Consider the following 55907-nt stretch of genomic DNA (forward strand, 5'->3'; position numbering starts at 1 on the left):
TCACCCGCAACTACGCTGACGACTGCATCAAAAACCCGCAAGGCCAAGGCTGCCCGGGAGCCGCGCCGCCAGCCCCATAACGCGGGGCGGCACCGCAGGCCCCACTGCCCAGCCCAGCCCCGTAAGCGCCGGCCGCGGTCAGGACTTCAGTTCGCGGTCGACCCGTTCCATCCGCGCACGGACCAGTTGAAAGCGCGGATCGCCCGGTCCGATGAGGCTGGCCATTGCCGCGGCTGCTTCGACGTCCGATGCACCCATGTCGCTCGCACACCACCGCATGATGAGTTGGGCGTCCCCGCTGGAGCGGACCGAGGCCCCCACAGCTTCATTGAGCTCGTCCCGCATCAGCTCGACGGTCAGGTTTACAGAACGGTTGAGCAGCTTGGCGGGGTAGGCGGCCAGTGCTTCCCGCGTCCTTCCGGACCGCAAATGGCCGGCGACCACGGATGCGTCGGTGGATACGCGGATGGCCGGTGAGAAGCGGTAAGGGTTGGGCTCCACCACGTTGCCCAGGATGCCGCGGATCCGGTGCATCTCGGTCCGGATGGCCGTCGCGGCGCCGTCTTCGCCGTGAATCCGATACGCCAGTTCATCGGCGCTCCACCCCTGGGTCCGGGACGCCAGCAGAGCCAAAATCTCAGCTCGGCGCAGGGTCAGCGGAAGGCGGGAACCGCCGTCGAGCTCGGCGCTCGGTTTGTCACCCAGCAAGCTCAGCGTCAGCGACGTACGCACGCCGCCGGTCTGCTGCGTCGAGACTGCAGGCGCGCCAGCAGACTTCAACAGTTCCTCTGCCAGCCGCACCCCGCAGCGCACCATGCGCAGGCTGTCCGGTGTCACCGATTCGAAGGGGCCGGAAACATCGAGCACTCCCACCACTTCGCCTGAGTACGGATCGCGGATGGGCGCCGCCGTGCAGGCCCAGTCGTGATGCGTGCGCACCAGGTGTTCGGCGGAGAACAACTGTGCGGGTGCTCCGGTCATGAGGGCCTCGCTGATGGCATTGGTCCCGACGCCGGATTCGGACCAGTCGGCGCCTTCCACAAACTCCAAGGAATCGGCCAGCCTCAGCGCTTGCCGGCTGCCCACCCGCCACAGCACCTCGCCCTGTTGGTCGGTGACGATCAAGAGGTGGCGGCCCGAGGCGGACTCGTCCGCGAGCAACTGGGACAAGGCCGGGATCACGGTGGCCAGGCGGTGCCCCGTGCTGAGCGAGCGTGCCTCGGATACTTCGTGCCGGTGAACAGGCCTGTGCTGATCAGGGTTAATACCCAGTGCCAGCGAACGCTGCCAGGATTTGATCAGCTCCGGCGAAATGGAAGGATCCGGGCTGCCCGCAATCGTGGCTTCGTGGGCTTTGCGCAGTGTGCGCGCATACTCTGCCGGTGCCGTGAACCTGAGGTCGCGAAGTTGGGTGATCGCGCCGGTGCCGGTCCGCATCAGCAATCTCCCAACTCGTCATCGAATCGTTCACGGACCGCTCGCTGACGGCTGATCGCCGGGAGCTTCTCCCCGGAAGGGCGCCGTGTCACTCGATTGTAACCCCCGGCGTCTTTTACTTGTGATGCGGGTCACGGACGGTCATCGCGAGGCAGCCGGAAGCAGCCCACCGTAAGCAACGAAAAGAGGAATCATGCCTGAGACACCAAACGGCGTCGTGGAGGCCTGGCTGGCGCAGTTCGAAGAGGCGCTGCGCAGCAGGGACACCGACGCCGCACTGCAGCTGTTCGACGATGAACCGTACTGGCGGGACTTCGTATCCTTCACCTGGAACCTCAAGACGCTCGAGGGCAAGGAAGCCATCAAGCGCATGCTGGACGCCACGCTCGCGGATGTTCAACCCGGCAACTGGGCACTCGCCGAGGATGCCACCGGGGACGCCGCGAACACCGAAGCCTGGGTGGACTTCGAAACCGCCCAGGCGCGAGGCTATGCCCACCTGCGCCTCCGCAACGGCAAATGCTGGACCCTGCTCACCACCATGCAGGAGCTCAAGGGATTCGAGGAGAAAAAGGGCCCCAACCGTGAGACGGGCGTGGCGCACCGCATCGAGAAAGGCCGCAAATCGTGGCTGGAACTCCAGGAGGAGCAGGAAGCCCGGCTGGGATACGAAGACCAGCCTTACACCGTGATCATCGGCGGCGGCCAGGGCGGTATCGGGCTGGGCGCGCGGCTGCGCCGGCTCGGGGTCCCCACGATCATCATTGAGAAGAACGAAAAGCCCGGAGACTCGTGGCGGAACCGCTACAAGTCACTCCACCTGCACGATCCCGTCTGGTACGACCACCTGCCGTACATGAAATTCCCCGACGACTGGCCCGTCTTCGCCGCCAAGGACAAGATCGGCGACTGGCTGGAGCACTACACCCGGATCATGGAGCTCAATTACTGGTCCAAGACCGAGTGCACCAACGCCCGCTTCGACGAGGCGTCCCAGGAATGGATCGTGCGGGTCATGCGCGACGGCGAACCGGTCACCCTCCGGCCCAAACAGCTCGTCTTCGCGCTCGGCGTCTCCGGTTACCCGAATGTTCCAACGTTCGACGGCGCCGAGTCCTTCTTGGGGCAGCAGTACCACTCGTCCAAGCACCCGGGCGGCGGAGACTGGACCGGGAAGAAGGCAGTGGTGATCGGGTCCAACAACTCGGCCCACGATATCTGTGCCGATCTTTGGGAACACGGGGCGGACGTCACCATGGTCCAGCGGTCTTCCACGCACATTGCCCGGAGCGAGTCGCTTATGGACCTTGCGCTCGGGGACCTGTACTCGGAGAAGGCGCTGGCCAGCGGTGTCACCACGGAGAAAGCCGACCTCCTGTTCGCCTCCCTGCCATACCGGATCCTGCCGGAAGCCCAGATCCCCGTCTACGAAGAGATGGCCAGGCGCGATGCCGGGTTCTACTCCCAGCTTGAGGCCGCAGGCTTTGACTTGGACTTCGGGGTGGACGGCTCAGGCCTGTTCCTCAAGTACCTGAGGCGCGGCTCCGGCTACTACATCGACGTCGGCGCGTCCCAGCTGATCATTGACGGACGGGTCAAGCTCGCGAACGGGCAGGTCACCAAGATCACCGGCAACGCGGTGGTCATGGATAGCGGAGCCGAGCTCGAGGCCGATGTCATCATCTATGCCACCGGCTACGGGTCCATGAACGGCTGGCTGGCCGACCTGGTCTCGCCCGAGGTGGCGGACGCCGTCGGCAAATGCTGGGGCTTCGGCTCGGACACGCCCAAGGACCCTGGGCCGTGGGAGGGGGAGCTGCGCAACATGTGGAAGCCCACGAACGTGGAGAATCTCTGGATTCATGGCGGCAACCTGCACCAGAGCCGCCACTACTCCAACTACCTGGCGCTGCAGCTCAAAGCACGGATGGAGGGGCTGCCCACGCCCGTCTACGAGCTCCAACCCACCCACCACAAGCGCTGACCCAGCAAGGCCGTGACAATCACACTCCCGGGCACCACACTGCGGGTGACGGCCACCTGCTGTGACACTCCAACGACATGCCGTGGATGCACCTGACCGGTGCATCCACGGCCCTAATGCGAAGGAAAACACCATGAAAGCAGCACGTTTCCACGCCCGCGAGGATCTCCGGATCGAAGACGTTCCGGAGCCGGAGCTGCGCCCCGGAGCCGTGAAGATCGCGGTCGCCTGGTGCGGGATCTGCGGCACGGACCTCCACGAGTTCCTGGAAGGGCCCATCTTCACCCCGCCGCCCGGACATCCCCACGTGCTGTCGCACGAGGAGGCCCCGGTCACCCTGGGACATGAGTTCTCCGGGACTGTTGAGGAACTGGGTGAGGGGGTCACGGGGCTCTCCGTCGGAGACAGTGTGGTGGTGGAGCCCTACTTCGTCTGTGACGAATGCGGTCCGTGCCGGGCGGGCAACTACAACCTGTGCACCAAGTTGGGCTTCATCGGGCTGGCCGGCGGCGGCGGGGGACTGAGCGAAAAGATCGTGGTCGACACTCGCTGGGTCCACCCCGTCGGCGACATTCCGCTCGACGAAGCCGCGCTCATCGAACCGCTCGCGGTGGCCTATCACGCCGTCGGCCGGAGCGACGTCAAAGCCGGGGACGTCGCCGTCGTCGGCGGTGCAGGTCCTATCGGGCTGCTCACGGCGGCAGTCCTGAAAGGGCTGGGCGTCACCACCGTGGTGACCGAACTGTCCGCCGCGCGCAAGGAGAAAGCCACGTCGTCCGGCGTCGCCGACCATGTCCTCGACCCCAGCGCAGTCGACGTCAAAGCGCGGGTGCTGGAACTGACCGGGGGAGCGGGCGCGGACGCGGCGTTCGAATGCGCCGGCGTGAACGCCGTCCTGGACACGATGCTCGACGTCGTCAAGCCCGCCGGGGTGGTGGTCAACGTGTCTATCTGGGGCCGGCCGGCCACCGTGGACATGCAGAAGATCGTCCTCAAGGAAATCGACCTTCGCGGAACGATTGCCTACCGGGGCGACCATGCGGCCGCCATCAAACTCGTCCAGGACGGGAAGGTGGACCTCAAGCCCTTCATCACCGGACGGATCGCCTTGGACGACCTGGTGGACAAAGGCTTCGACACCCTGATTCACCACAACGACACGGCGGTGAAGATCATCGTCCACCCGTAGTGATCCGAGTCTCAGCAGGAATAGTTGCATGCGCCTCGCAGTTGGCACCTCTGGACCCAATCCGCTGTGAAAGGAACTGCACATGCTGTTTTCCCCGTTGACCCTCGGAGGGCTTGAACTGCCCAACCGCCTGGTCATGGCCCCGCTGACCCGTCTCCGCTCGGGCGAGGAGGGCGTACCTGCCCCGATCGTTGCGGAGCACTACCGCCAGCGCGCTTCGCTTGGCCTGATCGTCAGCGAGGGCACCTACCCGAGCCCGGCCGGACGTTCGTACCCGGGGCAGCCCGGCATCGTCACCCCGGAACAGATTGCCGGCTGGAAGAAGGTCACGGACGCTGTGCATGCCGAAGGCGGCCGGATCTTTGCGCAAATCATGCACGGGGGCCGGGTTTCGCACGAGGACATCAACGGCGGCCGCCAGGTGGTCGCGCCGAGCGCCATCGCCGTCGAGGCTGAGACCCGCACGTACAAGGGCAAGCAGGCGCACCCCGTCCCGCATGCGCTGACCACCGACGAACTGCCCGGCATCCGCCAGGAAATCGTGCAGGGATCGCTGAACGCGATCGCCGCAGGGTTCGACGGCGTGGAGCTGCACTCCGCCAATGGGTACCTTCTGCACGAATTCCTTGCGCCGTCGTCGAACCAGCGTGATGACATCTACGGCGGCTCACCGGAGAACCGGGCGCGTTTCGTCATCGAGACAGTGAAGGCTGTGGTGGAGGCCGTCGGCGCGGACCGCGTGGGCATCCGGATCTCACCCGCCCACAACGTCCAGGGAGCCCTCGAAACGGATGCCGCAGACGTCCGCGAGACCTATGGCCTGCTGGTGGATGCGATCGCGCCCCTTAACCTCGCCTACCTGAGCATCCTGCACAAGGAACCCACCAGCGAGCTGGTCCAGGACCTCCGTGCGCGGTTCAACGGCACCTTCCTCGTCAACACAGGGTTCGGCGTCATCACCACCCGCGAGGAAGCCATCTCACTGGTGGCCGACGGCCACGCGGACGCCGTGGTGGTGGGCCGTCCGGCCATCGCCAACCCCGACCTCGTCCGCCGCTGGCGCGAAGGGCTCCCGGTCAATGAGCCGGACCAGGCCACGTTCTATGCCGACGGCGCAGAGGGCTACACGGACTACCCGTTCTACGAGGAGTCCGCGAACTAGCCACTTCCGGGTACTGGACCCGGGCTCCATAGGCCACGCAAACAGGCGGGCGCAACTCGATTGCGCCCGCCTGTTCTGTGTTCCCACTTGATTGTGACCGTCGAAATCCGCCCCTGCCTGCCAGCCCTATAGGATCTGAACATGCAGCGTCCGTCCCAGATCAACAGTCCCGGCAGCCGCAAAGGCAAGCCCGTGAGCCGCCAAGTGCTGGCCGACCACGTCTATGAGGAACTGCTGGAATCGCTGATGGACGGCCGGCTCGAACCTGGCTCCACTGTCAGTATCGACGGAACAGCGCGGGACCTCGACGTTTCGCCGACCCCGGTCCGCGAAGCCCTCGCCCGGCTGGAACACACAGGCATGGTCCGCCGGGTTGCGCTCAAGGGCTACCGAGTTGCCCCGGTCTTCACCCGTGAGGACTTCGCCGAACTCATGGAGGCCCGGCTCGCCATTGAGCCGGTAAATGCCCGCCTGGCCTGCGGCCGGCTGACCCCGGAGCGGCTTGCCCAGCTGGAGCAGGCCGTGACCGACTTGAAGACCGCACCGCGGGGACCGTCATTCGCTGAATACCGCGACTACCTCGAAGCCGACGAACGGTTCCACCGGCTCATCGCAGAACAAACCGGAAACCAGTTCATGGTGGCAGCGTATGCCGCACTCGGTGGCCAGGTTCAGCGCTTCCGGCTGTTCGGCGGCGTGGGCATCACGGATGCCGAGAACGCCATCGCCGAACACCAGGCCGTCCTGGATGCGATGGCCTCGGGGGACCCCGAGACGGCTGCCGCGGCCATGGCCGACCACGTCCGGAAAGTCCGCGGCCGCGCTATCGCCGACGCCCCCGAAGGCTGAAGCAGCACCCCCAACTAGGTAGCAGCAGGTGTCGTTATGGAGCCCCATAACGACACCTGCTGCTACCTAGTTGGGCTGACACCACCCAAAGTGTGACCTTGACAACTCTTTGCCGATAGTAAATCCTATAGGAAACAGGATTCGCACAAAGGAGTGAACACCATGGCCTACACAGCCGAGAACTGGCCCATTACTGCGGCCCTGCTTCAGTTCCCGGGCACCGACGCCCAGGGAACCCACATCAACGACGCCGACGCGTCGGCCTGGGCTGAGGTCTTCACCGAGGTGAAGGAAGCCGGGTTCGCGCACGCGGACCTCACCGACAGCTGGGTCCGCCCCGGCGATCTCAGCAAAGAGCGCCTCGCCGAGTTCAAGCAGGCAGCGGACGCTGTGGGCATCGGCGTCCCCGTCATCTCCGCCATCCGCCGCAGCGTCATCGAAGAAGGCAACTGGGAAGCCAACCTGGCCTACAGCCACCGCACCATCGACGCCGCCGCCGAACTGGGCTGCGAAGTGGTCTCCTTCGGCCTCCACCAGGCCATCACGGCCGAGCAGCAGAAACAGCTCTGGTTCTGGACGGTCGAAGGCTACAAAGACCCGGCCGGCAATAAGGAAGCCTGGGGCAACGCCGTCACCCGGCTCCGGGAGCTCGGCCGGCACGCAGCCGAAGTGGGCGTCCTGCTCTCGCTGGAAATGTATGAGGACACCTACCTCGGCACCGCGGATTCCTCCGTGCAGCTGGTCCAGGACATCGGCCTCGCCAACGTTGGCCTCAACCCGGACCTCGGCAACCTGATCCGGCTCCACCGACCCATCGAGGACTGGCGCGAGATGGTGGCCAAGACCCTGCCGTACTCCAACTACTGGCACATGAAGAACTACATCCGCGACGAGGACACGGCCCGCGGCATGTACGTCACCATGCCTGCTCCGATGGAAAGCGGCCTCATCAACTACCGCGAGGCCTTCAAGCTGGCATTGTCCGTTGGTTTCCAGGGCATCCTCTGCACCGAGCACTACGGCGGCGACGGCCTGAGCGTGACGGCCAGCAACCAGGACTACCTGCGACGCCACGTCCTGCCCAAGACGGACGGCTACGCCCTCGGGCAGAGCCAGGTGGCGCAGGGACGGCAGCAGCCCGCCGCCGTCGAACTCGCCGGCGTGTAACGAAGCCGGCGCCGGCTGACACAAGCCGGCCACCAACCCAACACCGCATTTCCCAACACGGATTCAATGAGGAAACCATGACCCAGATCTTCGACAACCCCGCTGATTTCGCGGATGAGGCACTGGACGGCTTTGTGGCAGCCAACCGCGGGTACGTTGCCCGGGTGGACGGCGGCGTGGTCCGCTCCACCGAGGTGCCTGCCGGCCAGGTGGCCCTGGTGGTGGGCGGCGGCTCCGGCCACTACCCGGCCTTCGCCGGCCTAGTGGGACCGGGCCTCGCCGCCGGATCCGCCTGCGGCAACATGTTCGCATCCCCGGCGGCCGGCCAGGTCTACCGGGTGGCCAAGGCTGCCAACGCCGGGGGAGGCGTGCTGCTGAGCTACGGCAACTACGCCGGCGACGTGCTGCACTTCGGCCAGGCCCAGCTGCGGCTCAACGCGGAAGGCATCGAAACCCGCACCGTCCTGGTCACGGACGACATCGCCAGCGCGCCGCTGGACGAGATCGAGAAGCGCCGCGGCATCGCCGGGGACCTCACGGTCTTCAAGGTCGCCGGCGCCGCTGCCGAAGCGGGGCTGGACCTCGACGCCGTCGAACGCGTGGCCATCCGGACCAACTACCGCACCCGTTCCCTGGGCGTGGCCTTTGACGGCTGCACGCTCCCGGGAGCGGACGCGCCGCTGTTCCACGTTCCCGCCGGGCAGATGTCGCTGGGCCTTGGCATCCATGGCGAACCGGGCATCTCCGAACACCCGATGCCCACCGCCTCCGAACTCGCCGAACTGCTGGTCTCCAGGCTCCTGGCGGACAAGCCCGACGACGCCGGCAACCGCGTGGTGGCCATCGTCAACGGCCTGGGCACGGTCAAATACGACGAGCTGTTCCTGCTCTTCGGCAAGATCGAAAAGCTCCTCACCGCGGCCGGCCTGACCGTGGTGGAGCCGGAATGCGGCGAGCTGGTCACCAGCCTGGACATGTCCGGGCTCTCCCTCACCCTGCTGTGGCTGGACGACGAACTGGAACAGTTCTGGGCAGCCCCGGCAGACACCCCCGCTTTCCGCAAGGGAAACCTGGCCCCGCGGGCCCGCCGCGAGCTGGCCGGACCGGAGGACGCCGTGGCCGGTGAAGCGGAAAACACGACGCCGGCAGCAGCTGAGCTGGGCCGGCTGGCAGCCGCCGTGCTCGCCCAGGTGCAGGGTGTCGTCGTCGAGCATGAAGAGGAACTGGGCAACCTGGACGCCATCGCGGGCGACGGTGACCACGGCATCGGTATGCGGCGCGGCGTGGACGCGGCATCCGCGGGAGCACAGGAAACCTCGGCAGCCGGGGCGTCGGTGGAACGCGTCCTTACTGCGGCAGGGGAGGCGTGGAGCGAACGCGCCGGCGGAACGTCCGGGGCGTTGTGGGGATCCGCGGTGATCGCAGCAGGCCTGGCCCTCGGCAACAAAGACTCCTACCGCGGCGAGGACGCGGCGGCCGCCGTCACCGCCTTCGTCGGCGCCATCACCGAGCTCGGCAAGGCCGAACCGGGGGACAAGACCATGGTGGATGCGCTGCTTCCCTTCCGGGACGCCTTCCTCACCGCGTTCGACGGCGGCACGCCGGTACGCGGGGCACTCGCCTCAGCAGCGGCTGCTGCCCAGGAGGCCGCTGACGCCACCGCGTCGCTCCGGCCGCTCAAGGGCAGGGCGCGTCCGCTCGCCGAAAAGAGCCTGGGCCATCCCGATCCCGGCGCGGTGTCCTTCGGGCTGATAGCCGCCCGGATTTCTAACTACCTCGATTCTGAACTGATCGATTCTGACCTGACGGATTCACCACTGGCCGCCTCCGCGGCCGGAAATGGAGCACACGCATGAGCGCAAACCAAGGTGCTGCGGCAGCCTGGCGCATTGTCATCGGCAACGATGAAGCGGGCGTCGAATATAAGGAAGCGCTGAAGGCGCTGCTCGAAGCGGACAGCCGCGTCGCGTCCGTCGTGGACGTGGGCGTCGGGGCGAACGACTCGACCGCGTACCCGCACGTCGCCGTCGACGCCGCCCGCAAAGTGGCAGCCGGCGAGGCCGACCGCGCCCTGCTGATCTGCGGCACCGGGCTGGGCGTGGCCATCGCGGCCAACAAGGTTCCCGGGATCCGCGCAGTCACGGCCCACGACGGCTACTCCGTGGAACGCTCCGTTCTGAGCAACAACGCCCAGGTCCTCACCATGGGCCAGCGCGTGATCGGCCTGGAACTGGCCAAGAAACTGGTGGGCGAATGGCTCGACTACCGTTTCGACGACACTTCATCCTCCGCCGCCAAGGTGGACGCCATCTGCTCGTACGAGCCCGAATACACGAAGGCAGTCTGATCATGACCGAAACAGCTAGGACCCCCACCGCGGCGGCACTGAACAGCGCCCGGAAGATCGCCGTCGTCGGCTCCGGCTACATGGGCGGCGGAATTGCGCAGGTCCTGGCCCTCGGCGGGGCCCGCGTGGCACTCGCCGACGTGTCCGCCGAAGTGGCGCAGAGCAACTACGACCGCCTCCTCGCGGAATCGGACCAGTTCGTGGCCGACGGCCTGTTCCCCGCCGGGTCCACAGAGATCCTGAAGCAGAACCTCTGGGCCGCCAAGGACATCGAGGAAGCCGTGGCTGACGCGGACTTCATCGAGGAAGCCGTTCCCGAGGTCATCGCCATCAAGCACCAGACGCTGGCCCGCATCAGCGCCGCCGCCCGGCCCGACGCCATCATCGGCTCCAACACCTCCACCATCTCCATCGCGGAACTGTCCGAGCCGGTCACCAACCCGGAGCGGTTCCTGGGCGTGCACTTCTCCAACCCGTCGCCCTTCATCCCCGGTGTCGAGATCATTCCCCACGCCGGGACCTCGGCGGCCACGGTGGGTGCGGCCCGCGACCTGGTCCACGCCGCCGGCAAGCAGACCGCCGTCGTCAAGGACGTCACCGGCTTTGTGCTCAACCGCCTCCAGTACGCCCTCTTCCACGAGGCAGCGCAGCTGGTGGAGCAGGGCATCGCGACGGCGGACGACGTGGACACCCTGGTCCGCACCACGTTCGGCTTCCGGCTGCCGTTCTTCGGTCCGTTTGCCATTGCGGACATGGCCGGGCTGGACGTCTACAACTTCTGCTACAAGTCCCTGCAGACCGACTTTCCGGAGCGGTTCGCCACCCCGAAGATCCTCAGTGACCTGGTGGAGGCCGGCAAGCTGGGCACCAAGACCGGCGCCGGCTTCCTCAACGTTCCGGCCGAGCGCACCCCCGAGCTGATCGCCTACCGCAACAAGGCCTACGTCGCCATGCAGCAGCTGCTCGAGGACCTCGGCCCCGCACCGATCAGCTGATCTCCCGTCACTCTTCACCTTTACAGGAGCAACCATGAGCATTTTCCCCGCAGAACGCACGGCAATAGTCACCGGCGCCGTCTCCGAGCGCGGCATCGGCCGGGCCACCGCCAACTACCTGGCCGCGCAGGGCTGGAACATCGGCATCATCGACCTCGACGACGCCTTGTGCAAAGCCACAGCCAAGGAACTGGCCGCCCAATACGGTGTCCAGGCCTTCGGCGTCGGCGCCAACGTGGCCGATGAAGCCTCCGTCCGCGCCGCGATCGACGAGATCGAAGCGGAGCTGCCGCAGATCGTGGCACTGGCCAACGTGGCCGGCGTCAGTTCACCCGTTCCGTACCTGGAACTGGACGCGGCCGAATGGGACCGCGTGCTGAACATCAACCTCAACGGCGTCCACTATGCCACCCGCCGCGTAGCCGAATCCATGGTCAAGAACCGGATCGGGCGCATCGTCAACATCTCCTCCGTGTCAGCCCAGCGCGGCGGCGGGACGTTCTCCAAGACGCCGTACTCGGTGGCGAAGGCCGGCGTGATCGGCCTGACCCGCGCTACCGCCCGCGAACTGGGGGAGTACGACATCACCGTCAACGCCATCTCCCCGGGGCCCATCGACACCGACATCATGGGCGGCACGCTCAGCGAGGAGCGCAAAGACGAACTCACCAAGGACCTGGTGGTCAACCGGGTCGGATCCACGCGCGACATCGCAGCGGCCATCGCCTTCCTCATCAGCGAGGACGCCGGATACATCTCCGGCCAGACGCTGAATGTGGATGGCGGACTCTACATGCACTAGGGAAGGCCAGCCATGGCACAGCACAAACCAGCACCATCCCAGGCCACGGGGCTCAGGTCCTGGAGCCGCGAACGCCGGATCTACCTCGCAGTGGGCATCCTTGCCTGCCTCGCCGGGATCATGATCATCGCGTTCTCCCGCTAGGACGCGAAGCACCCACCTTCGTTCGCAACTGATTTACTCAAAGAGGAGTTTTGATGTCCCTAACAGCAACGTCCACCAAGGAGCTCCTGGATTCGCCGGTCCTCAAATCGGCGATTTCCAAGGCCTCGTTCCGGCTGATGCCGATGCTCGTCATCCTGTATGTCGTGGCTTTCCTGGACCGCACCAACGTGGGCTTCGCCGAGGCGGCGCTCGGTGTGGACCGCGGAGTCACCGCCGGGGCCTACGCCCTTGGCGCGGGTATCTTCTTCATCGGCTACGCCCTGTTTGAAATTCCCAGCAACCTGCTCCTGACCAAGTTCGGTGCCAAGGTGTGGCTGGCCCGCATCGCCATCACCTGGGGCATCGTGTCCGCGTGCTTCGCCTTCGTCCAGGGCGAGACGTCCTTCATCATCCTGCGCTTCCTGCTTGGTGTCACCGAAGCGGGCCTGTTCCCGGGCGTCATCATGTTCCTGGCGGCCTGGTTCCCGAACAAGGTCCGCGTGAAGATGTTCGCCATCTTCTACCTGGCGCAGCCGTTTTCCCAGATGATGGGCGCACCGCTGTCCGGCTGGCTGATCAACATCGGCGACCAGGTTCCCGGCGTGGCCGGCTGGCAGGTCATGTTCTTCGTCGAAGGCATGCTCGCGGTCCTGGCCGGCGTCGCCGCGTACTTCTTCCTGATCAACAGCCCGCAGGACGCCAAGTTCCTGAACCCGGGCGAAAAGAAGGCGCTCCTGGATGTCATGGCGCTGGAGGACACCGTCAAGGAAGAAACCGGCCCGCGCGGCGTGCTCGCCGCCATGAAGAACCGCAAGGTCTGGTACTTCACGGTCATCTACTTCTGCCTCCAGGTGGCGGTGTACGGCGTGACCTTCTACCTGCCGCAGCAGGTGGCGCAGCTGACCGGCCAGAAAGTGGGCTTCGCCGTAGGCCTGCTGGCCGCCATCCCGTGGTTCTTCGGCATCTTCGCCTGCTACTTCATCGGCAAGGCGGCCAACACCATCGTCCGCCGCCGGGTATGGGGCACCGGGCTGTTCATCTCCACCGGGCTCTGCATCTTCGGCTCGGCCTGGGCCGGCGCCAACCACATACCTGCACTGGGCATCATCTTCATCACCCTGGCCGTGTGCAGCTTCCTGTCGATCGGGCCCATCGCCTGGTCCTACCCGACGGCGTTCCTCACCGGAACGGCAGCCGCCGCAGGCATCGGCCTGATCAACTCGCTGGGCAACCTGGGCGGCTTCGTGGCCCCGATCCTGCGCACCACGGTCAACCAGGCCACGGCGTCCGACACCGGAACCATGGGCGTCTACGCCCTCGGTGTCCTGCCGTTCCTGGCGGCCGCCATGATGTTCGCGACCAAGAGGTTCCAGAACAAGGCGGACGAACTGCTCGAGAAGTAAGTCCTTACCCCGTCGCTAAGAGGAAATACTCCAGCAAGAAAGCAACACACATGCAGCACGCTTCAGCCAGCCAGGCCACGCCCACAGTCACTGACAGTGCTATTGACTCCGTCACGGACACCGTCACGTATGTCGGTGTCAGCACCAAGATGTACCTGGGCTACCGGGACACCCTGGACTGGCTGGAGCGACTGCGGCACGAAGTGGACTCCCGTCCGGCCCTCGCGGCCGGGCGGGTGGTCCCGTTTGTGATCCCGTCCTTCCCGGTGCTTCCCGCGGCCGCCGCTCTTTTTGCCGGTTCGCCACTGCTGCTCGGCGCGCAGAACTGCGGCTGGGCCGCGGGCCCGTGGACCGGTGAAGTGGCACCATCCATGCTCGCCGAGCTCGGCGTCCGCCTGGTGGAGATCGGCCACGCCGAACGCCGCGCCCACTTCGGCGAAAACGACTCCATGGTGGCGCTCAAGGTCCGGGCCGCGGGCGACGCCGGGCTGACGCCCCTGCTGTGCGTCGGCGAGGACTCCGTTGGGGAAGAATCAGACGGCGACGCGGGCGCAGCCGCCCGGGACGCCGCCGGCTTCGTGTACCGGCAGATCGAGGCCGCCGTCGGGGGCGACTGGGAACTGGCCTCGCGCCTCATCATCGCTTACGAGCCCGTGTGGGCCATCGGCGCCGCCGAGCCGGCGGACCCCAACTACGTGTCCGACGTCGTGAATCACCTCCGGGCGCTGCTCGCCCCGCACGGGCTTCAAGAGATTCCGGTCATCTACGGCGGTTCAGCCAAGCCCGGCTTGTTGCCCAGGCTCGGTGGCGTCTCCGGATTGTTCCTGGGCCGCTTCGCGCACGACGCCGGGAACTTCGGCGCAGTTCTGGACGAGGCACTGCTGGACGAGGCACTGCTGAAGTCTGGCTCGGCTGTTTCTAGCGTGCCACCGACCGCTGGCACAGTCCGATAAAACCGCCCAACTGTTCGAGGCCCTCCGGATGGGTGGGCAGGTAGTTGGTCAGTTCCGGTGCCCGTACCACCACGGCGCGCCACTTGCCGCGGGATACCGCCACGTTGATCCGGTTCCGGGAGAGCAGGAACTCCATTCCCCGCGGAGCCTCGGCCACCGCCGAACAGGCCATGGACACAATCACCACGACGGCCTCCTGGCCCTGGAACTTGTCCACCGTGCCCACGCGGACGGCCGCGTGCCCGGCGGCGTCGAGGGCGTCCCGGATCAGGTTCACCTGCGCGTTGTAGGCAGCCACCACCAGGACGTCTTCCGGCCCGAGCGGCCGGCGGCCGGCTTCATCGTGCCACGCCAGGCCCAGGTGCCTCCCGACCTGGTGCACCACTTCAGCGGCTTCCTCCGGGGAGGACGTGATGTTGCCGCTGTGGGCAACCATCACGGTTTCGATGCCGGCAGGGACGCCCTCCAGGAACCGCAGATCCGCCGCGCTGGCAGACTGCAGCCTGCCCTCGTAGGAGAGCTCCGAAACGGCGGCACACAGGGGCGACGCCATGCGCCAGCTGTCAGCAAGGAAGTAGCCGAGCTCCGGCGGCAGCGTGGCATGGCCCGCAGAGATCCAGCCCAGCGCGGACTCGTTGACCGGCTCCGGGTGGGTGCCCTGGCTGACCTGGGGGAGCTGCTGCGGATCGCCGAGCAGCAGCAGCCGCGGGCTTGCCTGGGCAACGGCCAGGGTGTTGGCAAGCGAGAACTGCCCGGCCTCGTCGATCACCAGCAGGTCCAAGGACCCGGCGGGCACGGTGGAACCGGTCATGGTCCAGGCGGTGCCGCCCACCAGGGCGCCGCCCGGAGAACTGAGCAGCCGGTCCACGTCGGCGGCAGCGCGGTGGTGCCACGGCAGGGTGCCGTCGTGCTTGACGTCCTTGGCGACCCTCCTTGGGTCCACTCCCGCTTTTTCGACGGCGGTGCAGAGCAGGTTCTCCACCACCGCGTGCGACTGCGCAACGACGCCCACTTTCCAGCCCCGGGACACGAGCCGCGCAATGACATGTGAACCGACATGGGTTTTGCCGGTGCCCGGCGGTCCTTGGACGGCCAGGTACGAATGGTCGAGGGCCTCTACTGCCGCCGTGATCGCGTCGATGAAGCGGTCCGGTCCGCCCGCCGGTGCGGGGAGCGGGGTGCCGGTCAGCAGCCGCGGCGGAACCCGGCGCACCAGGTCCAATGCCGGATGCTTCCGGAAGGCAGGCTCTCCCGGAGTCTCCGCCAAAGTGTCCGGAAGGCCGGCGGCGACCTGGTCGGCCAGCACGGCCAGCGCCTCCTCCAGACTCTTGGTGGCAACAGGCTGGTCTTCGGTGAGCGCGATGGGCAGGTTGTTATGCGGTTCGATCTTCCGGTGCAGCCGGTCCCGGATCACCACGGTATCCCTGCCGTCCTCGTGGCCGAGTTCCAGGACCTCGGTCCCGAACCACCCGTTACGGCCCGAGCCGTCGCTGCCGGTGCCCTCTAGCCCGGCAGGCAACGGACGGTCGTACATGCGGAACCACTTGCTGCCCTCGCGGAGATCCGAGCCGGCGCTGACGGTGCCGGCCAGCTGTACCCTGCGCTCGGGGAGCCTGGTCCCGACCTTGTGCCAGTCATCGAGGATGCGGGCTTCCTCCACGAGGAAGACGTTGCGGTCCTGCTGGTGGGTATCGGGTCCGTTCTCGCAGCGGTCAAAGTGGGCCCACCAGAAAGCCTTGCGCTCGCGGCGGTGGTAGCTCACGGCCGCGTCAACCATGGCGACGGCCCGGACGTCGGCCTCCGGGCAGCCGAACTCCTTACCGTCGGCGCGGAACTCCGCTGCCCGGTCCAGGAAAGCCCTGATGGCGAGTTCGGAACGCCCGAGCGCGGCACCGTCGTCGGAATCAGGCGCCGCCCGGCTTAAATTTCCGGCAGCTCCTGGACTTCCTGCCGTCCAGCTTTCCGCAGCGCTGCCGCTGCCGCGTCCGGAGCCGCCTGGCTGGGCGCCCGATCCGGCCGACGCTGCAACGCCGATTCCGCGCTCGGCGGCCAGCCGCCGCAGCCATTCGCGGAGCTCCAGCGTGGAGAGGCAGTCATATTCGTTGTAGTCCGAGATGCCGGCGAGGATGGCCGCGGCCTCCTCGGCCAGGCCGGCGTCCCGCGCTTCGCAGTAATCGGCATAGGCAACCACCGAGGCGCCGGCGTCCTTCACGTCGCCGGAGCGGAGGTTGCTGCCCATGTAGAGGGGCTCGAGTTTCTTGATGCTGTATGAGTTTTCGGAGATGCGGATGCTGTTCCGCACGGTCTGGTACAGGTCCACGAGGAGCCCGTCCCGCAGCCAGGTGTCCACGGTGTCCTCTCCGGCGACGTGCATCACCGAGAGTTTGCGGAGGGCGGTCTTCTCGTAGGCGGCGTAGTGGTAGACGTGCATGTCAGGGTACCGGCGCCGCCTGTCCTCCACGTAGTCCAGGAAATCGAGGAAGGCCTGCTTTTCTGCCGCGCGGTTGTGGGCCCAGAACGGCTTGAACACGGTCCGGCCATCCGGTTCCGTCGGCGCTTCGATAACCCCGAACAGATACTCAAGGCCCCAGCTTCCGGTGGCGCTGTCCTGCCACAGCGGATCCCCTTCGAAGTCGAAGAAGATATCTCCGGGGCTCGGCGGGGGCAGTTCCGCCAGGGTGTTCTCCGGGATCACCCGGTAGCCGATGCTGTGCTGTTCGCCGTCCTTGACGTAGCTGACGGAACCTTCTGCTGTGCCCGCGTTGCTTTGCATGCGGGCCTGGTCCTGCATCCGCAGCAGGGACGGGCTGGCGCCGGGCAAAGTGGCGTCAGCCAGCTGTTTGACGGTGAAGATCCCCTGCTCGTGGAGTTTTTTCCGCTGTGCCGAGTTCATCCGCGCCACGAGGAGGAGGTCGTCCGTGGCTTTGACCTGTTCCTGGCAGTAGTCGCACCGGCCGCAGGCCATAACTCCGGGCTGGCCCCAGCCGACGGTGTCGGGCTGGTTCCGGTGGCCGGCCGTCAGGGCGAGGAACCTGTCCCGCCTCTCGCGGAAGACCGGGAGGATGTCCGCCAGCTTGTGGCTGCTCCGGACATAGTCGAAGCCGCCTTCAGCCGTTTCCACTGTTGCACCGAGGATCAGCGTGACGGCAGGATCGGGTTCGATTCCGGCGTGCAGCAGCTGGTCGCCGTAGGCGGCAAGCTGGAGCAGCGCCGTTACTTTGGCGTGGCGGGCCAGCTTGGTGTCGTACACGGCATAGTTGCCGGAGTCCTGTTTGACCAGGAAGTCCGAACGGCCGTGGAAGCGGCCGTCGAAGAAAGCCGCCTGGAACACGACATCTGCCCCGGCCCGCAGTGCGGCAATGGATTCGGCATGCTTGGCCTGCAGGGTGGCGCGGTCCATCGCGGTGGCGGCTGCGACGTCGTACACACCCCGCCCGGTGGCGGGATCCCACGGACCGAACTCATCCAGGTATTTGGCAAGGACATTGTGTTCGTGGATGTCCCCGAGTTTCGCCGTGCGGGCCAGCATCTCGTCGGGCTCGAACTCGGCCTTGGGGGAGCGGCCCAGTTTTTCATCCAGCTTGCGCAGCAACTGGTACTCACACGTCGCCGCGATCACCAGATCGCTCGCGGAGAAGACCAGGTCCTGCCCCAGTTGCGGTACTTCCGGTTCAAGAAGAAACACTGCGCCTCGTTGCCCTATATGTTGCGGTGCCGATTGATGTGTTGCCGTTGTTGCATTGCCGTTGATGCCTTATTGCCAAGCTACCAAAGCGCCCTGACAATTTGGCTTCCTCCCTGCCCGGCGGCTCCGCCACTGTCCGCTGCCCTCTGGCCCAGGCATCACGGTCGGCGTAAGGTCTGAGGAACATGACTGAACAGCAGCCTTTTGACCTCGTCCAACGGTTTCCGGATTTTGAAGTGCGCCGTTACCCGGCGCACGCTGTTGCCGAAGTGAAGGTGAACGCACCCTTCGACAGTGCGGGCAACGCCGCCTTTCGGCTTCTTTTCGGGTACATCAGCGGTAACAACACCGCACGCGAGTCCGTGTCCATGACCGCCCCGGTCCTGCAGAGTCCCGCGCCATCCCGGAAACTTGCAATGACGGCGCCGGTGGTCCAGAGCGGTGCCCTTGGCGACAGCGAATTCGTTGTTGCATTCGTTCTTCCCGCCAGCATCACGGCGGCCACTGCTCCCGTTCCCAACAATCCGCAAGTGGTAATCCGGGCCGTCCCCGGCTCGGTGGCGGCCGTCCTCGGATTTTCCGGCAGAGGGACCGAAGCGGCGTTCCAGAAGCGGAACGGTGCCCTGCAGGAAGCCCTGGCGCAAGCGGGGCTCAGGCCCATCGGAGCGCCGCGGTTCGCACGCTTTGACCCGCCCTTCAAACCCTGGTTTCTCCGGAAGAATGAAGTGGCCCAGGATATCGAGGAGTCGGCGGGACTTGCCGGCCACAGGGGAGGCCCGCATGAACAAACAACCACGTGACCACACCGCCACCGTGGCAGCCGCTTCAGCCGCTGCCACCTACGACGAGGCGGCCTTCGAAGCAGCTGTCCGGGCCGCGGAGCAGAGCCTCAGTGAAGGCGGCATCCCCATCGGGGCCGCCCTCGCGAGGGGGAACGAGGTGATCGCCAGCGGCCACAACGAGCGGGTACAGCACGGAGATCCCATCGCCCACGGCGAGATGGCCGCACTCCGTGCTGCCGGGCGCCAGAAGAGTTACCGGGACACCACGCTGTACACCACCCTGGCGCCGTGCGCGATGTGCACCGGGACCATCATCCAGTTCAAGATTCCACGGGTGGTGGTGGGGGAAGCCAGGACCTTCCCCGGCGAATTCGAGCTCCTGCGCTCCCGTGGTGTGGAAGTGCTGGTGCTGGACGACCAGCGCTGCGTGGACATGATGGTTGGCTTCCAGCGCGACTACCCGGAACTGTGGGCAGAGGACATCGCCGAATAGCCCTTGGCAGTCCACACGGGCTCCCGCCCTTTCGTGGCGGCGGTCCAGGGCGCGAGATGGCCCGCCCTGGAACCGTGCCGGGCTCGTGAGGCAAGCCTGCAGGTCTAACAACTAGCACTATTGCGCATAGCCATGTATAGGCGCATCGTAATACTCAAGGGTCTCCTGTGCATAACTCAAGAACAGGTTATTCGTGATGTGGATCGGCGACACCGACAAGGCATTTATCCGGGGTAATTTCACCGCGCTTAAGGTGCCCGAAATCGGGGGCGTCGCTGCTCAACGTATTCCGGACGTCATCCGATCCGTTTCTGAAATGCTCGCAGACATCGAGAAGAACGGCATGGACGCCGTTCTTGAATACTCGCGGAAACTCGACGGCTGGACAGGCAACGACGTCGAGATCAGCCAGGCTGAATTGGCTCAGACCGGTGACCGGCTCCCTCCTGCACTCCGTGAAGCACTCCGCGTCGGCGCGGACCGTACCCGCCTGTTTGCCTTCGAGCAACGAAAACACCTGACCGACTTCGAGACGGAGGTCCTGCCGGGCGTCGTGGCAGGGCAGAAGTACATCCCTGTTTCCCGGGTTGGCGCCTACCTTCCCGCCGGGCGCTTTCCCATCCTCGCAAGCGCCTTCATGACCGTGGGTGTCGCCAAGGCGGCGGGCGTTCCCAGCGTCATCGCGTGCACTCCGCCCACCAGCCCCACCGGCGGGCATCCCGCGGTACTGCACGCTGCGTACTTGGCAGGGGTCGACAGGGCATTCGCCATCGGAGGCGTGCAGGCACTGGCCGCCATGGCATTTGGACTGCTCGGCGACCAACCCGTGGACATCCTGGTCGGAGCCGGTAACGCCTACGTTACGGAAGCCAAGCGCCAGCTCTTCGGCCGGGTGGGCATCGATCTTCTCGCAGGGCCGTCCGAGGTCGCCGTAATCGCTGACGAATCGGCGGATCCGGAACTCGTTGCAGCAGACCTGCTGGGCCAGGCCGAACATGGTCCGCAGTCACCGGCATCCCTGGTGACTACCTCGGCGCCCCTGGCTGAGGAAGTCATCCGCCACATCGAAATGCAACTTGAAACCCTGGCCACCCGGGACATCGCCGGTCCGGCCTGGCGCGATTTTGGAACGGTGTACGTGGCCGATAGTCGGGAAACGGCCGTGGAAATCATGGATCTGCTGGCTCCGGAGCATCTGGAAATCCAGACCGTCGATGACAACTATTACCACGAGAACCTTAAGAACTATGGCTCCATTTTCTTGGGGTCATGGTCCACAGTGGCCTACTCGGACAAAGGCATCTCCGGCACCAATCACGTGCTGCCCACCGGTGGCGGCGCACGGTCATCGGCCGGTCTGTCCGTAGCCAGGTTCCTCAAGCCGCTGACGTTTCAACGGGTTGAGAGGGAGGCTACTCCGCAGCTGGCCCCTTACGTTTCAGAGATTTCCGCTTTCGAGGGCATGGAAGCCCACAAAGCCACGGCGACGCTCCGACTCAATCGTTTCAACCGCTAGTACCATCCCTCTCTATCAAAGGCACCAAGATGAAAAGTTCGATCAAACTGAGCAAGCGCCTCAGGGCACTGCTACCCATGGGGCTCGTGGCTGCCTTGGCGCTATCGGCGTGTGGCTCCGGTTCATCCAGCGGCGGGGGCGGCGGCGGGGAGCAGAAGACCATCACCATCGCCACGTCCAACGATGCCCCCTTCTCCTTCACCGATCAGGCAACAGGGGAACTCAAAGGGATTGACGGAGAGATGATCAACGAAATTGCAGCCAAAAAGGGATGGAAGGTGAAAGTCTTCACGTCCGAGTTCGCCACGCTGATTTCTGCTCTGTCGGCAAAGAAAGCCGACGTCATTGTGGATGCCATGTACATCACGGACGACCGCAAGAAACAAATCAATTTCACTGACCCCTGGTATACCGAGGGCGAGGCAATGGTGGTGCCGGCTGATTCCACCCTTGCTTCCCGGGACGATGTCAAAGGCAAAGTCCTCGGAGCACAGACAGGCACTGTGTTCAAAGACCTCATCGAGACCTTGGGGGGAAGCCAGGTGAAGCTCTTCGATTCCCAGGCGGCTTTGCTCGCAGCGCTTGAAAACAAGCAGGTCGACGCCGTGTTCACGGACAGTGCGGTTGTTGGGTACAGCCTGGTGCAGAAACCGAATCCGAAGTTGAAGCTTGTAACGCCCTACGAGCCGTACTACCCAGGCATTATCGGTGCCGGCGTGCGCAAGGACGATACGCAGTTGCTGAATGACCTCAATTCCGGACTGGCCGACCTGAAGAAATCACCGAAGTACCTTGAGATCCTCAAGAAGTACGGTCTGACCGAAGCCAACGCAGCCAAGTAGGTTCACGCGCAGCAGGCCGCCAGTCTGAAGGAATAACGACGCCGACAGCCGCCGGCCCATGCGTGGACCCTGAGCTAGGGATCCCCTCATGGACTTCATAAATAACACCCTCGCCGTATTCCCGGCATTACTTGTCGCTGTACCCGTTGTTGTGCAATTGGCGCTTGGAGCCATGGTGCTCGCCCTTGTTTTGGGCCTGCTGATCGCGCTGGCGCGAATCTCCAGCATCAAGATCCTTCGCGGCATCGCCACCTTCTACCTCGAGGTCATCCGGGGAACCCCGCTGCTGGTGCAGTTGGTTTACATCTTCTTCGTGCTCCCGAGCATCGGAGTCGAGATCGAGCCGGTTCCGGCCGGCATCCTGGGCCTGGGGCTGAACTATGCGGCCTATCTGTCCGAGGTGTTCCGGTCTGCCATCCTGTCGGTGGAGCACGGCCAGACCGAGGCTGCGCTATCCCTCGGATACACTCCGACCAAGACACTGTGGAAGGTCGTGATTCCCCAGTCGTTCGTTGTCTCCATGGGACCGATTGGAAACTACTTCATCGCCATGATCAAGGACACCGCCCTCACCTCGGTAATCGCAGTTACGGAAATTCTGAAGACGGCCAACATCCTCAACAGCCAGACGTTTCAAACCACGGCCATTTACACCGCCGCGGCCATCCTGTATCTCATCATCAGCCTCCCACTCTCGCGGGTCGTGGTAGTGCTTGAACGAAAGGCACGCTCCAGTGGCTGACGACACCATCATCAACGTTCGCGACGTCCACAAAACCTTCGTCTCCGAAACGAAGCGTCCGCTGTGGAGCCGACTTACCGGCCGGGCCCACGTGCAAAAACGAGTCGAAGTTCTCAAGGGGGTCGATCTAACGGTCCACCGGGGCGAAACCGTAGCCATTCTTGGCTCCAGCGGGTCGGGCAAAAGCACGCTATTACGCTGCATCAACAAACTTGAAACCATCGAGGCCGGGAGAATCTATGTCAACGGCCATCTCATCGGCTACGAGGAGAAGGACGGGGAACTGATCAGCGAAAAAGCCTCCATCACCGCGAAAAAGCGCACCGATATCGGAATGGTCTTCCAGCAGTTCAACCTGTTTCTGAACAAGACCGCGCTCGGCAACGTCATGGCGCCGCTCCGCGACGTCAAAAAAATGTCGGCCACGGCTGCCCGGGAAATCGCCATACCCACGTTGGAATTGGTGGGGCTTGGCGACAAGATGGAGAACTATCCGAGCAAACTCTCCGGCGGTCAAAAGCAACGTGTGGCCATTGCGCGGGCTCTGGCCATGGAACCCAGCGTCATGCTCTTCGACGAACCGACGTCCGCGCTGGACCCGGAGCTGGTGGGGGAGGTTCTTGCAGTGATCAAGAAAATCGCCCAGCAGGGGACAACCATGGTCATTGTCACCCATGAAATGCAGTTCGCCAGGGAAATTGCGGACCGTATCGTCGTTATGGATCAAGGTGTCATCGTCGAGCAGGGGCCGCCGGAAGCCATCTTCACCCGCCCCCAACATCCGAAGACCAAGGCTCTCCTCAGCCGGTCGGGAATGATTCCGCGGGAGTCTACCGACAGCTGACCCGAGCAGGCCGCAGTTGTCCTACAGGAACGCCTCGCGGCCCGTCCCCTCCCGCAGCAGGAGTTTGCCGTCTTCGATGGACACGAGGAGGCTCTTGGGCCGGCCGCTGAGTTTCACGCCACCGGACAGGCCCCGGCTGGTCACGTCGACGCCGATGGTGGCCCCGCGCGCCGGTAGCGGGATCGCGACCTCCTCGGCTATGCCAAGCAGCGGATTCGTGGAAAGTTCGGTATCGCGCCTCGCCTGCTTGCCGTTGACGAAAACCGTGACATTGTCCTCCTCAAAGCCGCCCTGAAGGATGATGAGCAACTCCTGCATCGTGGACCGCCTCCATAGATCGCATGGCTCCCCCAACTGCCACTACATCACTTCTTTTCCCCTGTGGATAGCCCCAGTTTTGACCGGTTCGGGGCCGGTACAGGGACGAAACAGCGGCACAGTGTCGGCCCGGTAAGGCAAAATGTTCTGGGTGAACCACATCCCGCAGCGCCCTTCCCCGTCCGCCACCAAAACCGCTGACTCCACTGCCGACCACATCGCGGCCCAGATAGCCGGCGAACTCGGCGTCAAGGCGTGGCAGGTGAAGGCCGCAGTGGAACTGCTCGACGGCGGCTCGACGGTGCCTTTCATCGCCCGGTACCGCAAGGAAGCCACCGGGACGCTGGACGACACCCAGCTCCGCGAGCTCGAGGAGCGGCTCCGGTACCTGCGCGAACTGGAGGACCGCCGTCGGACGGTCCTTGAAGCGATTGCCGCGCAAGGCAAGCTGACGCCGGAACTGCAGGCCGCCGTCGTGGGCGCCGACACGAAATCCCGGCTGGAAGACATTTACCTTCCTTTCAAGACCAAACGGCGGACCAAGGCCCAGATAGCGCGTGAAGCGGGGCTCGAGCCGCTCGCCGACGCCCTGCTCAAGCGCCCGGAACTGGACCCGGAGCGCGAGGCCGCCAAATACCTGAACGCTGAACATTCCATCGACGACGCCGCGGCAGCGCTGGCGGGCGCCCGGTCCATCCTGGTGGAGCGCGTGGCGCAGGACCCGGACCTCGCCGCGACGCTGCGCGAACGGCTCTGGACGCAGGGCCGCATGGTGTCCCGCGTGAAGAAGGGCCAGGAGGCCGAGGGCCAGAAGTTCAAGGACTACTTCGAGTTTTCGCAGGCGCCCTCCGGGATGCCGTCGCACCGCGTCCTGGCGCTGCTCCGCGGGGAAAAGGACGGGGTGCTGGAGCTGGACCTCGCCGAAGCGGAGCCGTCCGACGACGACGCCCTGGCCGCCGCCCGCGGCCGGTATGAATCCGCTGTGGCCAGGTTCCTCGGGGTTGCGGACCGCGGCCGGCCCGCCGACCAGTGGTTGCTGGAGACAGCGCGCGTGGCGTGGCGCTCGCGCGTGCTGGCCCGGCTCACGGCCGACCTGCGGGGACGGATGTTCGCCGCGGCCGAGGACGAGGCGGTTCGGGTTTTCGCCGCTAACCTTCGCGACGTCCTGCTGGCGGCGCCGGCGGGCAACCGGGCAACGCTGGGACTCGACCCGGGACTGCGCACCGGTGTGAAGGTGGCGGTGGTGGACGGGACTGGCAAGGTGGTGGCCACGGACACTGTGTACCCGCACGCCCCGGCGCGGAAGTGGGACGAGGCACTGGCCACGCTGGTGCGGTTGGCGCGCCAGCACGCCGTCGAACTGGTGGCGATCGGCAACGGGACCGCGTCCCGCGAGACCGACAAGCTGGCCCTCGAACTGATCAAGAAGCTGTCCGCGGAATCAGCGGGGCAGGCCGGCGCCGGAACCCTGGCGCCGGAAAAGCTGGTGGTATCCGAAGCCGGCGCCTCGGTGTACTCGGCGTCGGCGCTGGCTGCAGCCGAGCTGCCCGGCATGGATGTTTCCCTGCGCGGGGCGGTGTCCATCGCCCGGCGCCTCCAGGATCCGCTGGCTGAGCTGGTGAAGATCGAGCCGAAATCGATCGGCGTGGGGCAGTACCAGCACGATGTCACGGCCGCCAAGCTGGACCGCAGCCTGGACGCCGTGGTGGAGGACTGCGTGAACGCCGTGGGCGTGGACGTCAACACGGCGTCGCCGGCGCTGCTGAGCCGGGTGGCTGGCGTCGGACCGCTGCTGAGTGAAAACATCGTGGCGTACCGGAACGAGCACGGGCCGTTCGCCAAGCGCAGTGAGCTGAAAAAGGTGCCGCGGCTGGGTGCCAAAGCCTTCGAACAGTGCGCGGGGTTCCTGCGGATCACGGGCGGCGCGGAGCCGCTGGATGCATCCAGTGTGCACCCGGAGGCCTACCCGGTGGCGCGGAAGATTCTCGCCGCCGCGGGCGCCAAGTCCACTGCCGGGAGCTTCGCCTCGCTAAACCCGCAGGACTTCGTGGATGGCGCCTTCGGACTGCCCACGGTGCAGGACATCATTTCCGAACTGGAAAAGCCCGGCCGGGACCCGCGGCCGCAATTCGCGGCCGCCAAGTTCTCGGAAGGCATCGAGAAGATCTCCGACCTCCGGCCCGGCATGATCCTGGAAGGGACCGTCACCAACGTGGCCGCGTTCGGGGCGTTCGTGGACGTCGGGGTGCACCAGGACGGGCTGGTGCACGTTTCCGCGCTGGCCAACCGTTTTGTGTCCGATCCGCGCGAAGTGGTGAAGTCCGGACAGGTGGTGCGGGTTAAGGTCCTCGAAGCCGATCCGGAACGGAAGCGCATCTCCCTCACGCTGAGGCTCGACGACGAGCCGGCATCTTCCGGCGGCCGGCCGTCGGCTGCCGGTGCCCGGTCCGCTACTTCCGGGCGGCAGGGAAACGGCGCGCCACGGCAGGGATCCGGCGCACCCCGGCAGGGGAGTGACGGCGGCCAGGGCCGGACTAACGGCAATCAACCGCGGAACGACCGCGCCGATGCCAAGCGCACGCCGCCGCCAAAGCCCGCGCCGGTCAACACCGCCATGGCCGAGGCACTTCGGAAGGCCGGCCTGGGCAAGTAACCGCCAATCCGGCCCGCCGGAATCCGTCCTACCGCTGCCGGCTGTGGTTACAGTGGTCCCCATGACTTTCACCCGGCCCGATCCCTTCACCACGCGCCCCACCCTGCGGGGAACCTTCGGGATGAGCGCCTCGACGCACTGGCTCGCCACCGCGGCTGCCCAGGCGGTGCTGGAACGTGGCGGGAACGCGTTCGACGCCGCCACCGCCGGGGCGTTTGTGCTCCACGTCGTCGAGCCGCACCTGAACGGGCCGGGCGGGGACATGACCGGGGTGTTCGTCACTGCCGGGGAACCAGGCAAACCGGTGGTCCTGATGGGGCAGGGGCCGGCCCCCGCCGGCGCGACGCCCGGGCACTATCGCTCGGAGGGCCTGGAACTGGTGCCTGGTTCAGGCGCCCTGGCGGCGGCGGTGCCTGCCGCCGTCGACGCCTGGCTCCTGCTGCTGCGCGACCACGGGACCTGGGAGTTGGAGGCCGTGCTCGAGTTCGCGATCTGGTACGCCCGCGACGGCCATCCGGTACTGGGAAGGGTTGGCGCAACCATCGCGGCTGTTTCCGAACTGTTCACTGAGCACTGGCCCACTTCGGCCGAGCTGTGGATGCCCGGGGGCAGAATCCCCGCTGAGGGGGAACTGGTCCGGAATCCGGCCTACGCTCGGACCCTTGAACGGCTGGTGGAGGCGGGAACCGCGGAGCCCACGCGGGAAGCGCGCGTCGACGCTGCACGCCGGGAATGGCGTGAAGGTTTTGTGGCAAAGGCCATGGTGCAGTCCGTGCAGACGCCGCACCGGCATTCGTCCGGGACTGACCACCGCGGCGTGCTGGCGATGGGTGACCTCGAGGGATTCGAGGCCAGCTACGAAGCCGCGGCCACTCTGGAGTTCAGGGGACACACCATCGCGAAGACGGGTCCGTGGGGCCAGGGGCCGGCCTTGCTGCAGACCCTTGCGATCCTGGACGGCTTTGCGGACGAGTACCTTGACCCGTCTACGGAACTGGGTGCGCACACCATCCTGGAGGCGCAGAAACTGGCGCTCGCCGACCGGGAGGCCTACTACGGCGACACGGACGTTCCGCTCGGCTACCTGCTGTCCGCCGGGTACGCCGCGGAGCGCCGGGAGCTGATCACGGAGCGGGCATCGCATGAGTTCCGGCCCGGCCGGGTTCCTGGACGTGAACCGTTTGTCCCGCCGCTGCGGACGGAGTACGTGCCGCCGGCGGTCGCGAACGACGACGACGGGCAGGGTCTTCGCGGGGGCGGCACCAGCGCCGGCGTGGGTGAGCCGACGGTGCTGGCGACCGGCGAGACGCGCGGCGACACATGCCACATCGATGTGGTGGACCACTGGGGCAACATGATCTCCGCGACTCCGTCAGGCGGGTGGCTGCAGTCCTCCCCGGCGATTCCCGAGCTGGGTTTCTGCCTAGGAACCCGGCTGCAGATGACCTGGCTCGAACCCGGAACACCGTCCACGCTCACCCCCGGGAAGCGTCCCCGCACCACCCTGACGCCCACCCTCGTGCTGCGCAACGGCACGGCTGTTACGGCGCTGGGCTCGCCCGGCGGCGACCAGCAGGACCAATGGCAACTCCCGTACCTGCTGCGGACCATCGTGGGCGGTTACTCTCCGCAACAGGCCATCGATGCGCCGACGTTCCATACGACGTCGATGCCGGGGTCGTTCTGGCCCCGCACCTGGGAGCCCGGCGGCGCAGTGGTGGAGGGCAGACTGGGTGAGGACGTCATTGCCGGCCTGGAACGCCGTGGCCACCGGATCACGTGGGCCGGCGACTGGACGCTGGGACGGTTGTCCGCCGTCGTCCGTGATCCCCGGACGGGCGTCCTGCAGGGCGCAGCGAACCCGCGCGGTGCGCAGGGCTACGCGGCGGGACGGTAGGGGTTTACGCCCTCACGAAGTACGGCTCGAGGCCCTAATCAGCCCTGCCTGACGATGTCGACCGAGATCTCCACCGCCGGAACGGTTCCCCTGTTCTCGAGCCAGTGGGTCGTGTTCCGGTCCTCGGGCCATCCCACTCCGGGCCCGTAGTCCGTGGCGACTCCGTTTCGATGGTCAGTGATCGTTCCCTGCAGGATGTAGACGGTGCCAGGCCGGCCCACGTGGTGGTGAACCGGGCCGAAGACGCCGCCGGGCTCGATGGTCACCATTCGCGTTCGAAGTTGGAGCCCTTCCATGCCCTCGATCTCGGGGCCAAGGGCAACCGTTGAAAGTAACTCCACCGTGACGCCTTTCGTCCCAGGTGCCGACTGTTCGTTGCCCATGGTGCTCTCCTTTCTCTACGTCCCTGCGCGTCCGGGCCTCTTGCTGGTGGTCCACGCCGGACCGTCATCGGCCGCACCGGCTTGCGCCGCCACTGGAGCCCCGTCCCGTTCTTTCCCACAATAGTTGCCTTCGCGTCCGTTGGGCTGCCCGCGATCATTCGGTGTCCCGGAGCATGCTGAACCGCGAAACCAGGGGGTTAGACTCAGGACGACGTCAGCTCAGGGGGGAACAGATGCGTTTAGCAAGATATTGGTTAGTTGCAGCAGCCCTCATCATTCCGCTGGCAGGATGTGAGTACAGCGGGCCGGGGGACAAGGCCGCCGTCTCGCCGACTCAGGGCGGTAGCGAGCAGAAGCCATCTTTTGAGGACAATGTCGACGAGGTGGCACGGTTGCTCGAGATATCTGCGGATGATCCTGGAATGCCGTCGGAAACGGAGCCGGCCGGGGAACTGTCGGTTGATCTCGCTCCCGGTGACTACATGGTCAAGAGCGCATGCGCTGGTGTTCACGGAGTTAAGGTCGCCATTGTTGAAGGCGAAAAGGCACCACTAACGGTGCCCTACACGTGTGACTCCGTCATGGAGCGCTTCATCCGGCACACCGGCGGGCCCATCACCATCAGCGCCACCCCGCCCATGGACAAGCCCGCCGCGGCTGGCGTCACCATCCGGCCCAATACTGATCCGCGCGCCGCAGCGCTGAAAGACATGGCGGAGTGGTCAGCGCAGCAGCTACAACCCGAAATAGCTGGACAGCACGCAGGTTCCGCAAGCTCGAACTCCCCCACCAGCATGGGTATGCCAGCAGAACCGGGCAGCTACGTAGTGCACTTCATCTGCGAAGGACCGCCCGAAGCTCAATTTTCGGTGTCCAGTTGGGCAGGGGCCGAAGTTCTGGCCCCGGTGCGCGTCCCTTGCAACGGTGACGTCTTTGAAGCGTCGGTGGAGTTGCCGACAAAGGGGGCGGACTTCAACATGGCCCCAAGTAACGGGGCCGAGAGCCGCTACGCCTTCCGGCTAGTTTCGTCCGCGTAGTTTGGCGTAGCCCGGAAGTCCGGTGCCGTGCCGGACGTAGGGGAGGCGCACCGGGCGGCCGATAGTGCGGTCAGGGGTATCGCGTCTGGTGTGGTGGTGGTGCCGGTGATGTCATGAAACTTTCTGCATGGAAGAGCTGATGCTGTTCACGCGGTCTTCCGGGCCAGGAGCTCGGTGGAGAGGTCCCAAAGGCGCTCGGCATTGGCTGGATCGAGTGCGTAGGGCGCCACTCCGGTGTAGTCGGGGCCACGGTGATCCACGACGCGGGCCTCGTTGACGTCCTCGAAGTAGCGGCCGCCGATACCTTCGAGTTCCGGGGATGTCGCCACATAGAGGGTTGTCGCCGCACCTTGCTGTGGGGTCTTCTGACATTCGATGGGTGTGCGCAGCCCCCCGGTGTGGCGCTGGAGGTTGGTGGCGATGGCGCCGGGCATGACGGCGTTGGAGGTGATGCCATCCTGTCCCCAGCGGGCGGTCACACCGACGGCGAACAGCGTCGAGGCGGTCTTGGACTGCCCGTAGGCGACCAAGGCGTCGTAGGGGACGAAGTTGAAGTGCGGGTCATCGAACATGACCGGGGAGAACAGGTGCCCGCTGGAACTCAGGGACACGATGCGGGCGTTCCCGGCCTCGGCCAGGGCTCCGTGCAAGGCCTGCGCGAGGGCAAAGTGGCCCAGGTGGTTCGTAGCGAACTGCATCTCCCAGCCCTCCGGAGTCCGCTCGAGTTCGGGCAGGGCCATGATGCCGGCATTGTTGACCAGCACGTGCAGGGGGCCGGTCCAGCGGCCGGCGAATTCCGTGATCGACGCCAAGTCCGCGAGGTCGACCCGGCCCACGAAGATGTTCGGGTTGCCCGTCGACTCGCGAAGTTTCCCGGCCACCGGCGCCGCAGCCTCGACGTTGCGCACGGCTAGGGTGACCTCGGCGCCGATGGCGGCGAGGGCGCGGACCGTTTCGACTCCGATGCCCGAGGCGCCGCCCGTGACGACAACACGCTTCCCGGTGAAGTCGATGCCGTCGGTGACATCGGACGTGGTGGAGCTGAATCCGAAGGGGGTGGTTATTCTTGCCATGGGGACGGTCTTCTTTCGGCAGGTTTTAATGTCTTCCTAAGAACGGGCCGCCCTGTTCAAACGGAGCAGGATTACGGATCGCCCTAAAATCCAGTGTGCTCCGGCCGAAAAAGGGCAGCCAGAACCCCGTGATTCATATGAATGCGGGGGCTACCCTTGGCGTGATTCAGTGCCGCTGCTGATGGCGGATTCAGGTGCTGCCCGGGAGTGTCCGGGCAAGGCGCTCCAGCGCCTGTTCGGATGAGCTGCCGGGCTCGGCGTGATGAATGACCAGCAAATGACCGTCCGTTCCGGTTACGGCCAGTTTCTCGTGGAAGAGCTCGAGCTCGCCCACAACCGGGTGGTGCAGCGTCCGTTTGCCTGCCACCTTTGGGCGTACATCGTGCCGCCCCCAGAGCTCGAGGAAGTAGGCGCTGCGCTCTGACAGCTCGATGACCAGCTCCTCAAGCTGCGGGTCGTTGACGCGTTCCCCCACCGAGGCGCGAAGCCCCGCGGTCGCTTCCTCCATGACGCGTTCCCAGTCCTCATACAACTCCCGCTCGGCGGGATCCAAAAAAGCTGCTCGCAGCACGTTCGTGCCCGGCTCGTTCCTGGGGGACAACGCAACAGCCATCGGATTGGCAGCGAGGACGTTCATGAACCGGTCCTGAACAAAGGCGGGAACGTGGGCCAACGTGACCAGCAAATGCGACAGACCCTCCGCCACCCCGGCCGGACGTGGACTGGCCAGGGGGCGGAGTGCCGGCTGCGCGAGGCGGTGCAGATGGACGGTTGAGGGCGGGTCCAGGCGCAGCGCGCGAGCAAGGGCGTCCAATATTTGAGGTGAAGGATGGTGGTCTTTCCCCTGCTCCAGGCGCACGTAGTAATCCACGCTGATGCCTGCCAGGCCAGCAACCTCTTCACGCCGAAGGCCCGAAACCCGGCGGCGTCCATAGCTTCGCAGATCAACGTCCTCCGGCCGGACAAGCTTTCGGCGGGCCTGTAGGTACTGTCCGAAGGCGATGTTCTTTGCCACGGACCTAATCTACGCCCGGGGGCCTGCCAGAGGACTACGTCCCTCCGCCCGGCGGGCCAGCCCTGCCGATTGTGCGGTTACGCGCCAAGCACCCGCGGCCGGCCGAACTGGGTCCGGACGCCGGGGGAGAACAGCACGGACTCGGGCGGACCCGCCACATCGAGTCCGGCGGCGCCGATCAACCCGTCCTCAAGGATCGTCAGCTCAGCCCGGTAGAGCGGCCAGGGCGAATGGGTGTTCGGGATGTACAGCGTGCGGCCGCGGAAGCGGGAGTGCAGCCCGAACCTGGCCGTGAGGTGGATGGACAGCGGATCCGCGGCCGCGTCGTCGGGCGCCGGCACAACCGCGAAGTCGCTCGTTGCTCCGCGCCGGAACCGCCGCACCGAATAGCCGGTGGACGGGCTGCCGGGACGGGCCGGACGGAAGCGGGCGTGCGACCACACATACGGAATGCCAGCCGCGCGGGCGGCCAGCACCACGGCCAGCCGGTCCGCGTCGAGGCTCAGGAAGACCACGCCCCGTGTGCCGTCCGGTTCCCGCGAATACAGCCGGACGTTGATCTCGTTGAAATCCCCGAAGAACGGCACTGCGGGGCCACGGCCGATGCCCGCCTTCTGCATGCGGAAGCCGATCAGCCCCACCCACGCCGAGCCGTCGAAAACGTCCGGCACCACCCCGGCCCGCATGAACGCTGCCGCCGCCGCTTCGGGGATGCGCCAGTGCAGGAACACCGCGTCGGTCCACCGCTGGTCCATGATCACGGGGGAGGGCAACTCCGGCGGCTCCGGCCACGGGTCGGGCAATCCCAGGCCCTGCAGCTCCGGACCGACCACTAGTTGAGTGCCCGTGTTCCCTCGGGCAGCGCACCCCCGGCCAGGAGCCCGGCGGTGGCGTCGGCAAAGGCCGTCAGGGCCACCCGCTGGGTCCAAGGGCCATAGGAAATGCGGGCCACGCCCAGTTCCTGCAGCTTCGCCGGAGCAAGGGACCCCGGAACGTTGATGACGGACACCTTGTTCCAGCCGATGCCGTCAACCAGGGCGGCCACGGTGGGCTCGTCCAGCAGGCCGGGAACGAAAACGGTGGTTGCTCCCACGTCGAGGAACGCCCGGCCGCGTTCGATGGCGTCGGCCAGCACGTCAGCGGGGTCGCGGTCCTTGCCCTTGAGGAAAGCGTCGGTGCGTGCGTTGAGGACGAAATCGATGCCTTCGGCCTGGCCTGCCTGGGCGGCGGCATCCATTTGGGCGACGGCGTCGGCCAGCGGACGCATCTGGTCCTCGATGTTGGCGCCAACGATTCCCACGCCGGTCGCCTTCCGGATTGTCTCGCCCGGGTTGCCGTAACCGGATTCGAGGTCTGCGCTGACCGGAAGGGTGGTGGATGCTGCGATGCGTCCCACCGCTTCGATCATGAGGTCCAGGGGGATGTTCTCGCCGTCCTCGTAACCCAGCGAGGCCGCAATGGAGTGGCTGGCCGTGGCCAGGGCGGCGGTACCCGGGACATCGGCGGCAACCTTTGCGGTGATGGCGTCCCAGACGTTGATGACCTGCAGGATTTCCGGTGCCTGGTGGAGGCGGAGCAGTTCGGCGGCTTTAGCGGCGTTGGTTTCAGTCATGCTGCGAGCCTAACCGAGGGGGCTGACACGGGTGAAGGCTTTCAGCCCTCCGATGATGAGCTCGACGCGCCGGCAGAGGCTGTCGCGCCGGCGGGCTGTTTCTGCCAGGGCCAGCGGCCGGTGATTTCCAGTTCCAGCGAAAAGCTCAGGAAGGTCCGGATGAGCACGATGATCGCCAGCACGCCCACGCTCTCGAAGGTCGGCGTCACGGCGACCGTCCGGATGATGTCCGCTGCCACCAGGAGTTCAAGGCCCAGCAGGATGGAACGGCCCAACAGTTGCCGGTAGGAGCGGTAGACGGAAAGCGGCTCGGAGCCCGGCGGCAGGCGTTTCGGCTGGAATCCGCGCAGCGCCATGGGGATGGAAACGACGGCGCCGATCACCATGACGGCGACGCCGGCAAAGTCCATGAACCTGCCCACGGTCTCGATAATGTGCTGGAAATCCACTGTTCCCCTTACAAGGCTTCGGACAAAGAAAAGTGCAGCGGCATCACGGGTGGCGGACGCCTTCGCCCGCGAGGATCGCGCGGTACCCCTCACGGAAGGTGGGGTAGGCAAACTCGAACCCGGTGCTCCTGAGGAGGGCATTGCTGCACCGTTTGTTGCCGCCCCGGGACGGCTCGCCGCCCGCTCCGCCGCTGCTGGCACCACCCGGAACGTCCGACGACGGCCGCGGGAGTCCCAGCTCGTCGGCCAGGAAACGCTGGACCTCGCCGAGCTCCGCGGGATCGTTGTCCACGCCGAGGTACACGGGGCCGGGGTCGGCGGCCACGGTGCAGAGGTGCACGATCGCCGCCGCGGCGTCGTCCCGGTGGATGCGGTTGGTGTAGCGCGGCTCCGCCGGGGCCACCGCCGCCCCTGAGCGGACCTGGTCGATCAGCCTGGTCCTCCCCGGACCGTAAATGCCGCCCAAGCGGAGCACCACTGGGCTGATCCCGGTGCCGTCCAGGCGCTGGTGCAGCAGATCCTCCGCCTCGCGGATGATGCGGCCGGAGAATCCGCCGGGTGCCGGCGTCGTGCTTTCATCCACCCAGCCGCCTTCCGCGTCGCCGTACACGGCAGTGGAGGAGACGAACAACACACGCCGAAGCGGCGACGGCAGCGCCGCGCCACCGTGCTCCCTTACCGGCACAAGTTTCGCGTCGCGCTCCAGCGCATCCAGGACGTTCGAGAGTCCGTCCACGTAGGCGGCCCGGTAGGCCTCTTCGGTGGGGGAGTCGGCCGCTACCGCGATGACGACGGCGGTGGTGTCCGCCGGGACCGGCGGCAGCGGCGGCCGGGCCAGGTCAGCCGCAACACCCTCGATGGCGGCCGGAAGCTTGCCCGGCGACCGCCGCCACCCCACCACGCGGTGGCCGGCTGCCGCGAAACGCAGCCCGGCCTCGGTACCCAGATCGCCGCAGCCGGCCATAAGAACAGTCATACGGGCCAGTCTGCCAGAGCGGCGGCGAAGCCTTGGCCAAGCCCGCGATTAACGGTTAGGGCGCCGGAACCGGGAAGAACAGCCGCGGGTCCTGCAACAGGGCGGGGTAGTCGAACGAGGAGCGTTCCACGACGTCCGTGACCTGGAAGTTCCGGGCGAAACGGCCGTCCACCGTGATGGGGCGCCCCTGGACCTTGCCGATCGCGAACGTGGCGCCGCCGTCGAACGGCACGGCGATTGCCGAGTTGCCGGGCAGGGTGCGGAAGGCCTCCTCCTGCTGCTGGCGCTTCCGGGTGGGCTTTTTCACGAGCTGCTTGGGCGGTCGCTTCTTGGGGTTCTTGGCCGGGCGCCGCGAGTCAGTGTCGGCGTACACGAACTCGTACTCGTCGGACTGGGCGGCGGCCTTCGCGGCGCGGCCAACCTCCGGCAGGCTGATGGTGTCGAGCTTGTCCGGGGCGGTGTCTCCCACCTGGGCACGCAGGATCCAGAGGCGGTCGCCCACCGGATCCTCGGGGAGGAACTCATGCCGGGGTTCAGGCCAGACGTACTCCAGGTCCGCCGGCGTTCCGGGGAACAGTTCGCTGTAAAAGCGCGGTTCCTTCTGCAGCAGCCGGGAGCGGTGGCTGAGGTGCAGGTCGGGCTCGCCGAGCCACGGCGGCATAGGGATCTTGGCGGCGTAGGCTGCGTGGTCTGCCTGCGGTGCGAATTCGAGGATCTTGGCGCGGGTGGTGTCCTCGCCGCCGCGTGCGATCCATTCATCAACCATGGCCAGGCCGTACATGGTCAGTGCGGGGACGTAGCCCATCCACATGCGGATGGCCGGGTGCGACTGCCAGCCGTACTCCGGGATCACCAGCGCACGCAGTGTCTGCAGCGCCTCGACACGCTGCTTGCCGAGCCGGACGCGGTCGAGGACCGCGGCGCTCTGCTGGAAATCTGGGTAGGGAAGGAAAGTCTGCATCCTTCAAGTGTGGAGGTGCCGCGGTCCCAGACCAAATGCCGGCGGCGGCGGCACAGCGCTGAGCTGGCGCCGGCGCAGCGGCAAACGCTGTTACGATGTGAGCGGCCTGAGAGCAGCGCGGCGTAGTCTACTGGACCGTATGCTGAGACGGGGGAGACAACACGGTCACAATTTCACTAAGATGACCCCAACCAAATCCCGCCTCAGCCACCCTCCGGAAGACACGAAATGACACTTACCCAAGCAGTTCCGTTCACGCCGAAGTTCGGACAAATGCTGAGCCCGGAAGCCAAGGGCATCCTGGTGCTTGATGAATTCACCATCGACCCGGAAGCGGCCCGCAAGGAGCAGCACGGCTTCCGCGCCGCCCTCGGCTCAGTTGCCCTCACACTCCGGCGCATCGTCGCCCTCCGCCTGTTCATCGCGGTGGTGGCCATCGCCAACCTTCCCCTGTTCCTGCTGTCCACCGGATGGTGGATCTACGCCGTGTCCCTCGCCGTTGTCGTCGGAGTGCACGCAGCAGTTTCGTGGCTCAACTCGCATGAGCCGAAGGTGCGCCAGCGCCACTCGCTGGAGTTGCACTTGCACCGCGAACGCAGCGACAACTACCGCAAGGTGCGTGACGCGGTGAAGTTCGTGATCGATTCGCCGGCCCGCATGAACGAGCACCTCTACTTGGAGCTCCTGGCCGCAAAGCGGGTGGCCCTGCACCTGCACATCGGCACCGTGGCCCTTCTGGACACCAGCGACGACTCCGCCTGGAAAGTCCGGATCGTCCGCGAACTGCCGCAGGCGGCCTTCACGCAGGCGGCCTAAAACAACTGACTTAAGAAACAACGACGCCGGAGCTCCCCGCCAAGGGAACGCTCCGGCGTCGTTGTTTAACGCTTTGCAGCCTAAACCCTAGGCGGGCAGCTGAAGCACCTGTCCTTCAAACACCAGGTCGGGGTCCACGATGGTGTCCGTGTTGGCGTCGGCAAGGGTCTGCCAGCCGCCGGTGATGTCCAGCTTTTCGGCGATGGTGCTCAGGGTGTCGCCGGCCGCAACCGTGTAGGTTTCGCCGCTCAACGGAACCTGTGCGGCGTGGCGGGGTTCGGCCTGCACCGGAGCCACTGCAGCCGAGGCGGCCTGCACGGGTGCCTGCGCGGCCTGCACCGGTACCTCGGCGGGGGCAGGGGTGACCGGAACGCTGGGTGCGGGTGCTCCGCCGCCGCCGCTCAGGCCCAGCTGGGCAGCGCAGGCGGGCCAGGCGCCCCAGCCCTGGCTGGCCTGGACGTTCTCGGCCACGGCGATCTGTTGCTCGCGGGTGGCGTTGGCCGCCGATCCGGTGCCGCCGTACGCCGCCCAGGTGCTGTCCGTGAACTGCAGCCCGCCACTGAACCCGTTGCCGGTGTTGGTGCTCCAGTTGCCGCCGCTCTCACACTGGGCGAGTGCGTCCCAGGTGCTGGTGCTGGTTGCCGTGGGCACGGCCGCGTTTGCGGCTGTGGCGGACAGCGCGAGACCTGCCGCGGAAACGGCGGCCAGCGTCACTCCGCGGCGCGCCGCGGTGCCCAGCTTGGGCTTGGTCATGCGTGTGTTCATACGAGTGGAGGTGTTCATGAAAGTGGATGCTCCTGAGGGCCACCTGCGCTCGGTCCGTCCCCGGACGTTGTCGCGCCACTGCCCGCCCCTGACGAACTAGAGGTCATGTACGGTGTCTGCCGGCCGGGCAGTAACTGGTGGTGGCAGCACCGGGCATTCGTTGTCCCGCTTGGCGGGATTACGTTCTACGCTAAGACAGTGCCGCCCCGTTATCAAATCGAAATACATACCCGGCATAACCGGCGTCCCCTCGGGGGCGCGTGATGGCCTGCGCCGATCAGTGAGACAGCGCCGTGGCCAAGAACGGCGCCGTACGGCTAGTTGCGGAACGCGCGACGGCGGCGGGCGTCCCGGATGCCACGATCTCACCGCCGGCGTCGCCACCGGCCGGGCCGAGATCGATCACCCAGTCCGCGGCGGCCACCACGTCCATCTCGTGTTCCACCACGATGACCGTGTTGCCGGCGTCCACCAGGCCGTGCAGCTGGGCCATGAGCAGCTGGACGTCCGCGGGATGGAGTCCCGTGGTGGGCTCGTCCAGCAGGTACAGCGTGTGGCCGCGGCGTGCCCGCTGGAGCTCCGTGGCCAGCTTGATCCGCTGGGCCTCGCCGCCCGAGAGCTCGGTGGCGGGCTGGCCCAGCCGGAGGTACCCCAGGCCAACGTCGCGCAGGGTCTGAAGGCTGCGGGCAGCGGCGGGAACGCCGGCAAGGAACTCCGCGGCGGCGTCCACGGTCATGGCCAGCACTTCGGCCACGTTCCTGCCGTCGTACGTCACCTCAAGCGTCTCCGGGTTGTAGCGCGACCCCCCACATTCAGGGCAGGGGCCGTAGCTGCCCGGGAGGAACAGCAGCTCGACGGCCACGAACCCTTCGCCCAGGCAGGTCTCGCAGCGGCCGCCGGCCACGTTGAAGGAGAACCGTCCTGCGCCGAAACCCCGGGCGCGTGCCTGCTCGGTGGCAGCGAATTCCTTGCGTACGGCGTCGAACAGTCCGGTGTACGTGGCCAGGTTGGACCGCGGCGTGCGGCCGATCGGCTTCTGGTCCACCCGCACCAGCCGGTCAATCCGCTCCATTCCGCTGGTTTCTGCGACGGCTTCGGAAACGATGAGCGCTTCTCCGGACCCGGCGTCCCCGGATTCAAGGTCTTCGGCGGTTACCGCCGCGACGGCCGCATTCTCCGCCGTTTCCGGATGCAGCCGCGCCCCCACTACCTCGGCCAGGACCTGGCTCACCAGCGTGGACTTGCCCGAGCCTGAAACGCCCGTGACCGCGGTCAGTATGCCCAGCGGGAACTCCGCATCGAGATCGCGAAGGTTGTGCCGGCTGATGCCTTTCAACCCGAGCCAGCCGTCCGCCTGCCTGACCTCAGCCTGCCTGCGGGGGCCGCCGTCGTTCTTCTTGCCGTGATTCTTCCTGCTGTCGCGATTCGCGCCGCCGCCGTCCGGGAACAGGAAGGGCCGCGTGACGGACGATTCCACCTCCGCGAGCCCGGCCACCGGGCCGCTGTACAGGATCTCGCCGCCGCCTTCGCCGGCGCGGGGCCCAACGTCAACCAGCCAGTCGGCGCGGCGGACCACGTCCATGTTGTGTTCCACCACGAACACCGAATTCCCGGAGGACTTGAGCGCTTCGAGCACGGCCTGCAGGGGCTCGGCGTCGGCGGGATGGAGCCCGGCGGACGGCTCGTCCAGCACGTAGACCACGCCGAACAGGCCGGAGCGCAGCTGGGTGGCGATCCGCAGGCGCTGCATTTCGCCGGGGGAGAGCGTGGGCGTTGCCCGGCCCAGGGCGAGGTAGCCCAGGCCCAGCTCCAGCAGCACGGTGATCCGCAGCAGGAGGTCACGGGTGATGGCGACCGCCACTTCGTTGGTTTCGCCCGAGGCCGCAGCCCGGCTGGCCGTCCCCGCGTCCTTGAGGTTGCTGGTGGGCCGGATGATCTCTGCGAGTTCCGCCATGGGCACGGCATTGAGCTCGGCGATGGTGCGGCCCGCGAACGTGACGGCCAGGGCCTCGGGCGTCAGGCCGCTGCCGCCGCAGCGCTCGCACGGTCCCGTTTCCATGAACCGGAGCACGCGCTGGCGCATGGTGTCGCTCTTGGAGTCGGCCAGCGTGTGGAGCACGTAGCTCTTGGCGCTCCAGAAGCGGCCCTTGTACGGTTTGGCCACCCGGTCCCGCTTCGGCGTCACCTCCACTACGGGCTGTTCCTCGGTGAAGAGGATCCAGTCGCGGTGCTTTTTGGGCAGCTTCCGCCACGGCGTGTTGACGTCGTAGCCCAGGTGGCTGAGGATGTCGCGGAGGTTCTTGCCCTGCCACGCGCCCGGCCAGGCCGCGATGGCGCCGTCGGCGATGCTCAGCGACGTGTCCGGCACCAGGGATGATTCGCTGACCGTGTGGGCAATGCCCAGTCCGTGGCAGACGGGGCAGGCGCCGGCGGCCGTGTTCGGCGAAAACGCGTCCGAGTCCAGCTGGGCCGTGCCTTCCGGATACGTGCCGGCGCGGGAGAACAGCATGCGCAGAGAGTTGGAGAGGGTGGTCACCGTACCCACGGTGGACCGGCTGCTCGGCGTACCGCGCCGCTGCTGAAGCGCGACGGCGGGAGGCAGCCCCGTGATCAGCTCCACCTTGGGGTTGTGGCCCTGTTGGATGAGGCGCCGGGCGTACGGGGCCACGGACTCGAAATAGCGGCGCTGGGCTTCCGCGTAGATGGTGCCGAAGGCGAGGGATGACTTGCCGGAACCGGAAACGCCGGTGAACGCGACGATGGCGTCCCGGGGCACGTCCACGTCCACGTTGCGCAGGTTGTTTTCCCGCGCTCCGCGCACCCGGACGAATCCGTCGGTGGGGTGGTCCGGAGTCAGGAAGGGCATATTGGAAGCCTGCTTGTTATGTTGCATTGGTTCGACTCTATCGGTGCGGGGGCGTTGCGGGCATATCCTTACCGGATGGAAACTTACGACGGCGCGCCCGGACCCGGCGGCGCGCCAGCACTCAGCGATGCTCCTGTATCCGACGCTGGACAGCCTTTGGCCGATCAGCCCCTGACTGACCAGCCCGGCGCGGCACAGCCAGACGCCGAAGAGGCCGCAACAGACCAGCCTGTCAAGCTTCTGCCGGTGGCCGAGCTGCACCTCCACATTGAAGGGACGTTGGAGCCGGAGCTGATCTTCGCCCTTGCCGAACGGAACGGCATCACACTGCCGTACGCGGACCTGGACGAGCTGCGCGCCCGCTACGAGTTCACCGACCTGCAGTCCTTCCTTGACCTGTATTACGCCAACATGGCCGTGCTGCAGACGGAGCAGGACTTCGCGGATATGACCCGCGCCTACCTTGCCCGTGCGGCGGCCGCGGGAGTGCGGCACGCCGAAATCATGATGGACCCGCAGGCCCATGTGTCCCGCGGAATCCCCTTGGGAACCTGCGTGAACGGGGTCGCCTCCGTGCTGGCCAACTCGCTGGAGGAGTTCGGGGTGTCCACCCTGCTCATCGCCGCGTTCCTGCGCGACCTGTCCGAGGAATCGGCCCTCGAAGTCCTGGAACAGCTGCTGGCCATGAACGCGCCCATCGCCGGCATCGGCCTCGACTCGGCCGAGGTGGGCAACCCCCCGGCCAAATTCGAACGGCTGTTCGCGCGGGCGAAGGAAGCAGGTCTGCACCGGATCGCGCACGCCGGCGAGGAGGGCCCGCCGTCGTACATTATCGATGCGCTGGAACTTTTGGACGTGGAGCGGATCGATCACGGCATCCGCTGCATGGAAGACCCCGACCTGGTGGAGCACCTCGTCGCGGAGCGCGTGCCGCTGACCGTATGCCCGCTGTCCAACGTGCGGCTCCGTGCCGTGGACACCCTGGCCGAGCACCCGCTGCCGGCCATGCTCGCTGCGGGACTGAACGTCAGCGTGAACTCGGACGATCCTGCGTACTTCGGCGGCTATGTGGACGACAACTTCGTGCAGCTGCAAACCGTCCTGGGGCTGTCCGAGTTCGACCGGGTGCGGCTGGCCTCCAACTCGATCCGCTCCTCGTTCGCGGACGAGGAGCGCAAAACCGAGTTGCTCGCGGAACTCGGCTACTCCTGAGTTGGCGCGGGCCTGGCGAGTGCTTGGGGGCCGTGGAAGAAGCTGACGAAAACAACCTAGAGGTGGGCAAACCCAAGGATTGGGCCGCAGGTTCCCGGCGTCTACCATTCCATGAAGCCTGCCATTGAGAAGATGGGGGTGGACCGCTCCCGCAAGATGCTGCTGGCGTTGAACCAGGAGGACGGCTTCGACTGCATGAGCGTTGGGGCGGCCGGTCTCAGACGTCGATCGAATCCATGTGCGGGTAGCGTGCCCCCGCCGCCACCCCGGCAGGGGCCAGTTCGTCGAGCAGGGTGAGGTCCTGGTCGGAGAGTTCGACGTCGAGCGCACCGAGGTTTTCCTGTAGGCGCCCGCGCTTCTTGGTGCCGGGGATGGGGACGATGTGTTCGCCCTGCGCCAGCAGCCAGGCCAGCGCCAGCTGCGCGGGGGTGCACTCCTTCTGGTCCGCCAGTTCTTTCACCCTGTCCACAAGTTCGAGGTTCCGGGTGAAGTTCCCGCCCTGGAAACGGGGCGAGTGGCGCCGGAAATCGTCTGGCGCGAAGTCCTCGGGGGTGCGCAACTGGCCGGTCAGGAAGCCCCGGCCCAGCGGGCTGTAGGGTACGAAGCCGATGCCAAGTTCCGCCAGCAGGGGAAAGACCTTCGTCTCCGGTTCCCGCTCCCAGAGGGAGTACTCAGTTTGCAGCGCAGTGATCGGATGGACTGCGTGGGCGCGCCTGATGGTGTCGGCGCTGGCCTCGGACAGGCCCAGATGGCGTACTTTGCCGGCCTGGACCAGTTCCGCCATGGCACCCACGGTGTCCTCGATGGGCACAGTTTTGTCCACGCGGTGCTGGTAATAGAGGTCGATGTGGTCCACCCCGAGGCGCTGCAGGCTCGCGTCGCAGGCGGAACGGACGTAGTCGGGACGGCCGTTGATGCCAACCCAGGAGCCGTCCTCGCGGCGTTCATTGCCGAACTTGGTGGCAAGGACAACCTCGGGCCGCCGGCCGGCTATGGCCCGTCCCACCAGTTGTTCATTGGTGAAGGGTCCGTACATATCCGCTGTGTCCAAGAGTGTTCCGCCGGCGTCGAGGAACGCGTGGATGGTGGCCACGGATTCGTTGTCGTCGCCCGTGCCGTAGAACTCACTCATGCCCATGCAGCCGAGGCCTAGGGCAGAAACGGTCAGCGTGCCAAGAGTGCGGGTGTCCATGGTGGTCTCCTCATCGAGGGAATGTCGGACTGGCGTAGTGGCTTCACGGGAAGGTCGCCTCGTTAGAGGCAGGACGCCACTATAGGCAGGTACTTTCCGGGCCCACAACGGGTGGTCCGGCATCCAGCTGGTCCGCTTGCTTGTCAACAGGCCCAAAGTCCCGTTGTTTCCGCCTCATAGCTGAGACGCTAAGATCACTTGCGCTGCATTCGGCGTCACAGTCGGTCACGACACACGTTGTTAACGCCCATAGTCGCCTCTAGTTACAGTTCACTGGCAAAATGCTGAGTGATCACCTGCTCGAAAGGACAAATATGCCCACGGCTATTGCAGACACCACCACTGTTCGACTCAAATCAGTGCTCGACATCCTCGCAGAAAGCGTTCTGTCAGGCGAGACCCTCGGCGCGGGCGCGGTCCTGGCCCAGGCCACGGTCCGGGTACCGCTGAACGAGAAGGAAAGTGAGCTGCTCAGCGGAGGCATTCCCCGGGGACACAAGGCACTGACCACCGCCACGAGCAAGCTGGTCAAGGCCGGCTGGCTCGTCAAGGGACGCAGCGGCTGGACCATCACCGAGGACGGCCTCCGCGCCACGGTGGCCTTCCCGGATGCGGACTCCTTTGCCACCGCGCTCGCCGAGGGAACTCCGGTGCCCGCTGACATTCCGGTCCCCACGTCTCTTCCCGCCAAGGCTGCGGCTCCCAAGGCCGCACCGAAGAAGAAGGCGCCCTCCAAGGCTGCCAAGGTGGTCGAAAAGGCTGCCGAGCTGATCGAGGACGCCGTGGCGCCTGTGGCGAAGGCTGTGCGCACGCGCAAGGCTGCCGCCAAGCCGGCCAAAGCCAGCGAGGACACCCCGGCAGAAGCGCCCAGCGTGGAGACGATCGACCAGCCGGAAGCAGTGGCCATCGCCGGTGACTTCAACGTGCTGCTGGGAGCGCCCGCGAACTGGGCGCCGCAGTACGACGAAGCGCAGATGACGCTGGATGCAGTGGACCAGCTGTGGAAGCTCACCACGGACCTTCCGGCCGGGCACTACAGCTTCAAGATCGCGCTCAACCGCTCCTGGGATGAGAACTACGGGGCGTTCGGTGCGTTTGACGGCGCCAACCACGAACTCCACCACCCCGGCGGCCGGATCACCTTCAACTACGATCACCGGACCCGGGACATCACCCTGGTATAAGCGGCACTTTTCCAGCGGCGCTGCTCCAAGCGGCGCCGCGGCGCCGCTCCTGTAGGCAGCTGACCCTGATCGGCCTAGAATCAGAGCCATCAGGGTCAGCTCCACAAAGGGGCGGTGCGGCATGGACACCGTTGAGATTTCAGGACTGCGAATCAGCTATCAGCGTGCGGGCCAAGGTCCTCCGCTGGTGCTCCTTCACGGTGCGTACGAGGACAGCCGCGTCTGGCGTCAACAGCTGGAAGGCCTGTCCGGCGAGTTCACGGTCATTGCCTGGGATGCCCCGGGCTGCGGCCGGTCCGACGATCCTCCGCCGGACTTCTCCGGCCGTGAACTGGGCGATGCCCTCGCCGGGTTCCTCCGCGAGGTGGCGCCGCGGAAACCGCACGTACTGGGGCTGTCCTGGGGTTCAGGCGTCGCCCTGGAGCTGTACCGGGGCCACCCGAACATGGCGGCTTCGCTGCTGCTGGTTTCGGCCTACGCCGGCTGGGCCGGCTCGCTGCCGCCGGAGGAAGTCGAGCGCCGGTATGCGCAGATACTCGCCGAGCTGGACCAGCCGCCGGAACAGTTCATCCCCGTCTGGTTGCCCACGTTGTTCACGGAGCGCGCGGACCCGGCCGTCGTCGCAGAGACGAGCGCCATCATGGCCGACTTTCATCCCGCAGGCATGCGGGCCATGCTGAGCGCCAGCGGGCATGCCGATTACCGTGACGTACTTCCCACCATCAGTGTCCCCACGCTGCTGCTCTACGGGGCAGAAGACGTGCGGTCGCCGCTGGCGGTGGCGCAGGAAATGCTCCGACAGATTCCCGGTTCGCAGCTCGTGGTGATTCCCGGCGTCGGGCATTTGGTGGCAGCCGAAACGCCGGAGGCGTTCAACACCGAAGTGCGCCGGTTCCTGCACGGCATCGGCGACTAACCACGCATCGGCTAATCACGCATCGGCGATAAGCGCCGCCGTGAGCCGAATTTCAGAACCGTGTGGGGTCCGGGTTCGGTGCGGGTGGCACCGGCGGCATGGGTCCCGGGTCCGGAATCGGCAGCGGACCGGGCGTCGGGGATGGTTCCGGTCCCGGATGCGGCGGCCGGGGCTCCGTGGGGTCCGGCCTGCTGGGCGGGAAGGGGTTGTCCGGGTCGGGCGGTCCGGTGGGTCCCGGTTCCGGCGGGAACGGATCCGGCTCGGGAAGCGGCGGAATAGTCATGATGCTCTCCTTGCTTGGGTGGTGTTTGGTCAGGTGTTGTGTTGCCGGCGGAAGACCTTCAACTCCCAGGGGCGCAGGGGAATCGCAGTATGCGTCCCGGCCCCGTCGGACGGATAGTTGCCCAGGATCAGCTCAGCCGGGTAGTGGCCCAGCTCCGGCTCATCCGCGCCGGCTTCGGCATCGCCCCAGCCGCCGCCGTCGAGCTCCACGGTGCGGTCTTCGCCGGAAAAGTTGCCGAGCACCAGCAGTTGGACGCCCGGCGTCGAAGCCGCACCGGAAGCCGCACCGGCAGCCGCTCCAACAGCTGCCCCGGTGCCTGGCCCGGGGAGTGTCCGCCGGAAGGCGTACACGTGCTCGTCGTCGGGCAGCAGCATGGTGAAGTCGCCCTCCGCCACCACAGGTTCGGCGTGCCGCAGCGCGATGACCCGGCGGTAGAAGCTGAACACCGAGTCCGGGTTGTCCTCCTGCGCCGCGGCGTTTATGTGGCTGGTGTTCGGGTTGACGGCGATCCACGGCGATCCGGTGGTGAACCCGCCATGCCGGGTGGCGTCCCACTGCACCGGGGTGCGGGCGTTGTCCCGGTTCAGGGGCGCCAGGGCGGCCAGGACCTCGGCGTCGGTGTGGCCCAGATGGGTGGTGGCTTCGCGGTGGTGGTTGAGCACCTCGATGTCGCGGTAGTCGCTGATGGCCCCGAAGCTCATGTTGGTCATGCCCAGTTCCTCACCCTGGTACACGTACGGGGTGCCACGGTGCAGGTGCAGGATGCCGGCGAGCATCTTGGCGGAAAGCTCGCGGTACGGCCCGTCGTCACCGAAACGGGACACGGCACGGGCTTGATCATGGTTGCCCCAGTAGAGGCTGTTCCAGCCGCGCTCGGCCAGGGCGTCCTGCCAGCGGCCCAGGGACTGCTTCAGGTCGGTAAGCCGCAGCTTCCTGGGCCGCCACTTGTTGCCGTCCTCCTGGTCCAGCGCCACGTGCTCGAACTGGAACACCATGTCCACCTCGCGCCGGGCGGGGTCGGTGAACAGGACGGCGTCCTCCACCGTGACGCCGGGCATCTCGCCTACGGTCAGCAGCGGCTTGTCCCGGCCGGCGAAAACCTCCAGGTGCATTTCGTGCAGGAACTCGTGGATCCGGGGTCCGGACATGAAGTGCGGGCTGCCGTCGCCAAACAGCATGCCGTCGCCCTTCGGCCCGTCCGGCAGGGCGGTGTCCTTGGAGATGAAGTTGACGACATCCATCCGGAAGCCGTCCACACCGCGGTCCAGCCACCAGTTCATCATGTCGTAGACGGCGGCGCGGACTTCCGGGTTTTCCCAGTTCAGGTCCGGCTGCTTCCTGGAGAACAGGTGGAGGTAGTACTCGCCGGTTGCCTGGTCGAACTCCCAGGCCGGGCCGGAGAACGCGGAGCCCCAGTTGTTGGGTTCTGCGCCGGCGCCGCCTACGGGGCTTTGCCGGGGCGGCCGCCACCAGTACCAGTCACGCTTGGGGTTGTCCTTGGAGGACCGTGATTCCACGAACCACGGGTGCTCGTCCGAGGTGTGGTTGACCACCAGGTCCATCACCAGTTTCATGCCCCGCGCATGCAACCCGTCGGTCAGTTGCTGCAGGTCGGCGAGGCTGCCGAAGAGGGGGTCCACGTCGCGGTAGTTGCTGATGTCGTAGCCGTTGTCGTCCTGCGGGGAGGTGTAGATGGGGGAGAGCCAGACGACGTCGACGCCCAGCTTCTGCAGGTAGTCCAGCTTGCTGATGATGCCCGGCAGGTCGCCGATGCCGTCCCCGTTGGAGTCCGCGAAGCTGCGCGGATAGATCTGGTAGACCACCGCTTTGTGGAACCAGCCGGGTTCCGTGGCCGCCTCGTCGTCGTTGTCCGCCGCATCACTGACAGGGGGTTCCGTTGCGGGGTCCGCGTGGGTGGTCATGGCCTGGTCTCCTCAGTTGCTTGCGGCTGGTCTGATGGTGGGGCTCGGTTTGATTATTGTTCAGATCGGGCGGGCGGGAAAGGGCTGCTAGTTCCGTGCCGAGAGGGTCTTGTCGCGGTCCTCGAAGACTTCCTCGCCGGGACCGGTGAACGCGCGGGACCGCTCGATGGCTTCGACGGAGCCGGTGAAGAGCTGGGAATCCTGCGGGTCGGAGTGTTGACGGGCCTGCAGCGGCGCCGGCTCCCGGGACTCCACGGCCGGCTGCCGGGACATCTCACGGGAAGGAGCGGGCTGGACGGGTTCCCAGCGGACGTGCGGCAGCGACTCCGGGTGGCCCTGCTGCAGGAAGGTCACCATGGCTTCGCGGATGAGGCAGCGCAGGTCGAAAAGGGCGGCGCTGTCTGCCGCGCTCACCAGGATCCGCACCCGGACGTAGCCGTTGGTGGCATCCGTGATCTGCAGGATTCCCACGCGACTGTCCCACAGTTCCGTTCCGTCCAGCACCGTGCGCAGTTCGGCACGCATGTCCTCGATGGGAGCGCGCCAGTCGAGGTCGAACTCGACGGTACCCATCACCTCGGACTGGCGGCGGGTCCAGTTCTCGAACGGCGTGGTGGTGAAGTACGTGGAGGGCAGGATGAGCCTTCGGTCGTCCCAGATGTGGACCACCACGTAGGTCAGGGTGATCTCCTCGATCCGGCCCCATTCCTTCTGGACCACTACGACGTCATCCACCCGGATGGCGTCGGTGAAGGCGAGCTGCATGCCGGCAAACACGTTCACCAGCGACGTCTGGGCGGCGAGGCCGGCCACGATGGAGATCACGCCGGCGGAGGCAAGCAGCCCGGCGCCGAGGGCCTGGATGGCGGGGAAGGTCAGCATCACGCTGCCGAGGGCCAGCACCACGATGAGCGCCACGCCGATCCGGCGCGCCAGGATCATCTGCGTCCGCAGGCGCCGGGCACGGCGGTTGTCGGCCACGTCCACGCTGTAGCGGCTGAGGACCAGTGCCTCCACGATCAGCAGCACCGCGACGGCGAGCCAGGCCAGGGAGCCCATGAGGGCGATCAACAGGAGATGGTCGACGGCGGACCGCCACCCGCCGTCGTCCGTTGTCAGCACCAGCGCGACGCGGACGCCGATCAGGCAGAGGGCCAAACGCAGCGGAAGCCGCGCCACCCGGGAGGTGGCCTGGAGTTCGGGGCGGCGGCGGTTGAGCCGGAGGACTGTCTTGCGGATCAGCCAGGAGAGGACCAGGCCGGCCGCTACTGCGAGCGCCATGGCCAGGAAGGGCATTGCCGGGGTGAGGAATTCTTGCATTGGTTAAGCTCTATCAAGCTTCCGGGAACCGCTGAAATCCAGCGGGCCGTCGGCGTGCCGGTAACATTTGGACATCGATTGGATTTATTGCTTTGGCCGAGCCGGGCAGCAGTCCACAATTGAGGAATTATTCGCGGTCTCATGAAATTCAGGAGAACAGATGCACCGCTCAGCACCCTCGGCCATCGCAGTCTCGGGGGCCCTATGCCTCGCGTTCCTGCTGGTAGCCTGCGGACCGCCGGCCTCGTCACCGTCGACGAGTTCCCCGGACGCCACCTCCACCTCCACCGCTTCTGCGTCGGCCACAGTGACCACGTCGGCCGCGTCCAGCGCCACACCGTCCGCCTCCGCTTCTTCGAATCCCGAAGCGGGCTGGAAGTCCTACACCACCGCCGACGGGCTGACCTTTGATTATCCGGAGGAGTGGAAGATCACCGACGCGGCCGGGGAAGCAGCTGCCGGCGGCGTGTTCGTGAAGATTACCAACGCCAACGGCAAGAACCTGGCATCACTCGGGACGAACATGGTCACGGGCTCCGAATGCACGGTGAAACAGCCGTTCGGCGTCTATGAGTCGCAGCCCCTGCCGGCACTGGAACAGAACGGCACCGTGCCCCGGTACACCTTCGAGACCCGGACGGATACGGCCGCCACGGATCCCAAGCTGATGACCGTGTTCGCGTACGGCATCACGACGGCGCCCGAACCCACCGGAACGGAAGCGTGCCCCATCTTCCACTTCTTCAACTGGCCGCCCAGCGGTGCCACGTTCGGGGGCGCGTACGACCCCTTCGACACCACCCCCGGCAATGAGATGCATGTGGACACGCCCGAGGTGTATATGGGCACCCAGGAGTACAAGAACATCAAGAAGATGATCACCTCGCTGCGGCCCGCCTAGCTCTAGAGGGCCCCACGGCGAACGTTGCGCACCGCGGACAGTCCGCGGTGCGCAACGTTTTGGCGGCAAATTTACCCCGCCCCGCGCGAGCCGCTATCCGCAGGCCCACAATTGATCCCTCAGCTGTATGAGGAGGATTGCATGCGCCGATCAATGACGCCCGGCTGTGGATCGTCCGGGCCGCCACGTTCCCTTGCAGCAGCTTCTGCGGGGGCCTGCCTCGCTGTGCTCCTGGCCGCTTGCGGGCCGCCGCCTGCTCCGCGGAACCAGGGGTCCGCCGCGGCACCCCAACCAAGCGCTTCGGCCGGCGCAACATCGAGCGGAACAGCGGACGCAACAGCCGGCGGAACCGCCCCTGCTTCGGCCAATGGAACCGCCTTGCCGCCAAGCACGACGGCGGGCGCAGCGCCGGCGGAACCGGCGCCGTCGGGCACATCCCCCAGCCGGCTGCCGTCACCCACGGCGTCCGGCTGGAAGACGTTCACGACGTCGGACCGTCAGCTGACGTTCGATCATCCGGGCGACTGGACCATCAAGGATCCAACCGGAAAATCGCCGCTCGGCGGAGAGTTCGTGGAAGTGCGGAACGCAGCAGGGAAGTCGATGGCCGTCCTCGAGACCAGGATCGTGACCGGCTCGGAGTGCGTGCAGAAGTATCCGTTTGCGGTGCTGGACTCCGAACCCATGACGGCCCTGGCTGAGAAGGGTGTGCCGGACGAAAACGCACCAAGGTTCATGTTCGAGACGAGGGGAGATGCCTCGGCGCCCGCCCGGACGGCCGAAACCATCGCGGCCTACGGCATCACCATGATCCCGGAGGAGGTGGGGACGCTGGCGTGCCCCATCTTCCTGCTCTTCAGGTGGCCGCCCAGCGGTGCGATGTTCGGGGCAGGGTACGACCCGGCGAACAACACCACGCCCGGCGAACCGGCGCTTCCCTACTGGGAGAAGGCGAAGCTGTACGTGGAGACGGGCGAGTACCGGAACATCCGGCGGATGATCACCTCACTGCGGCCCGCGCGGTAGCCGGCCGCACGCCAGCCGCCAACTGCCTGTGCGGGGGCTCCTTGACTGGCCCCGTGCGCCCGAGCAGACTCGAAGGAGGACTCGGTTCTATCAGTAGTCGGGGTTCTGATGCACGCACTGGGGAAGCAATGGCCTGTGAGCGGTGCGAAGACTGTGGCATCCGCCCTGGGTACGCTGTGCGTGGCCGTGTTCCTGACGCTGGGTGCAGTGCTGGGTGCAGTGCTGGGACTGGGCGCCTGCACGCCGGGCCCTCATGCGGAGCCGACATCCACGGGCACCACCCTGGGGCCCACATCCGGGAGTGAACCGACCTCAATCGTTGAGGAGCCCACGGACTGGAAACCTGGAGCGGGTCCCGGCCAGTTGCCGACCAAGTCTCCGACCATAACGCAGCCCTCTGAGGGCGAAGCGTCAACTCCTCCGCCGCTTCCCACCTCAACTGCCTTCGAACGGGCCAGGCGCGCCAAGGAAATCCTGGAAACCTGCGTCCGGGGCGAGCTGACCTTCCGGCCCCCGTCCCCGATGCGCCAGGGGGAGACCCGGGAGTTCGTCCTGCATGTCACGTTGGGGGACCCCGGCGCAGGCCACGAGAAGAACATCCCCGGACCCAATCCGGTGCAGACCCGTGCGCCGATTGTGTGCGAGGAGATGCGGGCGGACCTCTCCGGAGCGGGCATGACCATTGAACGGGCCGGAAATCCGAGCGGCGAGATGCTGGTGCCGGAACAGGGCGTCGCGGAGTGGCGCTGGTGGGTCACGCCGAAGGATCCGGGACGGAAAATCATGACCCTGCAGCTGTTTGCCACCGCCGAGGACGGGCCGGACCTGAGCCTGGAGACGTTCCGGGAGGACATCCAGGTGGAGATCGAACTGGTTTATGTGCTGAACGCGCTGGTGAAGGACTGGGCGCAGCCGCTGGGTTTGACCATCCCGGTGCTGATAGGTGCCCTTGGCGCCCTCCTCGTGTGGTCGCGCTCCAAGCGCCGCAAAGCCAAGCATGCCGCCAACACAACCCCGGCGGGCTGAGCCAGGCGCTGAGCCTGTGCGGTGGGGGAGCGAAACCCCCGGCCACCGCACTACATTGGAACCATGGCTCATGCTGCAGATCAGGAGGCGGGGCCGGACGTCCGCTTGCGGGCACGCGTCGAAGGCGTGGTCCAGGCGGTCGGGTTCCGGTACTGGACCGTGCGGAAGGCTGAGGAACTCTCGCTGACCGGAACGGTGAGGAACGACGACGACGGCACGGTCGCCGTCGTCGTCGAAGGTCCCCAGGCGGTGGTGCTGGAGTTCCGCCGCTGGTTGAGGTCCGAGGACGCGCCGGGGCGCGTGGACCACGTGGAGGAGTCGGTGTCGCCGGCGACGGGGGAGTTCAGCGGCTTCGACGTGGTGTACTGAGCCGGACGCCGGCGGTTAAGCCGGCGGCCGACCTTACGTGAGGCCTTCCCGTTGCAGGGCTTCGTCGTGCTCGGCGTGGGCCTGCTTGAGCAGGTCCATGAACTCGGTCTCGTCCCGGATGAGCCGCTTGTACTTCTCGGGGAGCTTCCTGAGCTCGGCTTCCTCACGGACCATCTTGTTGAAGATCTCCTCGCGTTCGGCGATGCCCGTCTCGTAGTTCAGGTCCACGTATTCGGTGGCGTGCCGCTTGGCGCCGGAGACCATGTTCTTCGCCTTGCCCTTGGGGCTGTAGATCGAGGCAAGCACCGTGACCACCAGGACGCCGATAATCACGGTCAGAGAGAGGCCGGTGCTGATCTCGACGACGGTCACATGTTCGCCGCCGTTGATGAACGGCAGGTTGTTTTCGTGCAGGGCGTGGAGGATCAGTTTGACGCCGATGAAGCCGAGGATCGCTGCCAGGCCGTAGGCAAGGTAAATGAGGCGGTCCAGCAGTTCGTCGATGAGGAAGAACAGTTGGCGCAGGCCCATGAGCGAAAACGCCGTGGCGGTGAAAACCACGAAGACGTTCTGGGTCAGGCCGAAGATCGCCGGGATGGAGTCCAGGGCAAACAGGATGTCCGTGCCGCCGATGGCCACCATCACCAGGAGCATGGGGGTGAGGACTCGTTTGCCGTTTTCCACGGTGAAGAGCTTGTCGCCGTCGTAGTGCTGGGACGCGGGGAGGAACTTCCTGGCGAGCCTGACCACCAGACCCTCGGAGTCGTCGTCGTGCGAATCGGGTTTGAGAAGGTTGCCGGCGGTGACCAGCAGGATGAGGCCGAAGATGTAGAACACCCAGGCGAAGCTGTTGATCAGGGCGGCGCCCAGGAAGATGAAGCCGGTACGGGCGATCAGCGAGAAGACGATGCCGAACAGGAGTACTTTTTGCTGGTCTGCACGCGGAACCTTGAAGCTGGCCATGATGATCAGGAACACGAAGAGGTTGTCCACGGACAGGGCCTTCTCGGTGACGTAGCCGGCGAAGTATTCGGTGCCCATGGTGGGGCCGCCAAAAACCAGGACTCCGACGCCGAACAGCAGGGCGATGCCTACGTAGATCGCAGACCATGTGGCCGACTCCCTGAGCTTGGGGGAGTGCGCCTTGCGGACGTGGAAGAAGAAGTCGAAGGCCAGCAGGCCCACAATGCCGATAATGGTCAGAATCCATACGTATAAGGGGACCTGCATGCTGCGTGCCTTCCGGTCGGTGGGGGTGATATCAACCCTACCGGGCGGTTGTTGCAGGGCGGTGTCAGCTATTGGGCAATGTCAGCTACTGACCGGTGTCAGTTACTGGGCGGTGTCGGCCCAGCCTTTGCTGGACGGTCCGCCGTCGGCTCCGTCCTCGCACAGCCGGAAGGCCACGGCGGCGGCTTCAGCGACCGAGGCGGCGGAAGCTTCCTTGGGCGCCGCCGCTCCGGCGGCGGTGCTTGTGGTTCCCGCGCTTCGAGTTCCGGCGGCGAGACCCGCCGCGTAGCCCACCATCAGCGCCGTGATTGGCGCCGCTGCGTGGGTGACCGACCGTGCGGATTCACCGGCCAGGTCAAGGACTAGTTCACGGTCGAAGTCGAGGTCCAGGAGCTGCAGCGCCTGGGCCAGCCGGTGGCTCCACTGGTCCAGGATCTGTGCTTCGTCGTCGTTGGCGGCCATGTTCTCTCCTCAGTCAGAAATAACGGCAGATGCCTCGAGGTTAGGCTGTAGCGAGAGCCGCTATCAAGGAGATCCCGATGACTGATGTAACCATCCGCCACAACCCGGACCGCGAGCGCTTTGAAGTTCTGGTTGCCGGCAACGTGATCGGCAAGGCCGCGTACAAAACGTACGACGCCGGCGACTCACCGCAGCGGATTTTCTACCACACGGTGATTAACGAGGAATACGGCGGCCAGGGGCTCGCGGGCAAGCTCGCCACCGTTGCCCTTGACGAAACCGTGGCCGCCGGGCTGGGCATTGTGCCGGTATGCCCGTACATCAAGAAGTTCCTCACCAAGCACCCGGAGTATGCCGCCGCCACCGTAGCGACGACGCCGGCCCACCTCGAGTTCCTCAGCTCGGCGCTGGCGGCCCGCACCCGGGCATAGCCGCCGCGGAGCGGGGCGCCGCCGGGCTTGGCCGGGGCGGGGACGCGGCGCCAGCGTGAGTGAAGGCGCAGTCAAGCCGCGTAGCTAGGCAGCGATCCACGACTCCCAGTCCGGGAACGGGTCGACGGGCAGGTCTGTATCGGGACCGTAGTCCGCGCCGGGGGTGTGCTCCGCCGTCGCAGCAGTTTGCACCATGTCGGGTGGCCAGTGGTTGGCAGGTGGCATCCAAGGTGGTTCCCAGTCATGCTGTTCGCCGGGGTAGCGGCGTCCTGAGGGTGATTCCCAGCCGGGTGGCGCGTCGTGGGTGGCGTTGATCGGTTTCCAGCCGGTGGTGTGCCGGAGGCGGTGGTGTTTGCGGCATGGCTGGCCGAGGTTGGAGACGCCGGTGGTGCCGCCTTCGTGCCAGGGCGTGATGTGATCCGCTTCAGTGTCCAGGGACTGGTTGTTGCATCCGGGGAACGGACATTTGCCGTCCCGGAGGCGAAGCCATTGGCGCATGGCCGTTGGAATGCGGTAGCTGGCGCGTTGGATTTCCAGCGGCGCCCCGGTGCGGGGGTCGGTCAGGACGCGATGGAAAGAGGTGGCGCCGTCTGCGATGAGCCGGCGGGCCATGCTGGGTGGGATGGGCCCGTAGCCATCCAGGCGGGCAGGTTCTTCCGTGGCGCCCAAGAGCGACAGCACAGGCACTGTGACCAGGACTTGCGCCTTGGGCGACGGGATGCCGTCAGCGACGCCGCCGAGTAGCCAGGCGGCCGCGGTGTCGGCCCGGAGTTGGGAAAGGTTTCGGGGTTCGGCCGGGTTTTGGAGGTCCCTGGCTGCGGCAGTGGCGCGGTTCCAAATGGATGCTGCAGTGTCCGCGGGCAAGTAGGCGGAGAGCCAGGCCATGCCGTCGCGGTCCGGGGTGTATTCCAGGCGCCGGTCCTGGGCGCTGGTCCTGTGGCGCTGTTCGATGCTGACCGGGTGGTGGCGTTCCCGCCAGATGCGTGCTTTGGCGCGGAAGCGGGAGGGCACGAGGTCCCCGGGCGGGCAGCCCCGGGCCGGGTTCACAGCGTCGGGGTCCAGGAAATGCGCTTCCAGCGTGGCGGCTGCGGCGGGGGTCAGGCCGGTGGTTTCGTCGACGAGGACCCGGGCGTGCTGCCAGGAGATGGTCCCGGCCTCCAGAGCAGCAAGCGTCAGGGGGAGTGCCTCAGTGAGCTGCCGGGTTTCCTGCAGGAAGGCTCCCGCCGTTCTTTCGCTGACGGTCAGGGCACAGGCCAATTCGGCCATCAGGCCCATTTCGGCCGCGCACTGCTCCTGGGGCGACGCGGCCGGGGGGTGCCATGGCTTGGGACGCCGCGGCGAACGTGTCAGCCAGCCGGACCTTGAAGGCGGCGGTTCGAGCTTCGATGCGGCCCACCTCGGTGAAGGCATCCAGGCAGTCGTCGGCAAGCTGCCGCAGGGGATCCGAGTCCGACGCTCCGGCGAGCCGTGAACTATCGCACAGGCGATGCAGCGCAGCAACGGAGGCCGTTATGGCGTTGAGTGCCTCGGATACTGCGGTGCTTTGCATATAAACAGTCTGGTGGGAGGGTCTGACATTTAACGCTGCCCGCGGCGCCCACCGCACCGAACCGCCGCCGTCGTGCGTTGTATTCCGGTTCCGCACACCGTTTCGCTCCGAACTGGCCAAACCGCCCGGCTGCCCGCAGGTCAGCCGTGGGGCAGAATGGGGGCGTGACCTCACCGAACGTAAACTCGAAACGCAAGCCGAAACAGAAGCTGGGAGGGCTGTTCAACCTGGTGGTGACCGCGCTGGTCCTCTGCCTCGGCCCGGTTCTTATGGTGGTCGGCACACTCCAGATCAATGCCGACGAGGACTTGGTGCGGACCGGCGAACAGGTCGCTGGAACCATCACCGAATTCCACGACAGATCGAACGCTTCCAAACGCAGGATGAAAGTGGAGTTCCAGTCAGCCGACGGTTCGCTGCATTACGAGTGGATCGCGGTGGACTATGAACAGCACCCCGTAGTGGGCGAGGAGGTCACGGTGGCCTACCGGGAATCCGACCCGGGCCAGGCAACGGTGCTGGGGTTTGAAAGCGGCGGCGTGTATTTTCGGGGAGTCGGCACCGTTCTGACCTGTATTTTCGGGGGAATCGGCATCTTCCTTGTCATCTGCTACCTGCTGGGCGTCCGGCAGGACCGGAAGAAGCTCGCCGAGCAGCTCAACCAAGGCAGCCACGGAGGTTAGGCTGAAATGATGGACTACCACATCCGTCGGGCCACTCCCGAGGA

The 55907-nt window shown here is 66.2% G+C and carries 54 protein-coding genes (2 of these 54 cut by a window edge); 34 read left to right on the top strand and 20 right to left on the bottom strand.

Annotated elements, in window-relative coordinates:
- Positions 1-80, top strand: partial view of a hypothetical protein gene (locus AC1MDG_RS04510; protein WP_479809019.1) — the final stretch only. The gene continues 439 nt to the left of window position 1, outside the view; 80 of the gene's 519 nt are visible here — the last part of the coding sequence; the start codon falls outside the window, past its left edge; the stop codon is at positions 78-80.
- Between the two features lie 58 nt (positions 81-138).
- Here AC1MDG_RS04510 and AC1MDG_RS04515 read toward each other — a convergent pair whose 3' ends face one another.
- Positions 139-1437 (bottom strand): helix-turn-helix domain-containing protein, encoded by a 1299-nt coding sequence (locus AC1MDG_RS04515; RefSeq protein ID WP_479807837.1) that lies wholly within the window; start codon positions 1435-1437, stop codon positions 139-141.
- Between the two features lie 193 nt (positions 1438-1630).
- Here AC1MDG_RS04515 and AC1MDG_RS04520 point away from each other — a divergent pair, with 193 nt between their 5' ends.
- The 12 genes from AC1MDG_RS04520 (at position 1631) to AC1MDG_RS04575 (ending at position 14432) form a co-directional block, all read left to right on the top strand.
- Entirely contained in the window at positions 1631-3421 is a 1791-nt protein-coding gene (locus tag AC1MDG_RS04520; protein ID WP_479807838.1) for an NAD(P)/FAD-dependent oxidoreductase, read from the top strand.
- A 133-nt stretch (positions 3422-3554) separates the two neighbouring features.
- Positions 3555-4610: a 2,3-butanediol dehydrogenase gene (locus tag AC1MDG_RS04525; protein ID WP_043479126.1), complete on the top strand. Its 1056-nt coding sequence runs from the start codon at positions 3555-3557 to the stop codon at positions 4608-4610.
- An 82-nt stretch (positions 4611-4692) separates the two neighbouring features.
- The gene (locus tag AC1MDG_RS04530) at positions 4693-5772 is read left to right on the top strand and encodes an alkene reductase (RefSeq protein ID WP_479807839.1); all 1080 of its coding nucleotides are present in this window, start codon (positions 4693-4695) and stop codon (positions 5770-5772) included.
- A gap of 141 nt (positions 5773-5913) precedes the next feature.
- A complete protein-coding gene (locus tag AC1MDG_RS04535; protein WP_479807840.1) occupies positions 5914-6621 on the top strand; it encodes a GntR family transcriptional regulator in 708 nt (235 codons plus the stop codon).
- Positions 6622-6783: 162 nt separating this feature from the next.
- Complete coding sequence (locus AC1MDG_RS04540) at positions 6784-7788, top strand: sugar phosphate isomerase/epimerase family protein (protein ID WP_479807841.1); 1005 nt, start codon at positions 6784-6786, stop codon at positions 7786-7788.
- Between the two features lie 77 nt (positions 7789-7865).
- Positions 7866-9644 carry a dihydroxyacetone kinase subunit DhaL gene (dhaL, locus tag AC1MDG_RS04545; RefSeq protein WP_479807842.1) on the top strand — a complete coding sequence of 593 codons (1779 nt, stop codon included), beginning with the start codon at positions 7866-7868 and terminating at the stop codon, positions 9642-9644.
- Complete coding sequence (locus AC1MDG_RS04550; protein ID WP_043478707.1) at positions 9641-10135, top strand: ribose-5-phosphate isomerase; 495 nt, start codon at positions 9641-9643, stop codon at positions 10133-10135. The genes dhaL and AC1MDG_RS04550 overlap by 4 nt, the downstream gene beginning before the upstream one ends.
- A gap of 2 nt (positions 10136-10137) precedes the next feature.
- The gene (locus AC1MDG_RS04555; protein WP_479807843.1) at positions 10138-11130 is read left to right on the top strand and encodes a 3-hydroxyacyl-CoA dehydrogenase family protein; all 993 of its coding nucleotides are present in this window, start codon (positions 10138-10140) and stop codon (positions 11128-11130) included.
- Between the two features lie 34 nt (positions 11131-11164).
- Positions 11165-11932 (top strand): SDR family NAD(P)-dependent oxidoreductase, encoded by a 768-nt coding sequence (locus tag AC1MDG_RS04560; protein ID WP_043478713.1) that lies wholly within the window; start codon positions 11165-11167, stop codon positions 11930-11932.
- 12 nt (positions 11933-11944) lie between these two features.
- Entirely contained in the window at positions 11945-12076 is a 132-nt protein-coding gene (locus tag AC1MDG_RS04565) for a hypothetical protein (protein ID WP_479807844.1), read from the top strand.
- Positions 12077-12129: 53 nt separating this feature from the next.
- Positions 12130-13479 (top strand): MFS transporter, encoded by a 1350-nt coding sequence (locus AC1MDG_RS04570; RefSeq protein ID WP_043478716.1) that lies wholly within the window; start codon positions 12130-12132, stop codon positions 13477-13479.
- A 149-nt stretch (positions 13480-13628) separates the two neighbouring features.
- Positions 13629-14432, top strand: coding sequence for a triose-phosphate isomerase family protein (locus AC1MDG_RS04575; protein ID WP_479809020.1), 804 nt, complete (start codon positions 13629-13631; stop codon positions 14430-14432).
- Here the strand turns inward: AC1MDG_RS04575 and AC1MDG_RS04580 are convergent.
- Positions 14398-18117: a TM0106 family RecB-like putative nuclease gene (locus AC1MDG_RS04580; protein WP_479807845.1), complete on the bottom strand. Its 3720-nt coding sequence runs from the start codon at positions 18115-18117 to the stop codon at positions 14398-14400. The genes AC1MDG_RS04575 and AC1MDG_RS04580 overlap by 35 nt on opposite strands.
- 185 nt (positions 18118-18302) lie before the next feature.
- Here AC1MDG_RS04580 and AC1MDG_RS04585 point away from each other — a divergent pair, with 185 nt between their 5' ends.
- From AC1MDG_RS04585 to AC1MDG_RS04610, 6 genes are all read left to right on the top strand, one after another.
- Positions 18303-18917, top strand: coding sequence for an SOUL family heme-binding protein (locus tag AC1MDG_RS04585; RefSeq protein WP_479807846.1), 615 nt, complete (start codon positions 18303-18305; stop codon positions 18915-18917).
- Positions 18898-19392, top strand: coding sequence for a nucleoside deaminase (locus AC1MDG_RS04590; RefSeq protein WP_479807847.1), 495 nt, complete (start codon positions 18898-18900; stop codon positions 19390-19392). The genes AC1MDG_RS04585 and AC1MDG_RS04590 overlap by 20 nt, the downstream gene beginning before the upstream one ends.
- Positions 19393-19708: 316 nt before the next feature.
- On the top strand, positions 19709-20908 hold the full coding sequence (hisD, locus tag AC1MDG_RS04595) for a histidinol dehydrogenase (RefSeq protein ID WP_479807848.1): 1200 nt from the start codon (positions 19709-19711) through the stop codon (positions 20906-20908).
- Positions 20909-20937: 29 nt separating this feature from the next.
- Positions 20938-21750, top strand: a complete 813-nt coding sequence (locus AC1MDG_RS04600; RefSeq protein WP_043478730.1) for an ABC transporter substrate-binding protein — start codon at positions 20938-20940, stop codon at positions 21748-21750.
- Positions 21751-21838: 88 nt separating this feature from the next.
- Positions 21839-22492, top strand: a complete 654-nt coding sequence (locus tag AC1MDG_RS04605) for an amino acid ABC transporter permease (protein WP_043478732.1) — start codon at positions 21839-21841, stop codon at positions 22490-22492.
- Positions 22485-23336: an amino acid ABC transporter ATP-binding protein gene (locus tag AC1MDG_RS04610; RefSeq protein ID WP_144406305.1), complete on the top strand. Its 852-nt coding sequence runs from the start codon at positions 22485-22487 to the stop codon at positions 23334-23336. Before AC1MDG_RS04605 ends, AC1MDG_RS04610 begins: the two co-directional genes overlap by 8 nt.
- Positions 23337-23357: 21 nt before the next feature.
- On the opposite strand, the gene AC1MDG_RS04615 is transcribed toward AC1MDG_RS04610, so the two are convergent.
- Complete coding sequence (locus AC1MDG_RS04615) at positions 23358-23654, bottom strand: hypothetical protein (RefSeq protein ID WP_479807849.1); 297 nt, start codon at positions 23652-23654, stop codon at positions 23358-23360.
- Positions 23655-23796: 142 nt separating this feature from the next.
- Between AC1MDG_RS04615 and AC1MDG_RS04620 the strand changes: the two genes are divergently transcribed.
- Positions 23797-26307, top strand: coding sequence for a Tex-like N-terminal domain-containing protein (locus AC1MDG_RS04620; protein ID WP_479807850.1), 2511 nt, complete (start codon positions 23797-23799; stop codon positions 26305-26307).
- 61 nt (positions 26308-26368) lie between these two features.
- Positions 26369-28204, top strand: a complete 1836-nt coding sequence (locus AC1MDG_RS04625) for a gamma-glutamyltransferase family protein (protein ID WP_479807851.1) — start codon at positions 26369-26371, stop codon at positions 28202-28204.
- Between the two features lie 38 nt (positions 28205-28242).
- Here AC1MDG_RS04625 and AC1MDG_RS04630 read toward each other — a convergent pair whose 3' ends face one another.
- On the bottom strand, positions 28243-28587 hold the full coding sequence (locus tag AC1MDG_RS04630) for a cupin domain-containing protein (protein WP_479807852.1): 345 nt from the start codon (positions 28585-28587) through the stop codon (positions 28243-28245).
- Between the two features lie 173 nt (positions 28588-28760).
- On the opposite strand from AC1MDG_RS04630, the gene AC1MDG_RS04635 reads away from it, so the two are divergent.
- On the top strand, positions 28761-29624 hold the full coding sequence (locus AC1MDG_RS04635) for a hypothetical protein (protein ID WP_479807853.1): 864 nt from the start codon (positions 28761-28763) through the stop codon (positions 29622-29624).
- 146 nt (positions 29625-29770) lie between these two features.
- Here AC1MDG_RS04635 and AC1MDG_RS04640 read toward each other — a convergent pair whose 3' ends face one another.
- From AC1MDG_RS04640 to AC1MDG_RS04670, 7 genes are all read right to left on the bottom strand, one after another.
- A complete protein-coding gene (locus tag AC1MDG_RS04640) occupies positions 29771-30697 on the bottom strand; it encodes an SDR family NAD(P)-dependent oxidoreductase (protein WP_479807854.1) in 927 nt (308 codons plus the stop codon).
- A 190-nt stretch (positions 30698-30887) separates the two neighbouring features.
- Positions 30888-31712, bottom strand: coding sequence for a helix-turn-helix transcriptional regulator (locus tag AC1MDG_RS04645; protein ID WP_479807855.1), 825 nt, complete (start codon positions 31710-31712; stop codon positions 30888-30890).
- Positions 31713-31789: 77 nt separating this feature from the next.
- The gene (locus AC1MDG_RS04650; protein WP_479809021.1) at positions 31790-32467 is read right to left on the bottom strand and encodes a YqjF family protein; all 678 of its coding nucleotides are present in this window, start codon (positions 32465-32467) and stop codon (positions 31790-31792) included.
- Between the two features lie 77 nt (positions 32468-32544).
- Entirely contained in the window at positions 32545-33324 is a 780-nt protein-coding gene (locus tag AC1MDG_RS04655) for an isocitrate lyase/PEP mutase family protein (RefSeq protein WP_479807856.1), read from the bottom strand.
- A 41-nt stretch (positions 33325-33365) separates the two neighbouring features.
- A complete protein-coding gene (locus AC1MDG_RS04660) occupies positions 33366-33773 on the bottom strand; it encodes a DUF1622 domain-containing protein (RefSeq protein ID WP_479807857.1) in 408 nt (135 codons plus the stop codon).
- A gap of 43 nt (positions 33774-33816) precedes the next feature.
- Positions 33817-34749, bottom strand: a complete 933-nt coding sequence (locus AC1MDG_RS04665; RefSeq protein ID WP_479807858.1) for an SDR family oxidoreductase — start codon at positions 34747-34749, stop codon at positions 33817-33819.
- Between the two features lie 55 nt (positions 34750-34804).
- Positions 34805-35710: an MSMEG_6728 family protein gene (locus AC1MDG_RS04670; RefSeq protein WP_479807859.1), complete on the bottom strand. Its 906-nt coding sequence runs from the start codon at positions 35708-35710 to the stop codon at positions 34805-34807.
- A gap of 228 nt (positions 35711-35938) precedes the next feature.
- On the opposite strand from AC1MDG_RS04670, the gene AC1MDG_RS04675 reads away from it, so the two are divergent.
- Positions 35939-36526 carry a hypothetical protein gene (locus tag AC1MDG_RS04675; RefSeq protein WP_479807860.1) on the top strand — a complete coding sequence of 196 codons (588 nt, stop codon included), beginning with the start codon at positions 35939-35941 and terminating at the stop codon, positions 36524-36526.
- Positions 36527-36613: 87 nt separating this feature from the next.
- Here AC1MDG_RS04675 and AC1MDG_RS04680 read toward each other — a convergent pair whose 3' ends face one another.
- Positions 36614-37279 carry a transglycosylase family protein gene (locus tag AC1MDG_RS04680; protein ID WP_479807861.1) on the bottom strand — a complete coding sequence of 222 codons (666 nt, stop codon included), beginning with the start codon at positions 37277-37279 and terminating at the stop codon, positions 36614-36616.
- Positions 37280-37568: 289 nt separating this feature from the next.
- Positions 37569-40184, bottom strand: a complete 2616-nt coding sequence (locus AC1MDG_RS04685; RefSeq protein WP_479807862.1) for an excinuclease ABC subunit UvrA — start codon at positions 40182-40184, stop codon at positions 37569-37571.
- 48 nt (positions 40185-40232) lie between these two features.
- Between AC1MDG_RS04685 and AC1MDG_RS04690 the strand changes: the two genes are divergently transcribed.
- The gene (locus AC1MDG_RS04690; RefSeq protein ID WP_479807863.1) at positions 40233-41369 is read left to right on the top strand and encodes an adenosine deaminase; all 1137 of its coding nucleotides are present in this window, start codon (positions 40233-40235) and stop codon (positions 41367-41369) included.
- Between the two features lie 217 nt (positions 41370-41586).
- On the opposite strand, the gene AC1MDG_RS04695 is transcribed toward AC1MDG_RS04690, so the two are convergent.
- Positions 41587-42561, bottom strand: a complete 975-nt coding sequence (locus AC1MDG_RS04695) for an aldo/keto reductase (protein WP_479807864.1) — start codon at positions 42559-42561, stop codon at positions 41587-41589.
- A 314-nt stretch (positions 42562-42875) separates the two neighbouring features.
- On the opposite strand from AC1MDG_RS04695, the gene AC1MDG_RS04700 reads away from it, so the two are divergent.
- Entirely contained in the window at positions 42876-43745 is an 870-nt protein-coding gene (locus AC1MDG_RS04700) for a pullulanase X25 domain-containing protein (protein ID WP_479807865.1), read from the top strand.
- 121 nt (positions 43746-43866) lie between these two features.
- Positions 43867-44661 carry an alpha/beta fold hydrolase gene (locus AC1MDG_RS04705; RefSeq protein WP_479807866.1) on the top strand — a complete coding sequence of 265 codons (795 nt, stop codon included), beginning with the start codon at positions 43867-43869 and terminating at the stop codon, positions 44659-44661.
- 52 nt (positions 44662-44713) lie between these two features.
- On the opposite strand, the gene AC1MDG_RS04710 is transcribed toward AC1MDG_RS04705, so the two are convergent.
- The 3 genes from AC1MDG_RS04710 to AC1MDG_RS04720 all read right to left on the bottom strand — a co-directional run bounded on the left by AC1MDG_RS04710 (position 44714) and on the right by AC1MDG_RS04720 (position 48186).
- A complete protein-coding gene (locus tag AC1MDG_RS04710; protein ID WP_479807867.1) occupies positions 44714-44944 on the bottom strand; it encodes a hypothetical protein in 231 nt (76 codons plus the stop codon).
- A 29-nt stretch (positions 44945-44973) separates the two neighbouring features.
- Positions 44974-46866, bottom strand: a complete 1893-nt coding sequence (locus AC1MDG_RS04715; protein ID WP_479807868.1) for an alpha-glucosidase — start codon at positions 46864-46866, stop codon at positions 44974-44976.
- A gap of 87 nt (positions 46867-46953) precedes the next feature.
- Entirely contained in the window at positions 46954-48186 is a 1233-nt protein-coding gene (locus AC1MDG_RS04720) for a mechanosensitive ion channel family protein (protein ID WP_479807869.1), read from the bottom strand.
- A gap of 160 nt (positions 48187-48346) precedes the next feature.
- Here AC1MDG_RS04720 and AC1MDG_RS04725 point away from each other — a divergent pair, with 160 nt between their 5' ends.
- The 4 genes from AC1MDG_RS04725 (at position 48347) to AC1MDG_RS04740 (ending at position 51508) form a co-directional block, all read left to right on the top strand.
- Positions 48347-49087 (top strand): hypothetical protein, encoded by a 741-nt coding sequence (locus tag AC1MDG_RS04725; RefSeq protein ID WP_479807870.1) that lies wholly within the window; start codon positions 48347-48349, stop codon positions 49085-49087.
- Between the two features lie 378 nt (positions 49088-49465).
- Positions 49466-50113: a hypothetical protein gene (locus AC1MDG_RS04730; protein ID WP_479807871.1), complete on the top strand. Its 648-nt coding sequence runs from the start codon at positions 49466-49468 to the stop codon at positions 50111-50113.
- 135 nt (positions 50114-50248) lie between these two features.
- Positions 50249-51139, top strand: coding sequence for a hypothetical protein (locus AC1MDG_RS04735; RefSeq protein ID WP_479807872.1), 891 nt, complete (start codon positions 50249-50251; stop codon positions 51137-51139).
- Between the two features lie 63 nt (positions 51140-51202).
- Positions 51203-51508 (top strand): acylphosphatase, encoded by a 306-nt coding sequence (locus AC1MDG_RS04740; RefSeq protein WP_479807873.1) that lies wholly within the window; start codon positions 51203-51205, stop codon positions 51506-51508.
- Positions 51509-51541: 33 nt separating this feature from the next.
- On the opposite strand, the gene AC1MDG_RS04745 is transcribed toward AC1MDG_RS04740, so the two are convergent.
- Entirely contained in the window at positions 51542-52738 is a 1197-nt protein-coding gene (locus AC1MDG_RS04745; RefSeq protein WP_479807874.1) for a TerC family protein, read from the bottom strand.
- Between the two features lie 102 nt (positions 52739-52840).
- Positions 52841-53200 carry a DUF6457 domain-containing protein gene (locus tag AC1MDG_RS04750; RefSeq protein ID WP_479807875.1) on the bottom strand — a complete coding sequence of 120 codons (360 nt, stop codon included), beginning with the start codon at positions 53198-53200 and terminating at the stop codon, positions 52841-52843.
- Between the two features lie 77 nt (positions 53201-53277).
- Between AC1MDG_RS04750 and AC1MDG_RS04755 the strand changes: the two genes are divergently transcribed.
- The gene (locus AC1MDG_RS04755; protein ID WP_479807876.1) at positions 53278-53631 is read left to right on the top strand and encodes a GNAT family N-acetyltransferase; all 354 of its coding nucleotides are present in this window, start codon (positions 53278-53280) and stop codon (positions 53629-53631) included.
- Positions 53632-53715: 84 nt separating this feature from the next.
- On the opposite strand, the gene AC1MDG_RS04760 is transcribed toward AC1MDG_RS04755, so the two are convergent.
- On the bottom strand, positions 53716-54897 hold the full coding sequence (locus AC1MDG_RS04760; RefSeq protein WP_479807877.1) for an HNH endonuclease signature motif containing protein: 1182 nt from the start codon (positions 54895-54897) through the stop codon (positions 53716-53718).
- 58 nt (positions 54898-54955) lie between these two features.
- Between AC1MDG_RS04760 and AC1MDG_RS04765 the strand changes: the two genes are divergently transcribed.
- From AC1MDG_RS04765 to AC1MDG_RS04775, 3 genes are all read left to right on the top strand, one after another.
- Positions 54956-55102: a hypothetical protein gene (locus AC1MDG_RS04765; RefSeq protein ID WP_479807878.1), complete on the top strand. Its 147-nt coding sequence runs from the start codon at positions 54956-54958 to the stop codon at positions 55100-55102.
- A 242-nt stretch (positions 55103-55344) separates the two neighbouring features.
- On the top strand, positions 55345-55863 hold the full coding sequence (locus AC1MDG_RS04770) for a DUF3592 domain-containing protein (RefSeq protein WP_479807879.1): 519 nt from the start codon (positions 55345-55347) through the stop codon (positions 55861-55863).
- A gap of 9 nt (positions 55864-55872) precedes the next feature.
- A protein-coding gene (locus AC1MDG_RS04775) for an N-acetyltransferase family protein (protein WP_479807880.1) crosses the window boundary here: on the top strand, positions 55873-55907 show its start. The gene runs 466 nt beyond the window's last position; only the first 35 of its 501 coding nucleotides appear in the window; the start codon lies at positions 55873-55875; the stop codon falls past the right edge of the window.

It is taken from the genome of Arthrobacter sp. AIWTK1, from assembly GCF_056680535.1.

Bases quoted from the DNA above. Each gene is read 5' to 3' on its own strand.
- AC1MDG_RS04625 (WP_479807851.1), top strand. From the start codon at position 26,369: ATGACTTTCACCCGGCCCGATCCCTTCACCACGCGCCCCACCCTGCGG.
- AC1MDG_RS04680 (WP_479807861.1), bottom strand. From the start codon at position 37,279: ATGACCAAGCCCAAGCTGGGCACCGCGGCGCGCCGCGGAGTGACGCTG.
- AC1MDG_RS04710 (WP_479807867.1), bottom strand. From the start codon at position 44,944: ATGACTATTCCGCCGCTTCCCGAGCCGGATCCGTTCCCGCCGGAACCG.
- AC1MDG_RS04535 (WP_479807840.1), top strand. From the start codon at position 5,914: ATGCAGCGTCCGTCCCAGATCAACAGTCCCGGCAGCCGCAAAGGCAAG.
- AC1MDG_RS04575 (WP_479809020.1), top strand. From the start codon at position 13,629: ATGTACCTGGGCTACCGGGACACCCTGGACTGGCTGGAGCGACTGCGG.
- AC1MDG_RS04570 (WP_043478716.1), top strand. From the start codon at position 12,130: ATGTCCCTAACAGCAACGTCCACCAAGGAGCTCCTGGATTCGCCGGTC.
- AC1MDG_RS04720 (WP_479807869.1), bottom strand. From the start codon at position 48,186: ATGCAAGAATTCCTCACCCCGGCAATGCCCTTCCTGGCCATGGCGCTC.
- hisD (WP_479807848.1), top strand. From the start codon at position 19,709: ATGCTCGCAGACATCGAGAAGAACGGCATGGACGCCGTTCTTGAATAC.
- AC1MDG_RS04590 (WP_479807847.1), top strand. From the start codon at position 18,898: ATGAACAAACAACCACGTGACCACACCGCCACCGTGGCAGCCGCTTCA.
- dhaL (WP_479807842.1), top strand. From the start codon at position 7,866: ATGACCCAGATCTTCGACAACCCCGCTGATTTCGCGGATGAGGCACTG.
- AC1MDG_RS04585 (WP_479807846.1), top strand. From the start codon at position 18,303: ATGACTGAACAGCAGCCTTTTGACCTCGTCCAACGGTTTCCGGATTTT.
- AC1MDG_RS04555 (WP_479807843.1), top strand. From the start codon at position 10,138: ATGACCGAAACAGCTAGGACCCCCACCGCGGCGGCACTGAACAGCGCC.
- AC1MDG_RS04565 (WP_479807844.1), top strand. From the start codon at position 11,945: ATGGCACAGCACAAACCAGCACCATCCCAGGCCACGGGGCTCAGGTCC.
- AC1MDG_RS04655 (WP_479807856.1), bottom strand. From the start codon at position 33,324: ATGACTGAAACCAACGCCGCTAAAGCCGCCGAACTGCTCCGCCTCCAC.
- AC1MDG_RS04640 (WP_479807854.1), bottom strand. From the start codon at position 30,697: ATGGCAAGAATAACCACCCCCTTCGGATTCAGCTCCACCACGTCCGAT.
- AC1MDG_RS04540 (WP_479807841.1), top strand. From the start codon at position 6,784: ATGGCCTACACAGCCGAGAACTGGCCCATTACTGCGGCCCTGCTTCAG.
- AC1MDG_RS04750 (WP_479807875.1), bottom strand. From the start codon at position 53,200: ATGGCCGCCAACGACGACGAAGCACAGATCCTGGACCAGTGGAGCCAC.
- AC1MDG_RS04670 (WP_479807859.1), bottom strand. From the start codon at position 35,710: ATGCAGACTTTCCTTCCCTACCCAGATTTCCAGCAGAGCGCCGCGGTC.
- AC1MDG_RS04630 (WP_479807852.1), bottom strand. From the start codon at position 28,587: ATGGGCAACGAACAGTCGGCACCTGGGACGAAAGGCGTCACGGTGGAG.
- AC1MDG_RS04760 (WP_479807877.1), bottom strand. From the start codon at position 54,897: ATGGCCGAATTGGCCTGTGCCCTGACCGTCAGCGAAAGAACGGCGGGA.
- AC1MDG_RS04755 (WP_479807876.1), top strand. From the start codon at position 53,278: ATGACTGATGTAACCATCCGCCACAACCCGGACCGCGAGCGCTTTGAA.
- AC1MDG_RS04685 (WP_479807862.1), bottom strand. From the start codon at position 40,184: ATGCAACATAACAAGCAGGCTTCCAATATGCCCTTCCTGACTCCGGAC.
- AC1MDG_RS04675 (WP_479807860.1), top strand. From the start codon at position 35,939: ATGACACTTACCCAAGCAGTTCCGTTCACGCCGAAGTTCGGACAAATG.
- AC1MDG_RS04520 (WP_479807838.1), top strand. From the start codon at position 1,631: ATGCCTGAGACACCAAACGGCGTCGTGGAGGCCTGGCTGGCGCAGTTC.
- AC1MDG_RS04605 (WP_043478732.1), top strand. From the start codon at position 21,839: ATGGACTTCATAAATAACACCCTCGCCGTATTCCCGGCATTACTTGTC.
- AC1MDG_RS04745 (WP_479807874.1), bottom strand. From the start codon at position 52,738: ATGCAGGTCCCCTTATACGTATGGATTCTGACCATTATCGGCATTGTG.
- AC1MDG_RS04525 (WP_043479126.1), top strand. From the start codon at position 3,555: ATGAAAGCAGCACGTTTCCACGCCCGCGAGGATCTCCGGATCGAAGAC.
- AC1MDG_RS04650 (WP_479809021.1), bottom strand. From the start codon at position 32,467: ATGGACCAGCGGTGGACCGACGCGGTGTTCCTGCACTGGCGCATCCCC.
- AC1MDG_RS04725 (WP_479807870.1), top strand. From the start codon at position 48,347: ATGCACCGCTCAGCACCCTCGGCCATCGCAGTCTCGGGGGCCCTATGC.
- AC1MDG_RS04635 (WP_479807853.1), top strand. From the start codon at position 28,761: ATGCTGAACCGCGAAACCAGGGGGTTAGACTCAGGACGACGTCAGCTC.
- AC1MDG_RS04600 (WP_043478730.1), top strand. From the start codon at position 20,938: ATGAAAAGTTCGATCAAACTGAGCAAGCGCCTCAGGGCACTGCTACCC.
- AC1MDG_RS04530 (WP_479807839.1), top strand. From the start codon at position 4,693: ATGCTGTTTTCCCCGTTGACCCTCGGAGGGCTTGAACTGCCCAACCGC.
- AC1MDG_RS04695 (WP_479807864.1), bottom strand. From the start codon at position 42,561: ATGGACACCCGCACTCTTGGCACGCTGACCGTTTCTGCCCTAGGCCTC.
- AC1MDG_RS04665 (WP_479807858.1), bottom strand. From the start codon at position 34,749: ATGACTGTTCTTATGGCCGGCTGCGGCGATCTGGGTACCGAGGCCGGG.
- AC1MDG_RS04700 (WP_479807865.1), top strand. From the start codon at position 42,876: ATGCCCACGGCTATTGCAGACACCACCACTGTTCGACTCAAATCAGTG.
- AC1MDG_RS04705 (WP_479807866.1), top strand. From the start codon at position 43,867: ATGGACACCGTTGAGATTTCAGGACTGCGAATCAGCTATCAGCGTGCG.
- AC1MDG_RS04620 (WP_479807850.1), top strand. From the start codon at position 23,797: ATGTTCTGGGTGAACCACATCCCGCAGCGCCCTTCCCCGTCCGCCACC.
- AC1MDG_RS04740 (WP_479807873.1), top strand. From the start codon at position 51,203: ATGGCTCATGCTGCAGATCAGGAGGCGGGGCCGGACGTCCGCTTGCGG.
- AC1MDG_RS04560 (WP_043478713.1), top strand. From the start codon at position 11,165: ATGAGCATTTTCCCCGCAGAACGCACGGCAATAGTCACCGGCGCCGTC.
- AC1MDG_RS04515 (WP_479807837.1), bottom strand. From the start codon at position 1,437: ATGCGGACCGGCACCGGCGCGATCACCCAACTTCGCGACCTCAGGTTC.
- AC1MDG_RS04550 (WP_043478707.1), top strand. From the start codon at position 9,641: ATGAGCGCAAACCAAGGTGCTGCGGCAGCCTGGCGCATTGTCATCGGC.
- AC1MDG_RS04715 (WP_479807868.1), bottom strand. From the start codon at position 46,866: ATGACCACCCACGCGGACCCCGCAACGGAACCCCCTGTCAGTGATGCG.
- AC1MDG_RS04690 (WP_479807863.1), top strand. From the start codon at position 40,233: ATGGAAACTTACGACGGCGCGCCCGGACCCGGCGGCGCGCCAGCACTC.
- AC1MDG_RS04615 (WP_479807849.1), bottom strand. From the start codon at position 23,654: ATGCAGGAGTTGCTCATCATCCTTCAGGGCGGCTTTGAGGAGGACAAT.